At 70.5% G+C, this 55,728-nt stretch carries 51 protein-coding genes, 2 tRNA genes, 1 pseudogene and 1 riboswitch (1 of these 55 cut by a window edge); of the genes and pseudogenes, 29 read left to right on the plus strand and 25 right to left on the minus strand.

The genetic code is table 11. From position 1 onward, the window contains the following. Positions 1-911, plus strand: partial view of a glutamate--cysteine ligase gene (locus ACQP0N_RS00285; protein ID WP_433116631.1) — the 3' portion only. The gene continues 568 nt to the left of window position 1, outside the view; the window shows 911 of its 1,479 coding nt (coding positions 569-1,479); the start codon falls outside the window, past its left edge; its stop codon occupies positions 909-911. Positions 912-1,590: 679 nt separating this feature from the next. Here the strand turns inward: ACQP0N_RS00285 and ACQP0N_RS00290 are convergent. Beyond that, on the minus strand, positions 1,591-2,601 hold the full coding sequence (locus ACQP0N_RS00290; protein ID WP_433116633.1) for a hypothetical protein: 1,011 nt from the start codon (positions 2,599-2,601) through the stop codon (positions 1,591-1,593). Between the two features lie 122 nt (positions 2,602-2,723). Here ACQP0N_RS00290 and ACQP0N_RS00295 point away from each other — a divergent pair, with 122 nt between their 5' ends. Both ACQP0N_RS00295 and ACQP0N_RS00300 read left to right on the plus strand, forming a co-directional pair. Further along, entirely contained in the window at positions 2,724-3,425 is a 702-nt protein-coding gene (locus ACQP0N_RS00295) for a PASTA domain-containing protein (protein ID WP_433116635.1), read from the plus strand. Between the two features lie 138 nt (positions 3,426-3,563). Further along, complete coding sequence (locus ACQP0N_RS00300) at positions 3,564-4,421, plus strand: PASTA domain-containing protein (protein ID WP_433116637.1); 858 nt, start codon at positions 3,564-3,566, stop codon at positions 4,419-4,421. A 7-nt stretch (positions 4,422-4,428) separates the two neighbouring features. Here the strand turns inward: ACQP0N_RS00300 and ACQP0N_RS00305 are convergent, their stop codons facing one another. Together ACQP0N_RS00305 and ACQP0N_RS00310 are read right to left on the minus strand one after the other, a co-directional pair. After that, positions 4,429-4,869 (minus strand): hypothetical protein, encoded by a 441-nt coding sequence (locus ACQP0N_RS00305; protein WP_433116639.1) that lies wholly within the window; start codon positions 4,867-4,869, stop codon positions 4,429-4,431. Between the two features lie 98 nt (positions 4,870-4,967). Beyond that, a complete protein-coding gene (locus tag ACQP0N_RS00310) occupies positions 4,968-5,252 on the minus strand; it encodes a hypothetical protein (protein ID WP_355048524.1) in 285 nt (94 codons plus the stop codon). 625 nt (positions 5,253-5,877) lie between these two features. Between ACQP0N_RS00310 and ACQP0N_RS00315 the strand changes: the two genes are divergently transcribed. The 3 genes from ACQP0N_RS00315 to ACQP0N_RS00325 all read left to right on the plus strand — a co-directional run bounded on the left by ACQP0N_RS00315 (position 5,878) and on the right by ACQP0N_RS00325 (position 7,541). Then, the gene (locus ACQP0N_RS00315; RefSeq protein WP_234584497.1) at positions 5,878-6,753 is read left to right on the plus strand and encodes a helix-turn-helix domain-containing protein; all 876 of its coding nucleotides are present in this window, start codon (positions 5,878-5,880) and stop codon (positions 6,751-6,753) included. Beyond that, on the plus strand, positions 6,723-6,944 hold the full coding sequence (locus ACQP0N_RS00320; RefSeq protein ID WP_355048523.1) for a DUF397 domain-containing protein: 222 nt from the start codon (positions 6,723-6,725) through the stop codon (positions 6,942-6,944). The genes ACQP0N_RS00315 and ACQP0N_RS00320 overlap by 31 nt, the downstream gene beginning before the upstream one ends. A gap of 198 nt (positions 6,945-7,142) precedes the next feature. Further along, entirely contained in the window at positions 7,143-7,541 is a 399-nt protein-coding gene (locus ACQP0N_RS00325) for a hypothetical protein (RefSeq protein ID WP_433116642.1), read from the plus strand. Here the strand turns inward: ACQP0N_RS00325 and ACQP0N_RS00330 are convergent. Continuing rightward, positions 7,509-8,114, minus strand: a complete 606-nt coding sequence (locus tag ACQP0N_RS00330) for a hypothetical protein (RefSeq protein WP_433116643.1) — start codon at positions 8,112-8,114, stop codon at positions 7,509-7,511. The two genes, ACQP0N_RS00325 and ACQP0N_RS00330, sit on opposite strands and share 33 nt — an antisense overlap. A 214-nt stretch (positions 8,115-8,328) precedes the next feature. On the opposite strand from ACQP0N_RS00330, the gene ACQP0N_RS00335 reads away from it, so the two are divergent. Continuing rightward, on the plus strand, positions 8,329-9,885 hold the full coding sequence (locus ACQP0N_RS00335) for a S8 family peptidase (RefSeq protein WP_433116645.1): 1,557 nt from the start codon (positions 8,329-8,331) through the stop codon (positions 9,883-9,885). 57 nt (positions 9,886-9,942) lie between these two features. Here ACQP0N_RS00335 and ACQP0N_RS00340 read toward each other — a convergent pair whose 3' ends face one another. The 3 genes from ACQP0N_RS00340 to ACQP0N_RS00350 all read right to left on the minus strand — a co-directional run bounded on the left by ACQP0N_RS00340 (position 9,943) and on the right by ACQP0N_RS00350 (position 12,012). Further along, entirely contained in the window at positions 9,943-10,749 is an 807-nt protein-coding gene (locus tag ACQP0N_RS00340) for a WecB/TagA/CpsF family glycosyltransferase (RefSeq protein ID WP_355048519.1), read from the minus strand. Beyond that, on the minus strand, positions 10,746-11,861 hold the full coding sequence (locus tag ACQP0N_RS00345; RefSeq protein WP_433116648.1) for an NAD-dependent epimerase/dehydratase family protein: 1,116 nt from the start codon (positions 11,859-11,861) through the stop codon (positions 10,746-10,748). Before ACQP0N_RS00345 ends, ACQP0N_RS00340 begins: the two co-directional genes overlap by 4 nt. Positions 11,862-11,926: 65 nt before the next feature. Beyond that, a tRNA-Leu gene (locus ACQP0N_RS00350) sits at positions 11,927-12,012 on the minus strand. Between the two features lie 207 nt (positions 12,013-12,219). Here ACQP0N_RS00350 and ACQP0N_RS00355 point away from each other — a divergent pair. From ACQP0N_RS00355 to ACQP0N_RS00390, 8 genes are read left to right on the plus strand one after another with little or no spacing between them, the layout of a single operon-like run. Next, positions 12,220-13,008, plus strand: a complete 789-nt coding sequence (locus tag ACQP0N_RS00355; protein ID WP_007454122.1) for an FhaA domain-containing protein — start codon at positions 12,220-12,222, stop codon at positions 13,006-13,008. Between the two features lie 6 nt (positions 13,009-13,014). Further along, entirely contained in the window at positions 13,015-13,500 is a 486-nt protein-coding gene (locus ACQP0N_RS00360; RefSeq protein ID WP_355048517.1) for an FHA domain-containing protein FhaB/FipA, read from the plus strand. Then, on the plus strand, positions 13,497-14,957 hold the full coding sequence (locus ACQP0N_RS00365) for a PP2C family protein-serine/threonine phosphatase (protein ID WP_433116651.1): 1,461 nt from the start codon (positions 13,497-13,499) through the stop codon (positions 14,955-14,957). Before ACQP0N_RS00360 ends, ACQP0N_RS00365 begins: the two co-directional genes overlap by 4 nt. A gap of 30 nt (positions 14,958-14,987) precedes the next feature. Then, complete coding sequence (locus ACQP0N_RS00370) at positions 14,988-16,478, plus strand: FtsW/RodA/SpoVE family cell cycle protein (protein ID WP_355048515.1); 1,491 nt, start codon at positions 14,988-14,990, stop codon at positions 16,476-16,478. After that, the gene (locus ACQP0N_RS00375) at positions 16,475-17,980 is read left to right on the plus strand and encodes a peptidoglycan D,D-transpeptidase FtsI family protein (RefSeq protein WP_355048514.1); all 1,506 of its coding nucleotides are present in this window, start codon (positions 16,475-16,477) and stop codon (positions 17,978-17,980) included. Before ACQP0N_RS00370 ends, ACQP0N_RS00375 begins: the two co-directional genes overlap by 4 nt. Before the next feature lies 1 nt (position 17,981). Further along, on the plus strand, positions 17,982-19,388 hold the full coding sequence (locus tag ACQP0N_RS00380) for a protein kinase domain-containing protein (protein ID WP_355048513.1): 1,407 nt from the start codon (positions 17,982-17,984) through the stop codon (positions 19,386-19,388). Beyond that, positions 19,385-21,205: a Stk1 family PASTA domain-containing Ser/Thr kinase gene (gene pknB / locus ACQP0N_RS00385; protein ID WP_433116654.1), complete on the plus strand. Its 1,821-nt coding sequence runs from the start codon at positions 19,385-19,387 to the stop codon at positions 21,203-21,205. The genes ACQP0N_RS00380 and pknB overlap by 4 nt, the downstream gene beginning before the upstream one ends. A gap of 14 nt (positions 21,206-21,219) precedes the next feature. Then, positions 21,220-21,927 (plus strand): SanA/YdcF family protein, encoded by a 708-nt coding sequence (locus ACQP0N_RS00390; protein WP_433116656.1) that lies wholly within the window; start codon positions 21,220-21,222, stop codon positions 21,925-21,927. Between the two features lie 8 nt (positions 21,928-21,935). Here the strand turns inward: ACQP0N_RS00390 and ACQP0N_RS00395 are convergent, their stop codons facing one another. The 4 genes and pseudogenes from ACQP0N_RS00395 to ACQP0N_RS00410 all read right to left on the minus strand — a co-directional run bounded on the left by ACQP0N_RS00395 (position 21,936) and on the right by ACQP0N_RS00410 (position 25,227). Further along, positions 21,936-22,586: an aminodeoxychorismate/anthranilate synthase component II gene (locus tag ACQP0N_RS00395; protein ID WP_433116658.1), complete on the minus strand. Its 651-nt coding sequence runs from the start codon at positions 22,584-22,586 to the stop codon at positions 21,936-21,938. A gap of 2 nt (positions 22,587-22,588) precedes the next feature. Further along, complete coding sequence (locus tag ACQP0N_RS00400) at positions 22,589-22,876, minus strand: hypothetical protein (protein ID WP_433116660.1); 288 nt, start codon at positions 22,874-22,876, stop codon at positions 22,589-22,591. A 4-nt stretch (positions 22,877-22,880) separates the two neighbouring features. Beyond that, positions 22,881-24,427 (minus strand): annotated as a pseudogene (locus tag ACQP0N_RS00405) (class E sortase). Further along, positions 24,424-25,227 (minus strand): DUF881 domain-containing protein, encoded by an 804-nt coding sequence (locus ACQP0N_RS00410; protein WP_355048507.1) that lies wholly within the window; start codon positions 25,225-25,227, stop codon positions 24,424-24,426. Before ACQP0N_RS00410 ends, ACQP0N_RS00405 begins: the two are co-directional and overlap by 4 nt. 221 nt (positions 25,228-25,448) lie before the next feature. Between ACQP0N_RS00410 and ACQP0N_RS00415 the strand changes: the two genes are divergently transcribed. From ACQP0N_RS00415 to ACQP0N_RS00435, 5 genes are all read left to right on the plus strand, one after another. Then, positions 25,449-25,712 (plus strand): cell division protein CrgA, encoded by a 264-nt coding sequence (locus ACQP0N_RS00415; RefSeq protein ID WP_007454145.1) that lies wholly within the window; start codon positions 25,449-25,451, stop codon positions 25,710-25,712. A gap of 305 nt (positions 25,713-26,017) precedes the next feature. Further along, positions 26,018-28,216, plus strand: coding sequence for a (Fe-S)-binding protein (locus tag ACQP0N_RS00420; protein ID WP_433116662.1), 2,199 nt, complete (start codon positions 26,018-26,020; stop codon positions 28,214-28,216). A gap of 104 nt (positions 28,217-28,320) precedes the next feature. Next, positions 28,321-29,643 carry a hemolysin family protein gene (locus tag ACQP0N_RS00425; RefSeq protein WP_433116664.1) on the plus strand — a complete coding sequence of 441 codons (1,323 nt, stop codon included), beginning with the start codon at positions 28,321-28,323 and terminating at the stop codon, positions 29,641-29,643. Then, positions 29,636-30,637: a hemolysin family protein gene (locus ACQP0N_RS00430; protein WP_357129467.1), complete on the plus strand. Its 1,002-nt coding sequence runs from the start codon at positions 29,636-29,638 to the stop codon at positions 30,635-30,637. Before ACQP0N_RS00425 ends, ACQP0N_RS00430 begins: the two co-directional genes overlap by 8 nt. Before the next feature lie 167 nt (positions 30,638-30,804). After that, positions 30,805-31,818 carry a C40 family peptidase gene (locus ACQP0N_RS00435; RefSeq protein ID WP_355048503.1) on the plus strand — a complete coding sequence of 338 codons (1,014 nt, stop codon included), beginning with the start codon at positions 30,805-30,807 and terminating at the stop codon, positions 31,816-31,818. 58 nt (positions 31,819-31,876) lie between these two features. Here ACQP0N_RS00435 and ACQP0N_RS00440 read toward each other — a convergent pair whose 3' ends face one another. Further along, positions 31,877-33,832, minus strand: a complete 1,956-nt coding sequence (locus ACQP0N_RS00440) for an N-acetylmuramoyl-L-alanine amidase (RefSeq protein WP_433116667.1) — start codon at positions 33,830-33,832, stop codon at positions 31,877-31,879. A 236-nt stretch (positions 33,833-34,068) separates the two neighbouring features. After that, positions 34,069-34,204: riboswitch (cyclic di-AMP (ydaO/yuaA leader) on the plus strand. A gap of 12 nt (positions 34,205-34,216) precedes the next feature. Between ACQP0N_RS00440 and ACQP0N_RS00445 the strand changes: the two genes are divergently transcribed. Further along, positions 34,217-35,257 carry an NlpC/P60 family protein gene (locus tag ACQP0N_RS00445; protein ID WP_433116668.1) on the plus strand — a complete coding sequence of 347 codons (1,041 nt, stop codon included), beginning with the start codon at positions 34,217-34,219 and terminating at the stop codon, positions 35,255-35,257. A 59-nt stretch (positions 35,258-35,316) separates the two neighbouring features. Here the strand turns inward: ACQP0N_RS00445 and dcd are convergent, their stop codons facing one another. Then, positions 35,317-35,895 (minus strand): dCTP deaminase, encoded by a 579-nt coding sequence (dcd, locus tag ACQP0N_RS00450; protein ID WP_266247661.1) that lies wholly within the window; start codon positions 35,893-35,895, stop codon positions 35,317-35,319. 77 nt (positions 35,896-35,972) lie between these two features. Between dcd and ACQP0N_RS00455 the strand changes: the two genes are divergently transcribed. Next, positions 35,973-36,521, plus strand: a complete 549-nt coding sequence (locus tag ACQP0N_RS00455; protein ID WP_433116671.1) for a pyridoxamine 5'-phosphate oxidase family protein — start codon at positions 35,973-35,975, stop codon at positions 36,519-36,521. Between the two features lie 73 nt (positions 36,522-36,594). Here ACQP0N_RS00455 and ACQP0N_RS00460 read toward each other — a convergent pair whose 3' ends face one another. Next, complete coding sequence (locus ACQP0N_RS00460; RefSeq protein ID WP_433116673.1) at positions 36,595-37,581, minus strand: zinc metalloprotease; 987 nt, start codon at positions 37,579-37,581, stop codon at positions 36,595-36,597. Between the two features lie 203 nt (positions 37,582-37,784). Here ACQP0N_RS00460 and ACQP0N_RS00465 point away from each other — a divergent pair. Next, positions 37,785-37,858 (plus strand) — tRNA-Gly (locus ACQP0N_RS00465). Between the two features lie 480 nt (positions 37,859-38,338). On the opposite strand, the gene ACQP0N_RS00470 is transcribed toward ACQP0N_RS00465, so the two are convergent. The 6 genes from ACQP0N_RS00470 to ACQP0N_RS00495 form a co-directional block, all read right to left on the minus strand. Continuing rightward, positions 38,339-42,316, minus strand: a complete 3,978-nt coding sequence (locus tag ACQP0N_RS00470; RefSeq protein WP_433116675.1) for a tetratricopeptide repeat protein — start codon at positions 42,314-42,316, stop codon at positions 38,339-38,341. Then, on the minus strand, positions 42,313-42,639 hold the full coding sequence (locus tag ACQP0N_RS00475) for a hypothetical protein (RefSeq protein WP_433116677.1): 327 nt from the start codon (positions 42,637-42,639) through the stop codon (positions 42,313-42,315). The genes ACQP0N_RS00470 and ACQP0N_RS00475 overlap by 4 nt, the downstream gene beginning before the upstream one ends. Positions 42,640-42,929: 290 nt before the next feature. Then, a complete protein-coding gene (locus tag ACQP0N_RS00480; RefSeq protein ID WP_433116679.1) occupies positions 42,930-43,904 on the minus strand; it encodes a hypothetical protein in 975 nt (324 codons plus the stop codon). 61 nt (positions 43,905-43,965) lie between these two features. Beyond that, positions 43,966-44,538: a 2'-5' RNA ligase family protein gene (locus ACQP0N_RS00485; protein WP_433116681.1), complete on the minus strand. Its 573-nt coding sequence runs from the start codon at positions 44,536-44,538 to the stop codon at positions 43,966-43,968. Positions 44,539-44,673: 135 nt separating this feature from the next. Beyond that, positions 44,674-45,318, minus strand: a complete 645-nt coding sequence (locus tag ACQP0N_RS00490) for a dihydrofolate reductase family protein (RefSeq protein ID WP_433116683.1) — start codon at positions 45,316-45,318, stop codon at positions 44,674-44,676. 15 nt (positions 45,319-45,333) lie between these two features. Beyond that, entirely contained in the window at positions 45,334-46,038 is a 705-nt protein-coding gene (locus ACQP0N_RS00495; RefSeq protein ID WP_433116685.1) for a dihydrofolate reductase family protein, read from the minus strand. A gap of 131 nt (positions 46,039-46,169) precedes the next feature. Here ACQP0N_RS00495 and ACQP0N_RS00500 point away from each other — a divergent pair, with 131 nt between their 5' ends. Beyond that, complete coding sequence (locus tag ACQP0N_RS00500; protein WP_433116687.1) at positions 46,170-47,051, plus strand: LLM class flavin-dependent oxidoreductase; 882 nt, start codon at positions 46,170-46,172, stop codon at positions 47,049-47,051. Positions 47,052-47,058: 7 nt separating this feature from the next. Here ACQP0N_RS00500 and ACQP0N_RS00505 read toward each other — a convergent pair whose 3' ends face one another. Genes ACQP0N_RS00505 through ACQP0N_RS00515 form a run of 3 tightly spaced genes read right to left on the minus strand, consistent with a single transcriptional unit; the run spans position 47,059 to position 49,182 of the window. Next, positions 47,059-47,490, minus strand: a complete 432-nt coding sequence (locus ACQP0N_RS00505) for an ASCH domain-containing protein (protein ID WP_433116689.1) — start codon at positions 47,488-47,490, stop codon at positions 47,059-47,061. A gap of 57 nt (positions 47,491-47,547) precedes the next feature. Further along, entirely contained in the window at positions 47,548-48,597 is a 1,050-nt protein-coding gene (locus ACQP0N_RS00510) for a questin oxidase family protein (RefSeq protein ID WP_433116691.1), read from the minus strand. A 33-nt stretch (positions 48,598-48,630) separates the two neighbouring features. Then, the gene (locus tag ACQP0N_RS00515) at positions 48,631-49,182 is read right to left on the minus strand and encodes a phosphoribosyltransferase family protein (RefSeq protein ID WP_433116693.1); all 552 of its coding nucleotides are present in this window, start codon (positions 49,180-49,182) and stop codon (positions 48,631-48,633) included. Positions 49,183-49,369: 187 nt separating this feature from the next. On the opposite strand from ACQP0N_RS00515, the gene ACQP0N_RS00520 reads away from it, so the two are divergent. From ACQP0N_RS00520 to ACQP0N_RS00535, 4 genes are all read left to right on the plus strand, one after another. Then, entirely contained in the window at positions 49,370-50,008 is a 639-nt protein-coding gene (locus ACQP0N_RS00520; RefSeq protein WP_433116695.1) for a septal ring lytic transglycosylase RlpA family protein, read from the plus strand. 101 nt (positions 50,009-50,109) lie between these two features. Continuing rightward, positions 50,110-51,237, plus strand: coding sequence for a PP2C family protein-serine/threonine phosphatase (locus tag ACQP0N_RS00525; protein ID WP_433116697.1), 1,128 nt, complete (start codon positions 50,110-50,112; stop codon positions 51,235-51,237). 128 nt (positions 51,238-51,365) lie between these two features. Beyond that, positions 51,366-53,222 carry an acyl-CoA dehydrogenase gene (locus tag ACQP0N_RS00530; protein WP_433121335.1) on the plus strand — a complete coding sequence of 619 codons (1,857 nt, stop codon included), beginning with the start codon at positions 51,366-51,368 and terminating at the stop codon, positions 53,220-53,222. Between the two features lie 230 nt (positions 53,223-53,452). Then, positions 53,453-53,722 carry a DUF6458 family protein gene (locus ACQP0N_RS00535; protein WP_007454197.1) on the plus strand — a complete coding sequence of 90 codons (270 nt, stop codon included), beginning with the start codon at positions 53,453-53,455 and terminating at the stop codon, positions 53,720-53,722. A 46-nt stretch (positions 53,723-53,768) separates the two neighbouring features. Here the strand turns inward: ACQP0N_RS00535 and ACQP0N_RS00540 are convergent, their stop codons facing one another. Further along, a complete protein-coding gene (locus ACQP0N_RS00540; protein ID WP_433116699.1) occupies positions 53,769-54,308 on the minus strand; it encodes a SixA phosphatase family protein in 540 nt (179 codons plus the stop codon). Between the two features lie 113 nt (positions 54,309-54,421). On the opposite strand from ACQP0N_RS00540, the gene ACQP0N_RS00545 reads away from it, so the two are divergent. After that, a complete protein-coding gene (locus tag ACQP0N_RS00545; RefSeq protein ID WP_355048483.1) occupies positions 54,422-54,706 on the plus strand; it encodes a DUF6458 family protein in 285 nt (94 codons plus the stop codon). Between the two features lie 303 nt (positions 54,707-55,009). Here ACQP0N_RS00545 and trhA read toward each other — a convergent pair whose 3' ends face one another. Further along, entirely contained in the window at positions 55,010-55,687 is a 678-nt protein-coding gene (trhA, locus tag ACQP0N_RS00550; protein WP_357129520.1) for a PAQR family membrane homeostasis protein TrhA, read from the minus strand. Positions 55,688-55,728: the final 41 nt, after the last annotated feature.

Consider the following 55,728-nt stretch of genomic DNA (forward strand, 5'->3'; position numbering starts at 1 on the left):
TCCAGTTCCACCTCCAGGTCGCGCCGGACAGCTTCGCCGACTACTGGAACGCGTCCCAGGCCATCGCCGGAGTGCAGGTGGCGGTGGGGGCGAACTCGCCCTTCCTCTACGGCCGTCAACTCTGGGCCGAGACCCGGATCGCCCTGTTCAAGCAGGCCACCGACACTCGTCCGGAAGAACTCAAGGCCCAGGGCGTACGCCCCCGGGTCTGGTTCGGCGAGCGGTGGATCACCTCGATCTTCGACTTGTTCGAGGAGAACGTCCGGTACTTCCCACCACTGCTGCCGATCTGCGAGGACGAGGACCCAGTGGAGGTGCTGCACGCCGGCGGGGTGCCCCAACTGAGCGAGCTGCGGCTGCACAATGGCACGGTCTACCGCTGGAACCGCCCGGTCTACGACATCATGAACGGCCGTCCGCACCTGCGGGTGGAGAACCGGGTGCTGCCCGCTGGTCCCACCGTGGTGGACATGCTGGCCAACGCGGCCTTCTACTTCGGACTGGTGCGTGGTCTGGCCGAGGCCGACCGACCGATCTGGAGTCAGCTCACCTTCTCCTCGGCCGAGGAGAACTTCCACTCGGCGGCCCGCCGTGGTCTGGACGCCGTGCTGCACTGGCCCGGGGTCGGTGACGTGCCGGTCACCAAGCTCGTACTCGATCAGTTGTTGCCCGTCGCCGCAACAGGACTGGACGGCTTCGGCGTCGCGCCGGCGCAACGGGACCGGCTGCTCGGCATCATCGAGCAGCGCTGCCGTACCGGTCGCAACGGCTCCGTCTGGCAGACCGAGGCGGTCTGGGCGGCGGAGCACCACCACGGCATGGACCGGCCGGCAGCCCTGCACCACATGGTCAAGCGCTACGCGGAGCTCCAACGCACCAACGAACCAGTCCACACCTGGCCCGTCCACTAACCACCCCACCCCACCCCCCTAAGGGCCTCGCACCCTGCCTCGTTGATCAAGAAGTTCGCGTCAGGAATCGCGCCGCTGATGACGCAAACCTCTTGATCAACAGGTGGGTAGCGGTGGGGTCAGGTGGTGGGGCGGCGGGGTGGGCGGGCTCGGGACGCGGTTGGGGCGTCGGTTGAGGGTGCGGCGGCGTCGGTTGGGAGCGTGGCGTCGGGGTTGGGGCGGGGGACCGGGACGCGGGGTGAGGTCGTGGTCGCCTCGGTTGGCTGGTCCTCGCGCGGACTTGTCGGTGCCGACGGAGTCCTGCCGCGTCGGGTTGCTGTGCCGGCTGCGGCGTCGGTTACCGAGCGGGCGCGGCGTCCGGGTCGCCCGGCGTCCGCCACGCCCTCTCTCGTGGGCGTCGTCCGATCGGTCGGGAGCCCTCCGGCCCGGGTGAAGTCCGCCGGAGAGGTCGACGTCGAGCTGGGTGAGCCGGCTGGAGGGGCCGACGCCGGTTCGCGGGGGCCGGTCGAAGCGGTCGACGTCGGGTCGGACACGTCACCCGACTCGGGGTTCGCCGACGCACCCGCCGATGCCGCGCCCGGACCGGCGGCCGGGACGGTCGGTCGGCGGTCGGCGGCGCGTTGGTGACCGGCCCTCTCGGCGAGTCGGGCGACAAGTATCGAGCCGCCGACACCGGCGATCACCGCGTACGGGGCGATGAGCTGGGTCGAGAACTGTGCCGGGCCGGGGCCGCCCACCTCGGCACGGTGGTCAGGTAGGCGAGCGCGACGAGCAGCGGGCCGGCCGCACCGGAGGCCGCCGCGCCCACCCGGTGTCCGCCCGGACGCGCGGCGCCGCGGGCGGCGAGGGCGCCGATCAGAAGCGCGGGTACGAGCGCCAGCAGCGCCCCGGGCCAGTAGATCTGGCCTCCGATCCAGTACCGCCCGTGGTCCGGGTCGAGCTGCCAGGTGCCGAGTTGGGCGCCGGTCAGCCCGCGTCCGACGCGTACACCGTCGATGACCGAGACCACGGCGAGCAGCCACAGCCAGGCGGCCGTCGCGGTGATGTTCACCGCGACCGTGCGGGAGCGCAGCGCCCAGAGCGCGACGAGGACGCCGATCAGGATTCCCAGCGCCGCGTGCAGGGCCGCGACCCGCTGCGGTGTGCCGGTGTCGGCGCCCGCGGCGACCCGGGCCGGTACGGCGACCAGCAGTACGGTGACCAGTCCACCGAGCCCGGCACCGAGCGCCAGGGACAGCCGGCGGAGCAGACCGGGATGCTCGACGGGCACCGGTTCGGCCCGATCGACGACCGGCCGATCCTGCGGATCGACGACCGGCCGATCCTGCGGATCGACGACCGGCCGATCCTGCGCTACGTCGGCGCCCTCGGCCCGGTCCGGTTGGCCCGGTGTGAGCGCCGGCGACTGCGGCCGGTCAGCCTCGTCCGCCCGTGGGGCGCCGGTCGTCGGCGTGGGTGCCGCGCGCTGGTGCAGTCGCTGCGCGCAGACGGCTCCCAGCACGGTGGAGCTGGCGGCGAGCCAGGTGGCCCAGGCGAGGCCGTCGGCCCAGGCCGTGCCGTTGGCGCCGGCCTCGGTGGGCGTCCAGGTGATGACGCCGAGCCCATAGCCGAAGCCCAGTTGCGCGGCGCCCGCGCCGGCAGCGACCCCGACCGCCGTCGCGATCGATACTCCCCAGCCCCGTCTGGCCATGCCGGGCAGCGTAACGTCCCGTCGTCGGCGCGGCGAGTCGCAGCGACCCGCCGGTACGGACCGTCGGCGAAACGTGGTGGGCGGCGAACGGTACGGTCGCCGGTGATGAGGCGGTGGACGGTATGACGGACGCGAACACGGGTCGGCAGGAATCCTCCGGCGGCCGGGACGGCGGTGACGGCCGCCGAGCTGGCGTGCTGCTCGGTGGCGGACTGGTCGCGGTGCTCCTCGCCGTGGTCGGCGCGACCGGCGGTTGGCTGCTGGCCGGCGAGGACGACGAGTCACCGGCGACCCCGCAGGCGGTCGCCACCACGGCGGGTACACCGACCGGGGAGGCCACCTCGTCTCGGCCGACCACCGGTCGGACCACCCCGTCCGCTCCCCGCACGACCGCCTCCGCGACGAAGGGGACCGGGCTGACCGTACCCCCGGTGGTCGGGAGCGACTTCCTCCAGGCGCGCGAGATGCTGCGCAAACAGCGGTTGGGTTGGCGGCTGGTCTTCGGCAGCGGCACCGGACGCACGGTGGACAGCGCCTCGCCGGCGGTGGGCACCCCGGTGACCCGGGGCACCACGGTTCAACTGCAGATCGCCGGGCCAGCGCCCGCCGCCGAAGTGCCGGACGTGGTCGGCGACGACTGCGCCAAGGCAGCGGACGAGTTGGTCGAAGAGGGGCTCTACCCGAGTTACCGCAGCGGGCGCAGCGGAAAGGTCAGTCGGCAGGAACCGGCCGAGGACGGTCCGGCCCGCTGGAACGACGAGGTCAGCATCTGGTGCGGCGCAGCGGCCCCACCGAGCCAGCCGACCGCGAAGCCCACTCCCTGACCCGACCTGCCTGCCGAGCGGCTCCGACCCGCCGGCGGCACGCGGTTCGTGCCACCGATACCGGCCGATGTCGACCCGGGCGGTTAGGTTGACGTTGAGGGCCAGGGCGCGCCCGCCCGGTTCGGGAAGGGACGTGCGATGAGCGACGACCGCCAGGAGCCGCCCGCCGGGACACCGGACGACGACCGCACGCGCCCTCTGCCGCCCACCGGCGGCGACCGCCCACAACCGACCGCGTCGCCCGACGAGACGATGCCTATCGACCGGGTCGCCTCCGGCGGTGGCGCTTCGGCGGACGAGACGATGCCCATCGACCGGGTCGCCTCCGGCGGTGGCGCGTCGCCGGACGAGACGATGCCCATCGACCGGACCGCGTCTGCGTCTGCGTCTGACCGGACGGCGCGGATGCCGGCGGAGCGCTCGACGCCACCGTCGTGGTCGGGGCGGGCCGAGGTGCGGGCACCTCGACCGGCCGAGCCGTCCGCGGACTGGTACTCGGAGGAGCAGGGCGGCCGTCGGTGGTGGCTGCCGATCCTCTGGGGCGTACTCGCGTTGTTGTTCGCCGCCCTGCTCGGTGCGGCCCTGTGGGTGGTGTTGAGCGCGCGGGAGGACGACCCCGACGACCCGGCCACGCCGTCCGTCCCCCCGACCAGCGTCACCGCCGCGCCGAGCAGCAGCGCGCCGACCTCCGCGGCGCCCACCAGCGCGACGCCGAGCAGCCCGGCGGCCACCACTGAGGAGGCGCAGATACCGGTGCCGCCGCTGACCGGTCTCCCGCAGTCCACCGCCGAAGGACTGCTGGAGCGACTGGGCGTGAGCTACCGCGTGGTGTACCGCCCGTCCGAGCTGCCACCGGGCACGGTGGTGCGGACCGATCCGGAGGCCGGCACCCTGGTGCCGACCGACCGGGAGGTGCTGGTGGTGATCTCCCAGGACCGGCCGTCGCCGAGCGGCAGCTCGACCAGCCCGAGTCCGACGGCGACGGCCACGCCGTGACCGGTCCTCACCACCTGCGTCGACGGGTTCCGACGAGGCCGAGGCCGGCGAGCGAGATGGTGAGGCCGAATACGCCGGACCAGAAGAGCGACCGGCGTACGTCCGTGCTGTGGTGACCGCCCGACGTCGGCTCGGCGAGTCCCTGCTGGCCGTCGGCCTGACCGCCAGCGCCGGAACCGGTGGCCGGGCCGGTCGCGTCGTCCGCCCCGGCGTACCCGTCGGAGGTGTCGGCGCCGATCCAGCCGTACTCGTCGACGGGTGGATCGGAGCCGGCCACGGTGATCTCCGGCGCCGGTACCGGAACGGCCAGCCGGGTGGACGACGACGCCGGATCGTGGACCAGGACCACGACCATGGTCAGGGCCCCGAGGAGGGCGAGCAGTCCGAGAGCGTAGGTGATACTCCAGCGGTGGTGCCGCCGCACGGCGGGCTGATTGACCATGACCATCCCAGGCTCAGGGTCCTGGACGTGCGGGTGGAACGGTGCCGGGGTGGGCGTACCGATTCTATGGCGACGGCACGCCTACCCGCGGCGGATCGCGCTGGTCAGCCGACTCTGACCGGCGTACGGGTGACCGGTCGCCGGGTCCGTACGGTGTGCGGGCGGGGCACTGGCGCGGCCTGCACCTGTTGCAGCCCTTCCCGCTGTACGAAGATCGACCGGCGGTTGACGGCGTCGCCGGCGGCGTTGAGCTCGTAGCCGTCGAGCCAGAGCCAACCGTCGTAGGTCGGCCAGTCGAGCACCCGGATCACCCGGAACATGATCGGCCTGAGGAACTGGACACTCGCCGCGCGAGTCACGTGCAGAACGTCACCGGAGCGGGGAAGCACATGGGCTCCTGGGGAGGGTAAGCCGGCGGGCATGCCGGCGGTGACTGGTCTGGGATGTCTCGGCCCGGTTGCGGGATCGCGCCTCGTGGACCGTCTGGTGCTGGTGGTGGTCGGGCCGTACCCGCTGGTGGCGTGCCGCCACCCGACCATCACCTGACTGCTGCCGGGAACCGCGCCCACCGCCGCAGTCAGCTGGCTTGCAGCGGTGGGGTCATTACCCCGGTGCAGGTCCGGGTGTCGCTGGCCGGGCCCGCGCTCCGTTCGGCTGCCCGGAGTCGGTGGGTTCACCACTCCCGGAGAGCGGACCGAAACGCTGAGTGATCCGAGCCATACGGACAGAGTGCATCAGCGACGTGCTTCATGCAAGTTGCACGTCGACTTTTGCCGATACGTGAGTTCGCCACGCAAAGCGGCGCTTGAAGCGATCCGCGTGTGGGCGGCACACTGAGGGCCGGTTTCGCCCGTCGCGGCCGGCCGATGACCGGCACCACCCCTCGTCGCGAACGCTCGCCGGCCGACGGTCGCGCCCCCGGCGAGCGGCAACCAGTGGGCGCGTCGACCGGAGGTAGCCCGAGAGTGGGGTCGAGCAACCAGTGGCGAGGGCCAGAAGTGCCGAGGCCGCGCGATGAGTGAACGGCGCAGCCCGACGATCAGACGGCGACGGCTCGGTGCCGAGCTGCGCCGGCAGCGGGAGTCGGCGGGGATCACCATCGAGGTGGTGGCCGAGCAGTTGGAGTGCTCGGCGTCCAAGGTCTCCCGGATCGAGACGGGCCACACCACGGCCACCCCGCGCGACGTGCGGGACATGCTGCGGATCTACGGCGTCGTGGGGGCCGAGAGCGACGAACTCGTGCAGATTGCCCGGGAGGCCCGGCAGAAGGGCTGGTGGCACCCGTACAGCACGGTGCTGGTCGGGGCGTACGTCGGCCTGGAGGCGGCGGCCAGCTCCATCCGGGCGTACGAACAGCAGGTCGTCCCCGGCCTGTTGGAGACCGAGGAGTACGCCGGGGCGATGATCCGCGCCGCCCGTCCGGACTTCACCGCCGATCAGGTACATCAAAGGGTGCGTGTCCGTCTGGGCCGTCAGTCGTTGTTGACCCAGGACGATCCGGTCGATCTGTGGGTGGTGCTCGATGAGGCGGTGGTAAGTCGGCCGGTGGGCGGGGACGAGGTGATGCGCGGCCAACTCAGGCGGTTGGTCGAGGTGGCCGAGTTGCCGAACGTGACGCTCCAGATCCTCCCCTTCGAGGTGGGTGCGCACGCCGGCATGGACGGCACCTTCACGATCCTCAGCTTCCCTGAGCCCGGTGATCCGGATGTTGTGTACGCGGAGAACGCCACGGGTGGGCTTTTCCTCGAGAAGAGCGACGAACTGCAGAAGTACAGCTTCATCTTCGATCACATCCGCGCTGCGGCCATTCGTCCGGAGGAGTCCGTCGCACACATCGCAAAACTGGCAGAGGAGCCGAAATGGCGACCAAGAGGTTCCCCGTGGACCTGACGCAGGCGACGTGGTTCAAGAGCTCGAAGAGCGGGCCCAACTGCGACAACTGCGTGGAAGTGGCGTACGTGACCGGTGCGGTCGGCGTCCGGGATTCGAAGGACAAGGCCGGTCCGGCCCTGGTCTTCGCTCCCGGCGACTGGCGTGCCTTCGTTGCCGGAGCCAGGGGTGGTGTGTTGGGCTCGGCCTGACCGAGTGGTCGATGAACGTCCCCGTCCGGTCCTCGACCGGGCGGGGACGTTCCGTGTCCGCGCTCCTCGCGGCCGGCACGGCGAGGTTCCGCCGGGATTCCCGTCGCCACAGCGGGCCCGCCTCGTTGAACCCGTCGGTACGGCGTTGGTCGATGGCCCCGCCGTACCGACCGCAACCGAGCGAGGTAGGCGAGACGGATGACGATCGGTTCAGAGAACCTCACCAACGGTCCGGGTAAGCCGGAGCGGTTCGGTGGCAAGTACCGCGGGGCGCGTCGGGACACCGTACTGACCGAGGTGGTCTCGACCGACCAGGAGTTGAACGGGCGGGACGCGTCGGCCCCGGACGCCGGGGACGCGCCGCTCTCACTGCCGTCGCTGGACCCGAACCCGCTGGTCGAACCGTCGTTCCCGCCGACCGGCTGGCCGATGGAGCCCACCGGTTCGCTGGCCGACCATCCGCTGCTGCGGGGCCTGCTGCTGGAACTGCCGCCGAAGGGCAGCGTGCCGCCGCCCGGCTGGCTGGACCGCTGGTTCGAGGCGACCCGGGCGATCCTGGAGCTCCTATACGTGCAGGGGGCCGGCCGCTCGCGCTGACCGTGTGGCGGCGGCGGTGGGCTGCGCCCGCTCGATGAGCCGGCTGTGCCGAAGCGCGTGCCGGACCCCGATGGCCGCCACCGCCAGTGCGCCGACGGTGATCGCCGGGCCGGTGATCCCGGGCTCGGCGCCGAGGTCCGTGCCGGCTGCCGCGATCAGCGCCGGAAGTGTCGCCAGGGCGGTGACCTGCAACGGAATGCCGACGAGCGGGTGGGCTGCGGCGGCCCGCAGCCCGTGCGGGGCGGGTGTGCCGGGTGCGCTGTCGAACGCGCCGGCCCCGGCCCGCAGCCGGCGGATTCGGCGTATGGAGCAGACGGCCACCACGAGCGCCGGGCCGGTGGCGAGGGCGAGCCCGGCGGCGGCACGATCGATCGGCGCGGCGCCGGCGCTCAACAGGCCGCCGACGGCCACCGCCGCGATCAGCGCGAGGCCGACCAGCGCGAGCGCCAGCAACCATCCGGTACGCCGACGAAGCGCACGCGCATCGCGCAGCCGGGGCAGTCGGTCGGCCAGGACCCCGGCGGCCAGCCAGACGGCGGCGACCGGCAACAGGATGGTGAGCTGACTCTCCATGTCGGAGAGTCTTTCCCGTTCATCGGCGCGGCGAATCCGGGCCGGACCCCCGTTGGCCCCGGAGGTCGGGCCCGTAGGGGCATCCCATCCAGGTGATGGACATTTCGACATGTGTATCTGTCGGTCCGGCGGACCTACTCTCAGCGAAATCGGCAAGCGTCGATTGAAAGTGCCGGTGGTCGCGCTTCACCGCCGGTTGGAGGGAGGTAGGGAGATGGGTCTTCCACGCAGGTCCGCACTGGTCGGGGTGGCCACCGCGACCGTGCTGGCCGTCGGTGCCCCGGCTCTGGCCGCCGAGCCGGTGGGCGTCGTACGGGAGGCGGGCGGAGCCACCGCCGTGCCGGACAGCTACATCGTCGTCCTCAAGGACGGCACGGTGGCGCCCAACCAGGTCGGCGACACCGCGCAACGGCTGACCGGCCGGCACGGCGGAAAGGTCGCCCGCACCTACGGCACCGCGCTGCGGGGCTTCGAGGTCACCGTCAGCGCGACGGCAGCGGCACGGATCGCCGCCGACCCGGCTGTCGCGTACGTCGAGCAGAACCACACCGTGTCCATCTCCGGAACGCAGGCCAACCCGCCCTCCTGGGGCCTCGACCGCATCGACCAGCGCAACCTGCCGCTGGACAGCTCCTACACGTACCCGAACACGGCGAGCAACGTGCACGCCTACATCATCGACACCGGCATCCGCTTCTCCCACAACGACTTCGGCGGCCGGGCCACCTCCGGCTACGACGCCGTGGACGGAGGGTCGGCCGACGACTGCAACGGGCACGGCACGCACGTCGCCGGCACTGTGGGCGGCTCGACGTACGGGGTCGCGAAGGGCGTCCAGCTCGTCGGCGTACGCGTGCTGAACTGCTCCGGCAGCGGCACCAACGCCGGGGTGATCGCCGGCGTCGACTGGGTCACCCAGAACGCGATCAAGCCGGCCGTGGCGAACATGAGCCTCGGCGGCGGGGCGAACAGCTCGCTGGACACCGCCGTCCGCAACTCGATCGCCTCCGGTGTGACGTACGGCCTCGCGGCCGGCAACGACAACGGCGCGAACGCCTGCAACACCTCGCCGGCGCGTACCACGGAGGCGATCACGGTCGGGTCGACGACCAGCTCGGACGCCCGCTCGTCGTTCTCCAACATCGGCACCTGCCTGGACATCTTCGCGCCCGGCTCGTCGATCACCTCGGCCTGGTACACCAGTAACACCGCGACCAACACGATCAGCGGCACCTCGATGGCCACGCCGCACGTCGTCGGAGCGGCGGCCCTGGTGGCGAGCGCCAACCCGAGCTGGACCCCGGCTCAGGTACGCAACCAGCTGGTGTCCAACGCCACCCCGAACGTGATCAGCAATGTCGGCTCGGGCTCACCGAACCTGCTGCTCTACGTGGGCAGCGGCGGCACCACGCCGCCGCCCACCGGCTGCACCGGCACCAACGGCACCGACGTCTCGATCCCGGACGCCGGCGCGGCGGTGACCAGCTCGGTCACCATCTCCGGCTGTGGGCGCAACGCCTCCTCGGCCTCCACGGTGGCGGTGAACATCGTGCATACCTTCCGCGGTGACCTGGTCATCGACCTGCTCGCCCCGGACGGCAGCTCGTACCGGCTGAAGAACAGCAGCACCTCGGACAGCGCCGACAACGTGAACGCCACGTACTCGGTCAACCTGTCCGGCGAGGCGGCGGACGGCACCTGGCGGCTCCAGGTGCGCGACACCTACTCGGCGGACACCGGCTACATCAACAGCTGGACCCTGACCGTCTGACCTGTTCCCCAGGGACGAGGCCCCATCCGGAGGATCCCGGTGGGGCCTCGTGTCGTCCTAGACCGCGAAGGTCGCCGGCCGCTCGGTCGCCGGGGCCGGCGGGCGCGCCTTCCACAGGCCGGTCTTCTGGCCGGCGAGCCGAGCCAGATACGCGGGGTTGAGGATCACGTAGCGACGCCACAGCCGCTTCGGCTCCAGCCCGAGCCGCCAGAACCACTCCAGGCCGGCGCGCTGCATCCACGGCGGAGGCTGGCGCAGCAGGCCGGCGTGGTAGTCGAACGCGGCGCCGACCGCCATCATCGGCATGTCCAGCAGCGGGCGCATGGCGTACGTGAAGACCTCCTGGCGCGGGCAGCCGAGCCCGACCAGGACCAGCCGGGCACCGCTGGACCGGATCCGGTCGGCGATCTCGGCGTCCTCGCCCGGCTGGACCGCGCGGAACTTCGACGGCTCCACCCCGGCGATCTTCAGGGCCGGGAACATCCGCTCCAACGCCGGGATGAGCTTCGCCAGCGTCTCCTCGGTCGAGCCGTACAGGTAGACGGGCAGCCCCTCGTCGGCGAACCGGGAGAGCACGTGCAGCGTCAGCGTCGGCCCGTAGACCCGGTCGGTGAGCCCAGCGCCGTGCAGCAGGTTGAGCGCCCAGCGCACCGGCTGCCCGTCCGGGGTGACCACGTCGAAGGAGTTCAACCGGGCGTTGTGCGCCGGATCGAGAACCCCGGTCATCACGCCGTGCACGGCCAGCGCCGTCAGCGCGAGAGGCCGCCGCTCGTGCGCCGCGGTCACCACCGCGTCGGTCGCCGAGGCGTAGTCGGTGGCGTCGACGAGGACGCCGAGCACGTTGCGCTTGGTCTGGGGAGTCATGGCTGCGGCACCCACTTGTCCACGTTCGCCTCGTAGATCTCCCGCAGGATCATCGGCACGTCGTACGTGATCTTCCAGTCCGGGTACTGCGCCTCGAACCGGGCCATGCTGCTCACGTACCACTGGTGGTCGCCGGTGCGGTTCTGCTCGACGTAGTTGATCCGCGCCTCACGGCCGGTGATCTCCTGGGCGATCGCGAACGCCTCGATGTGGGAGGTGTTGGAGTGCCGGCCGCCACCGAGGTTGTAGACCTCGGCCGAGCGGGGCGCCCGGAAGAACGCCTCGAACGCGGTCAGCACGTCGTGCGAGTGGATCGCGTCGCGGACCATCTTGCCCTTGTAGCCGAACAGGTTGTACGTCCGACCCTCCATGACGCAGCGCATCAGGTACGCCAGGAATCCGTGCAGCTCGGCGGCCGAGTGGGCCGGGCCGGTCAGGGTGCCGCCCCGGAAACAGGCGGTCTTCATGTCGAAGTAGCGGCCGTACTCCTGCACCATCACGTCCGCGGCCACCTTCGAGGCGCCGAAGACCGAGTGCAGCGAGTGGTCGATCGACATCTCCTCGGTGATGCCCTCGTACCAGCGGTGGTCCTCGGGCAGCTCGTACCGGGTCTCCAGTTCGAGCAGCGGCAGGCTGTTGGGCCGGTCGCCGTACACCTTGTTGGTCGAGCAGTGGATGAACGCCGCGTCGATCGCGTGCTGGCGGGTGTTCTCCAGCATGTTGAGCGTGCCACCGGCGTTCACGTCGAAGTCCGTGTACGGCTCCTTGGCCGCCCAGTCGTGGCTGGGCTGGGCAGCGCTGTGGATCACCACGGCGATGTCCGAGCCGTACTTCTTGAACACCTGCTCCAGGCCGTCCCGGTCCCGGATGTCCACGGCGTAGTGGGTGTAGGCACTACCGAGGTCGCGGCCGAGCCGCTCCAGGCTCCACGAGGTGGAGCCGTCCTCTCCGAAGAAGTACCGGCGCATGTCGTTGTCGATGCCGACGACGTCCAGACCGAGGCCGGCGAAGTGCCGGACGGCCTCGGAGCCGATCAGACCGCCCGACCCGGTCACCAACGCGACACTCACACGCCACTCCTGGTCCATCGGAGGCAGAAACCATCGGAGCATAGCGTGACGTCCGGCACGCCCCGATATGACGGAAGGGCCCCGCATCAAGCGGAGCCCTCGCCTTTTGGTGGGGATGGGGGGAGTTGAACCCCCACGCCCTTTCGGGCACACGGACCTGAACCGTGCGCGTCTGCCATTCCGCCACATCCCCGTGGCACGACCCGGGACACACTAGCCGCCCCGAACCCGCTGTCTCCAACAGGCCCCGGGAATACTACGCTGTCCCAGACGCTCGCCACGAGCGGTTACCGTTCGTGGCGGACGAAAGATTAGCACGGCGGTCCCGGTCCTTCCGAACGGGCCGGGAGCAGGCGGCCGAGCGGCGTGTGAGCTGCGCGCGCGCCGGCCGGATACCATCATGTCCTCGGGACCCGAGGAGGAGCCGGTGAGCGTGCTGCAACGCTTCGAGAAGCGTCTGGAAGGCCTGGTCGAAGGGGCTTTCGCCAAGGTCTTCAAAGGGGTGGTCCACCCCGTGGAGATCCTCAACGCCATGCAGCGGGAGGCCGAGGCGCACAAGGCGATCCTGGCCGGTGGGCGCACGTTGGTGCCCAACCGCTACGTGATCGATCTCTCGCCGTTCGACCACAGTCGTCTGGCGCCGTACGCCGCCGCACTGGCCCAGGAGCTGGCCCAGTCGCAGGCGGAGTTCATCGGCGAGCAGGCCTGGACGGTCTACGGCGACGTGATCGTGGAGATCGAGCGGGGCGAGGGCCTGGACACGGGAATGTTCCGCGTCACCGCCGAGGTCTACACCGGTGGCGAGGTCGCCCCGGTGTCGGCGCCCGGCTACGACGCCGGTCCGCCCGCCTACCCCGCGTACGACCAGGGTGGCGGCTACGGCCCGCCGCCCGGGCACGGTGGCGGTCGCAACGTGCGGCTGGTCTCCGGTGACGGACGCACCTACCCCCTCCAGATGGGGTCGACGGTGATCGGTCGCGGCGACCAGGCGAACCTGCGCCTGCCCGACGTCGGTATCTCCCGGCGACACGCCCGACTGGATTTCGACGGCGGCCAGGTTGTGCTGACCGATCTGGGTTCCACCAACGGCACCATGGTCAACGGGCAGCGGGTCTCCGCCGTCGCGCTGAACCCCGGTGACATGGTCCAGCTCGGCACCACGACGCTGACCTTCCGCGTGGACGGCTGAGCCGCCTTGCCGGCACTGGTCATCACCGTTGCCCGGTTCGGGTTCCTGATCCTGCTGTGGATCTTCGTGTTCACGGTGGTCGGCGTGATCCGCCGAGATCTCTTCGCGGGAGCCCGATCCGGTCGCCTGGTGGCGGCACCGCGCGCGGTTGGCGCCTCGACGGGGCAGGCGGCCAAACCGGCGAAGGCGAAGCGGGGTAGGGCGGCCCACCAGCTGGTGGTCACCGCCGGTCAGTTGGCCGGCACCCGCATCACCCTCGGTGAAGCGCAGATCACCATCGGTCGGGCCGAGGACTCCACCCTGGTCATCACCGACGACTACGCCTCCGCGCGGCACGCGAGACTCCTACCGCGCGAGGGTCAGTGGTTCGTCGAGGATCTCGGCTCGACTAACGGCACGTACCTGGATCGCGCTAAGGTCACCGGACCAACCCCCGTACCCCTCGGCGTGCCGATCCGGATCGGCCGCACTTCCCTCGAATTACGGCCATGACTCTGACCCTGCGCTATGCGGCCCACAGCGACCGCGGTCTGATCCGTGACGGCAATCAAGACTCCGTCTACGCCGGGCCGCGGCTACTCGCCGTTGCCGACGGCATGGGCGGCATGGCCGCCGGTGACGTCGCCAGCAACATCGTCATCGGTGCCATGGCGCCGCTCGACGAGGATGTCCCTGGGGACGCCCTCGTCGACGCGCTGCGTTCGGCCGTGGGCACCGCCAACCAACAGCTCCGCGACACGGTGGACGCCAACCCGCAGTTGGAGGGGATGGGCACCACACTGACGGCGACCCTCTTCTCCGGCAGCAAGCTGGGGATGGTCCACATCGGTGACTCGCGGGCCTATCTGCTGCGCAACGGTGAGTTCGCACAGATCACCAAGGACGACACGTACGTCCAGATGCTCGTCGACGAGGGCCGGATCAGCGCCGAGGAGGCCAGCAGCCACCCACAGCGGTCGCTGCTGACCCGCGCGCTGGACGGCCGGGACATCGACCCGGAGTACTCGGTGCGCCAGGTGCTCCCCGGTGACCGCTACCTGATCTGCAGCGACGGCCTCTCGGGTGTGGTGAGCGCCGAGACCATCGGCGAGACCCTGCGCGAGTACACCGATCCGCAGCAGTGCGTCGAGCGGCTGGTGCAGCTCGCGCTGCGCGGCGGCGGCCCGGACAACATCACGGTGATCATCGCCGATGCCACCGACCACGACATCGTCGAGGCGACCCCGATCGTCGGCGGTGCCGCCGCCCGGGACCGGGGCATGGCCACCTCCGCCGACGACTCGACCCCGGCCGCCCGGGCCTCGGCGCTCTCCGCGCCGCGCCCCGCCGCGCCGGAGGAGCCCGCCGCCGCGGACGACGAGCCGGAACCGCGCAAGCGCCGGCCGGTACGCGCCACCGCCATGGCCGTGGCCCTTCTGGTGATCCTCGGCGGAGGACTCTTCGCCGGCTGGACGTACACCCAGCGCCAGTACTACGTGGGTGCCACCGACGAGGGCCAGGTCGCCGTCTTCCGCGGCATCCAGGGGCAGATCGCCGGGATGGACCTGTCCACCGTGCACCGCACCAGCGGCACCCGGTTGGACGACCTCACCGTCGCCGCCCAGGACACGGTCAAGGTGGGCATCCGCGCCAAGAGCGAGCCGGACGCCGAACGGCAGCTCGCGGAGCTGACCAGCGACACGCCGACCAACCCGAACCTGAAGCCGCTCTGCGCGCCCGACCCGGGCGCGTTGACCGGCTCGCCCACGCCCACTCCTTCCCCGACCCCGCCCGTGACGTCCCCGACGCCGGCCACCAGCCCCAGCGCGTCGGTGAACGGGGTCCTCAGCGCGAGCCCGACCACGGCGGTCACCGCCGGCGGGACCGATCCGACCACCGCACCCGACGCCACGCCCTCCGACTCGGCACCGCCGGCGCTCGACCCGGCCGGCTGCCGGTCTCCTGAGTGAGCGTCGACTGAGATCACAAGGACTCCACCCGTGACCGTAGCGGCCACACCGGCATCCTCGCCCGCCACCACGGGCGGGGAGTCCGGCGTACGCCTGGCCCGGTCCCGACGCAACGCCGAGCTGTCCCTGCTGCTGTTGGCCATGGTGCTGGTGGCCGCGTACATGGCGACCGTCGAGGCGAACCTCCTGGACACGGTCACGCCGGACTTCTGGATGCCCGCCGCCGCGCTCGGGGCGGTCTTCCTCGGCCTGCACCTGGTCATCCGGTTCCTCGCCCCGTTCGCCGATCCGGCTCTCCTGCCGGCGGTGGCGCTGCTCAACGGTCTCGGCGTGGGCTTCCTGCGCCGGATCGACCTGGGTGAGGCCGCGCCGGTGGACCGGGAGGACCTGGCCACGTTCGCCGGCATCGGTGGCCGGCAGCTCGCCTGGACGCTCGCCTCGGTGATCCTCGCCGCGGGCCTGCTCGCGATCATGCGCGACCACCGTTCGGTGTCCCGGTACGCGTACACCCTGGGACTCGCCGGCATCGTGCTGGTGATGCTCCCGGCGGTGCTGCCGCGCAGCATGTCCGAGATCAACGGCGCCAAGCTGTGGATCCGTCTCGGCGGGTTCTCGATCCAGCCGGGTGAGTTCGCCAAGCTGGCGCTGCTGGTCTTCTTCGCGTACTACCTGGTGCGTAAGCGCGAGGTGCTCTCACTGGCGAGCCGGCGGTTCCTCGGTATCGACTTCCCCCGCGGCCGGGACCTCGGACCGGTGGTCGTGGTCTGGTTGATCAGCCTCCTGGTGCTGGTCTTCGAGAAGGACCTCGGTACCTCTCTGCTGTACTTCGGCATGTTCGTGGTGACCCTCTACATCGCCACCGAACGGGTCAGTTGGCTGCTGATCGGTCTGCTTCTCTTCTTCGGTGGCGCCTACCTCGCGTACGTCCTCGGTTCGACGGTCGGCGGGCCGTTCGCCAACTTCTACGTGCGCGCCGAGATCTGGCTGGACCCGTTCGCCGACCCGACCGACAAGGGCTATCAGCTCGTCCAGGGTCTGCTCGCCCTCGGCACGGGCGGGCTCTTCGGCGCCGGACCGGGCGGCGGTCAGCCGGACATCCTGCCCGAGGTGCAGAACGACTTCATCTTCGCCGGCATCGGCGAGGAGATCGGCCTCTTCGGTCTCTCCGCGCTGCTGGTGGTCTACCTGCTGATCGTGGAGCGGGGTCTGCGCGCCGCGCTGGCGGTCCGTGACTCGTTCGGCAAGCTGCTCGCCGGCGGCCTCGCCTTCACCCTGGGCCTCCAGGTCTTCGTGATCGTCGGCGGCATCAGCAAGCTGATCCCGCTGACCGGCCAGACCACGCCGTTCCTGTCCGCCGGTGGCTCGTCGCTGATGGCGAACTGGCTGCTCATCGCGGTTCTGCTGCGGGTCTCCGACGGGGCTCGGCGGCCGGTGACCGGTGGCGCCGGCAAGGCGGCCCGACCGGCGGGCGGTCCGCCCGAGCAGTTGCACGGTGCTCCCACGGAGGTGATCAAGCCGTGAACGCACCCCTGCGTCGTGTCGGTGTCGTCGTCATGGTCCTGTTCGGTCTGCTCTTCGCGAACCTGAACTGGATCCAGGCGTACAAGGCCGATGAGTACCGCACCAGTGACTACAACGGTCGGGTCCAGGTCGCCGACTACAAGCGCAAGCGCGGCAACATCGAGGCCGGCGGCACCGCGTTGGCCACCAGCAAGGAGACCACCGGCAAGCTGAAGTTCCAGCGCACCTACCCGGGCGGCGCCAAGTACGCCCATGTGCTCGGCTACAAGCCGGTCAACCTGGCCGACACCGGCATCGAGCAGTTGGAGAACGACTTCCTGGCCGGCACCAGCGACCAGTTGATCGGCGACCGGTTCAAGGACATGTTCACCGGCGACGAGACCGCCGGCGGCAACGTGCTGCTCACGCTCTCGAAGCGGGCGCAGGACGTGGCGTACGACCAGATGCGCAACAACCAGGTGGATGCGAAGAGGGGCGCGGCGATCGCCATCGACCCGCGTACCGGTGCGGTGCAGGCCCTGGTGTCGATGCCCAGCTTCGACCCGAACCCGCTCGTCAGCCACGACACCACCGCGGCGGCTGCGGAGATCAACAAGCTGGAGCAGAACCCGGACGGTCCGCTGAAGAACCGCGCCCTCTCCGAGACGCTGCCCCCGGGCTCCACCTTCAAGATCGTGGTTGCCGCGGCGGCGTTGGAGAACGGCGTCACCAAGTCGACCCCGATCCCGGCCGGGTCCAGCTACACGCCGCCCACCTCGGGCAGCCCGATCCGTAACGCCGCAGCGTCGATCTGCCCCGAGCCGCAGGTCACCCTCCAGGAGGCGGTCACCGAATCCTGCAACACGGGCTTCGCGCAGCTCGGTGTGCGGCTCGGCGCGGACAAGGTCAAGGAGAAGGCCCGCCAGTTCGGCTTCGAGCAGGAGGACCTCACCGTCGGCCAGCTCGGCGAGGGCGGCCTGCGGACGGCGGCCAGCCGGACCGGCGACATGCAGAACCCGGACGGCAGCACCGACCCGGCCGCGCTCGCCCAGTCCTCGATCGGCCAGAACAACGTCCGGATGACCCCGTTGCAGGGCGCGATGATCGCCGGGGCGGTCGCCAACGGCGGCAGCCAGATGCGGCCGTACCTGGTCCGGCAGCTCCTCGCCCCGGACCGGACCACCAGCTACTACACCGCGAAGGCACGGGAGCTGCGCCAGCCCGTCGAGCCGCAGGTCGCCTCCGACCTGCGCGACATGATGGTCAGCGTCGTGCAGAAGGGCACCGGCCAGAAGGCGGCGATCAGCGGTTACACGGTGGGCGGCAAGACGGGTACGGCGCAGTCCGCGCCGGACCGCCCCGACCACGGCTGGTTCATCGGCTTCGCGCTGGACAAGAACGGCAACCCGGTCTCGGCCGTGTGTGTCGTACTGGAGCAGGCCGGCAGCGGCGGCAGCGCCGAGGCGGCCCGGATCGGTGGCCAGATCATGCGGGCCGCCATCGCCGACCCCGGGGGCCGCTGACATGCTCAGCCCTGGCGTGCAGCTCGGCAACCGCTACCGTCTCGACGAGCGGATCGCCAGCGGCGGCATGGGTGACGTCTGGCGCGGCACCGACCAGGTGCTCGGCCGGACGGTCGCGGTGAAGAGCCTGCTCCCGGCGTTGCTCGACGACCCGGACTTCGCGGAGCGGTTCCGGGGCGAGGCCCGGACGATGGCCACGATCAACCACCCCGGGGTCGTCGACGTCTACGACTTCGGCAACGATCAGCAGATCGCGTTCCTGGTCATGGAGTACGTCGAGGGCGACGCCCTGTCCTCCACGCTCAGCCGGGTCGGCCGGCTCACCCCGGCCCGCACCATGGCGCTCGTCGCGCAGGCCGCGGACGCGCTGCACGCCGCGCACGAGAAGGGCATCGTGCACCGCGACGTGAAGCCGGGCAACCTGCTGGTCCGGCCGAACGGCACGCTCGTGCTGACCGACTTCGGCATCGCCCGCTCGGACATCGTCGGCCAACTCACCGCCGCCGGCTCGGTGCTCGGCACCGCCTCGTACATCTCGCCCGAGCAGGCCACCGGGCAGGTGGCCACCCCGGCGTCCGACGTGTACGCGCTCGGCGTGGTCGCCTACCAGTGCCTCGCCGGCCGGCGACCGTTCGAAGGGGACAACCCGCTCGACATCGCCATGCGGCACGTCCGCGAGACGCCGCGCCCGCTGCCCAACGACATCCCGCCGCAGGTCCGGGCGGTCGTCGAGCGGGCGTTGGCCAAGGACCCGGCCGCCCGCTGGCCGAGCGCCGCCGCCCTCGCCTCGGTCGCCCGGCAGCTCAAGGCCGCACTGTCCCAGCAGGCCCGGGCCGGCGGTCACTCCGCGCCGATCTCCGGGGCACCGTCCTCGCCCGCCGCGCCGGGCCGGGCCCAGGTGCCGCAGGCGCAGCAGTTCCGCCCGCCGGGTGCGCCACACCGGCAGCCGCCCGTCGGGCAGCGCCCGACCGCGATCGCGCCCGCCCAACAACCCCGCCCCACCGCGGTCGCGCCGGCCGTACCGCACGCCCGGCCGCCGGTCGCCCAGGCCGGCTATCCGCGCGGCGCCGCGGCGGTGCCGCCGGCACAGACCCGGCAGGAACACCCACCGGCGTACGCCCGGCAGGCCGGTCCGGCGTCCGAGCCGAGCCGGTCCCGGCCCGGGATGGTGCTCGTCGCCATCCTGCTGGCCTTACTGGTCCTGCTCTGCTCCGGCGTGATTTCCTACAAACTGCGGAAGGCGTCGCAGACGGGTACGTCCGGGGCGACGACTTCACAGACCGTGACGTCCGGCGCGCTGCGGCTCGACGGACGCGACGATGCGACCCGGACGTCGTACCGTCGTGAGGTACGACTCCGGCCGGGTTACGGCGGGACGACGACGAGCGAAGGACGACAGACGCGATGACAGCGCAGGCCCGCCTGCTCGGTGGCAGGTACCAGGTCGGCGAGCTGCTCGGCTACGGCGGCATGGCCGAGGTGCACCGCGGTCGCGACCTCCGGCTCGGTCGGGACGTCGCGATCAAGATGCTCCGTACCGACCTCGCCCGGGACGCGACGTTCCAGATGCGCTTCCGCCGGGAGGCGCAGAACGCGGCGTCGCTCAACCACCCGGCGATCGTGGCGGTCTACGACACCGGCGAGGAGACCGCCCCGACCGGCGAGACGCTGCCCTTCATCGTCATGGAGTTCGTCAACGGACGGACGTTGAAGGAGGTCCTCGGCGTCGAGGGCCGGTTGCAGCCCCGCCGTGCGTTGGAGATCTGCGCCGACATGTGCGCGGCGTTGGAGTTCAGCCACCGGCACGGGATCATCCACCGGGACATCAAGCCGGGCAACGTCATGCTCACCCAGACCGGTCAGGTCAAGGTGATGGACTTCGGCATCGCCCGGGCGCTGGCCAGCGGCGCGACGACCATGACGCAGACCAGCGCGGTCATCGGCACGGCCCAGTACCTGTCGCCGGAGCAGGCGCGCGGTGAGGCCGTGGACGCCCGCTCCGACGTGTACGCGGCGGGCTGCGTCCTCTTCGAGCTGGTCTGTGGTCACCCGCCGTTCGTGGGTGACAGCCCCGTCAGCGTCGCGTACCAGCACGTACGGGAGACCCCGCCGACCCCGAGCGACATCAACCCGGACGTCACTCCGGCGGTCGACGCGATCGTGCTCAAGGCGCTGTCGAAGAACCCGCTGAACCGCTACCAGAGTGCCGGTGAGATGCGCGCCGACCTGCTGCGTGCCGCCGCTGGCCGCCCGGTGCTGGCCACTCCGGTGCTGCGCGAGGCGGAGACGGTGGCGATGGCCCCGGCCGGCGGCGGTGCCGCCGGCTACCCGCCGGCCGCCACCGGGCAGCAGACCCGGCAGATCCCGGCCCGGGTCGGCGACCCGCGCCAGCGCAAGGCGTCCTCCTGGCTGATCGCCCTGTTCAGCGCGGTCGGCGTGCTGGCGGTGATCGCCCTGGTCGCCGCGCTGCTGTGGAGTGAGCAGCAGGACAAGGACCTGAAGGCGGTGCCGACGCTCGCCGGCAAGACGCGCGACGCGGCGGTCACCGAGATCCGCAACGCGGGCTTCAACCCGGTGGTCGGCGATCCTGTCCTGGCCAACGACTGCACGAAGGGCACCGTCGCCAAGCAGGATCCCGCGGCGGGTGCGCGGCTGAAGTCGGAGAGCACGGTGACCGTCCAGATCTGCGACGGCAAGCCCGACGTCAAGATCCCTCCGGGTCTGGTCAACTCGCAGTTCGACAACGTCGCGCCCCAGCTCGAAGCGTTGGGGCTGACCGTGGAACAGAAGCCGGTCGACAACCCCGCGCAGAAGGGCATCGTCGTCAAGGTCAGCCCGCCCTCGGGGTCCACCGTTGCCCAGGACAGCAAGGTCACCCTCGAGGTCTCGCGCGGCAACGTCAGCAAGGTGCCCAACGTCGTCAACTCCACGAAGGACGACGCCGCCGCCGAGCTCCGCGCGGCGGGTTACGTGGTCAGCTTCCGCGAGGGCGACGAGGTGCCGGCCGCCGAGGCCGGCCGGGTCCAGAGGCAGAACCCGAAGGGCGGCACCGAGCTGGCCCAGGGCAAGACGGTGACCATCGAGGTCGGCATCCCGGAGCCGGTCGAGGAGACGCCCACTCCACCGGGGTCGCCGACGCCGACGCCGAGCGGCACGCCGACGCCCGGCGGCGGTGGCGGCACGGGCCAGCCGATCATCCCGCCGTTCCGGGTGGGCGGGGAGTAGCCGTCCGCATCCGGGTGCGGGGCCTGCGGGCACCCGTCGACGACCGCCCACCGGCGGTGCGTCGCTGGCGACGGCGGCTGCGACGCGTGGCGGTCCTGGGCGTGGTCGTGCTGGCACTGAGCAGCGTCCCGTGGATGTGGACGACACTCGGCGCGCGCGGGCACACCCACGACGAGGCGGGGGCGCCCGTCGCCGACGTCGTGATCGTCCTCGGTACGGCGGCGGCAGCGGACGGCCGGCAACCGGGTGACCGGCTCGCCGGCCGTCTGGAGACCGCCGCCGAGCTGGTGCGTACCGGGCGGGCGCGGGCGGTGTTGGTGTTTGGGGACGGCGGTGGCACCTCCGGCGACGAGCCGACGGTGATGACCGCGTACCTGACCGAGCGGCTCGGCGTCGACCCGGGACGGGTGGTGGCGGACCCGTTCGGCCTGGACACGTACGACAGCTGCGTCCGAGCCCGGGACGTGTACGGCGTCGAGCGCGCGCTGATCGTGACGCAGTCCTACCACCTGTCCCGGGCGGTGACGCTCTGCCGGCACCTCGGCCTCGACGTCGACGGGGTGGCCGCCCGCTGCGACGGGTGCGGTTCCGTCATGCTCGCCGGTAAGGCGGTCCGGGACTACCTGGCCAGCGGCAAGGCGGCCTGGGACGCGTTCCGGGAGCGGCCACCCGCGGTCCGGTCACCCGCGAACCCGGCCGTGCGGGACGCCCTCAGAAGCTGACCGGGTGTTCAGTAGGTGGCGAAGGCGGCGAGCCGCCGGGCGTCCACCTCGGCGGCCAGCGCCGGCGCGCGTTCCAGCGCCTCGGTGTGACCGCAGCTCGCGAGCCAGTTGGCGAGCATCAGGTGGCCGCCCTCGGTGAGCACCGACTCCGGGTGGAACTGCACACCCTCGATGGGCAGCGTCCGGTGCCGCATCGCCATCACCACTCCGGACCCGGTCCAGCCGGTGACCTCCAGCTCGTCTGGCAGTGTCTCGGGCAGGACGGCCAGCGAGTGGTAGCGGGTGGCGGTGAACGGGTCGGGCAGGCCGGCGAGCACGCCGACGGAGTGGTGGCGTACCTCGGAGGTCTTGCCGTGCAGCAGCTCGGGGGCCCGGGTGACGGTCGCCCCGAACGCCTCCCCGATGGCCTGGTGACCGAGGCAGACACCGAAGATCGGCAGCTGGTCCGCGTACTCCCGGATGACGTCCAGGCAGATGCCCGCACGGTCCGGGCTGCCCGGACCGGGTGAGAGCAGGACGCCCGCCGCGCCCAGCCGGCCGACCTCGGCGACGTCGATCTCGTCGTTGCGGCGCACGTCGCAGTCCACGCCGAGCTGGCCCAGGTACTGCACCAGGTTGAAGACGAACGAGTCGTAGTTGTCGATCACCAGGACGCGCATCGTCACCTGCTCGAAGGGGTCGGCTCGGGGTTGTTCCGTTCCGTGTCGTACGGCAGCTCGTGCTCGTCGCCGGTCGGCGTGTCGTCGGTCACCGCATCGCCGCCGCCCGGCTCGCCGGGAACGCCGGAGTCCTCCTGGGTGACCTGGACGTCGTCGAAGGGCAGCAGGGGCTCGGCCCACGGAAAGGCCACGTACCAGAGCAGGGCGACCGTGGCGGCCGCGAGCAGCACCGACCCGACGAGCTTGCCGGCCAGTCCGAACGGGAGCTTGCGCCAGATGAACGCGTACACCGGGTCAGCCTCCCAGCTCGGTCGGGCGACCCGCCGACTTGGGCTGGGTCCGGTCCAACTCCGCGTGGATGATCAGGCGCTGGTAGTTGTCCCACTTGGGGTTGCAGGTGGTCAGGGTGAGCATCCGCTTGGTCGGCTTCTTGTTGGGTTCGCCGGGCACGGGCGCCACGACCTCGACCTGCGTCGGCTTGACGATGCGGGTCTGTGCCACCCGGTAGACGTACCAGTCGGTCTTGCCCTCGACCACGATCGCGTCGCCGTCGTGCAACTCGTCCAGCCGCCAGAAGGTGGCCCGGTTCCGGTGGCCGGCGACGGAGAAGTTGCCGACCTGGCCGGGCAGCGCGCTGGTCGGGTAGTGGCCCGGCGCGTAGCGGATGTCGTCCTGGGTGACGCCCTCGACCACCACCCAGTTCTTGTCGAGCTTGGGGATGTAGAGGCCGGCGATCGGCTTGCCCCGCACCGGCGGGGACGGCTTGGCGCTCGGGGCCTTCGACGGGACGACCGTCGGGTCGTCGGTGGGGCCCCACTCTCGGGCGAGTTGGCTGCTGAGGTCGTTCTGGTGGGCGTCCACGACGGCGGACTTGCCCCACACCTCGTAGCCGGCGAAGAGGAGCACCACCAGGCCGAAGGTGATCAGGACTTCGCCGGTGGCCCGGATGCCGGTCCGGAGTCGGGAGGCGATGGACGGACGGGTCAGCTCCGAGTAGACGCTCTTGTAGCCCTCGCCGGTCTGGTGCGGCCGGAGTTGGACGACCCGCTCCCCCCGACGCGGCCGCGGCGGCTCGGCGGCGCCGTCACCCTCGCCGGTCGGCCCCTCCGGTGCCGGCGTACGGGGAACCGCACCCATCAGCGCCGTCGTGTCGATGGACGGAGGCCGGGGTGTCGGCCTGCTGGTCACGGTGGGGATGAGCGCGGTGGCGTTCGGGTCGGCGGTGCGGCCGGGTGCGGCCGGGAGACGGGTGCGCCCGAGCCGCCGGTCGGGCGCGTGGACCCGGGGTGATCTTCGGAATGAACGCGGTCGGCGCGTCGCCGCCCGGCGACGCGGGGACACCGGGGGCGGGGACGCGCTCGGTGGTGTGGGCGCGCTCGATGGTGTGGGCGGGCTCGGTGGCGTGACGGCGCTCGGCGGTGTGGGCGTGCTCGGGGGCGTGGCGGCGGCGGGGGAGCAGTCGACTCGGCGCGGGGCGCTGCGGTACCCGGCCAGCGAGGCGGCGCGGTCGGGGTCGCGTGGTCGGGGGAGCCCTGCGGGTCGGACCATCCGGGGCTCGGTGCCTCGAAGGCGGCGGGCGGGCCCGTCGGCCGTGACCGGCTGGGCAGCACGGGATCCGGCCAGTTGCCGGTCGGCGTCCGCCCCGGGGTCGGGGCGGGCCGGGACGGCGACGACCCGGGTCGGCCTACGGTGGACTCGACCTGGCCCGGCGAGGACTCCACCCGGCCCGCAGGCGGCTCGGCGCGACCCGGCTCGGGTCGGTCGACCTTGGGCAGGAAGGCCGTCGGATCGTCGGCCTGGTCCCGGTGTCGGCCGTCGCGGCGCTCGTCGGGGCCGCTCACTTGGGCACCGTCGCCGAGCGCAGGGCCGTCGAATCCTCGAAGGCCGGGACGGTCACCGTGGAGACGGACTCCTTGTAGCCGAGTTGGTAGTCGTCGACTGCGTCCTTGAACAACCGGACTCCCTCAGAGCTGGCGAGGGCCTGCTGGAGGGCAGCGGGATCGCCGATTGCTACGATCTTGAACGGTGGGGAGTACACCCGGCCATGAAGCAGCAGGGTGTTACCGACGCAGCGTACCGCGCTGGTTGCGAGCACGCGGACGTTCATGATTGACATGGCCTCCGCACCACCCGCCCAGAGCGCGTTGACCACCGCCTGCACGTCCCCCTGGTGCACGACCAGGTCGTCGTTGGTGGCGTCGGAGTGAGCCTCGTCGTTGTGCTGGGGCGCGTCGTTCAGCTCGACCGTGACGGCCGTGCCGGTGACGGGAGTGAATCCGGCCGCCGCGAGGCTGCGTTGGGCTCGGTTCTGCTGGGCCTTGATCGGGGCGTCCGAGTCGGCAAGCGTGTTGGTGCGTTGCTCGACCTCGCCGCGCAGGGTGGCGGCCCGGCGCTCGCTCGCCGTGACCTGCTGCTGCCGCTCCTCGATGAGCTGGTTGAGCTGGGGCCGCCGGTCCTCCCGGAGGGCGGTACCGCCGGCGGTGGTCGCGGTGGTGGTGAAGAGCAGTCCCGCCGCGGCGGCGATCAGGGGCACCCCGATCGACCAGCCCGGTCGCCGTTGGCGTGGCCGCCGGGGCAGCAGCCCGGCGACGGCCCGTCGGAGGACCTTCTGCCAGGAGGCGGCGCCGGATGTGTACTCCACCGAGCGTTCCTTCCGAGTGTCGGGGACCGGTTCGTGACGACTGGGCCGCGATGCGAACAGTCCCGCCCTTTTCGGTCACTCCATGTACCTGCCTGACCCCATTCGTGGTCCAGGCGGCCGTTCGGGACTACGCTAGCTGTCGAACATTATTGGCCATGAACCGTCGCCTCCGCGTCCGGTTGTCAGGCCGGACGAGGTTGTCACCCCCTCTGGAGAGCGCCGTGCCCAAGTCTCAGGTCCGCAAGAAGAAGGTGTACACCCCGCCGACGGACGTCCGTCCGACGACGACGGCGGCGTCGCGCAAGCCTAGCCCGGTGTGGCTGCCGATCACCGCGGTCGCTCTGATCGTCGCGGGCATCGGCTGGCTTGTCGTCTACTACCTCTCCGAGCAGGAGTACCCGGTCGCCTCGTGGCAGTACTGGAACCTGGCGGTCGGCTTCGGCGCGATGGTCGCGTCGCTGGTGCTGCTCTCCCGCTGGCGCTGAGCCCGCTCGGGCCGCCGCCGCACCGCGCCATCCACCACCGGACCGCAGGATCTCCGTCACCCGCCGAGCCCCTGCCCGGCAGGACCGGGCCGGGCACCCTATGGTGTCCGCAGGCGGCGTGGCCTACTGCGAGATGACTCACGTTACTGCTGGGTAACCTTCGCGTAGGCTGCACTGCATGACCGAGCGGAGCGAGGTCATCGACCGGTCCGGTCGCAGGTGCGGCGGCGCGCCGCTGTCCTACGCCTGTCCCGGCCCCGGTTGCTGAACCGCTCGACGAGCAGCAGACCGGGGAGGCCAACTCGATGGGCAGCGTCCAGATCGTCACCACGATCCTCGCGGCTGGCATCACCGCCGTGGCGGTGTGGCTGGCGGTGCGCGCGGTCATGAAGATGACGGCCGTGATCCGGCTGGGGCAACCCGCTCCGGAGCGGTTCGCCGACAAGGGCGCCCGCACCAGGAAGATGCTGGTGGAGACCGCCGGCCACACCCGGATGCTCAAGTGGGGTGTGGTGGGCGCCGCCCACTGGTTCGTGATGGTCGGCTTCATCGTGCTGTCGCTGCTGGTGCTCGAGGCGTACTTCGAGGTGGTCACGCCGACCGGCGGACTGCCGGTCATCGGGCACTGGACCGTCTTCGGGCTGGCCACCGAGATCATCACGGTGCTCGGGCTGGTCGGCATCCTGGTGTTGATGGCGATCCGACTGCGGAACCGGCCGAGCCGGCCCGGCGGTCGCTCCCGCTTCACCGGCTCGACCATGTGGCAGGGGTACTTCGTCGAGTGGATCGTGCTGCTGGTCCTGGTCTTCGGCCTGGTGATCCGGGGCTTCAAGGTCGCCACCGACCACTTCGAGTACCCGGTCTGGGCGACCCCGGTCAGCCACGCGGTCGGCGCGATCCTCCCGGACTGGTCGGACGGCGCGAGCGTCGCCGCGCTCATCAAGATCGTCATCTCGATGACCTGGCTGATCGTCATCTCGCTCAACGTCACCATGGGCGTCGCCTGGCACCGCTTCCTGGCGTTCCCCAACATCTTCTTCAAGCGCGACCCGGAGAAGCCGGCCGGCTCCGGGCTGGGCCCGTTGCGTCCGATGACCAGCCAGGGCAAGCCGCTCGACTTCGAGGAGGCCGACCCGGAGAAGGACCAGTTCGGCGTCGCCCAGGTCGAGCAGTTCACCTGGAAGGGCCTGCTCGACTTCAGCACCTGCACGGAGTGCGGTCGCTGCCAGTCGCAGTGCCCCGCCTGGAACACCGGCAAGCCGCTGTCGCCGAAGCTGCTCGTGCTCAGCCTGCGCGACCACGCGTACGCGAAGGCGCCTTACCTGCTGGCCGGCGGCGGCAAGGACCTCACCGGCGAGGAGAAGGCCACCCAGGCGCAGCTCGCGCACCTGGACGTGCTGTCGCTCGCCGAGGGTGACAAGCCGCTGATCGGCACGGCCGAGGAGGGCGGGGTCATCGACCCGGACGTCCTCTGGTCCTGCACCACCTGCGGCGCCTGCGTCGAGCAGTGCCCGGTGGACATCGAGCACGTGGACCACATCGTCGACATGCGGCGCTACCAGGTGCTCATCGAGTCGAGCTTCCCCTCCGAGGCCGGCGTGATGCTGCGCAACCTGGAGAACAAGGGCAACCCGTGGGGTGCGCCGCAGAACACCCGTGAGGACTGGACCAAGGGCCTCGACTTCGAGGTGCCCCGGGTCGGCGAGGTGGACGACTTCGAGTACCTGTTCTGGGTCGGCTGCGCCGGCGCGTTCGAGGACCGGGCCAAGAAGACCACCCGCGCGGTCGCCACCCTGCTCAACGAGGCCGGCGTGAGCTTCGCGATCCTCGGCGAGGGCGAGACGTGCTCCGGCGACCCGGCCCGCCGGATCGGCAACGAGTTCGTCTTCCAGATGCTCGCCCAGCAGAACGTCGAGACGCTCAACGAGGCGTTCGAGGGCCGGGAGAAGACCAAGCGCAAGATCGTCGCCACCTGCCCGCACTGCTTCAACACGCTCGGCAACGAGTACGGCCAGCTCGGCGGCGAGTTCGAGGTGGTACACCACACCCAACTGCTGGCCCACCTGGTCTCCACCGGCAAGCTGACCCCGGTGCAGCCGGTCGACGGCGGTGTCACCTACCACGACCCCTGCTACCTGGGCCGGCACAACCGGGTCTTCGCCGCCCCCCGCGAGGTGCTGGGCGACTCGATTCAGGGCGAGCTGACCGAGATGCCGCGCAACAGCGAGCGCTCCTTCTGCTGCGGCGCCGGCGGCGCCCGGATGTGGATGGAAGAGAAGATCGGCAAGCGGATCAACGTGGACCGGGTCGAGGAGGCCATGGCCACCGGGGCGAAGACGGTGGCCGTCGGTTGCCCGTTCTGCTCGACCATGCTCAACGACGGCGTCAACGGCAAGGGCGCCGGCGAGCAGGTCGAGGTCATCGACGTGGCGAGCGTCCTGCTGCGCTCGGTCAAGCCCGAGCAGCCGCGCGGCGACAAGGAGTCGACGTCGGTCGCCGGCTGAGGCGTACACCTCGGTTCCGAACATCGGTGGCGGCGGCCCGCAGGGGCCGTCGCCGCCGTGCAAGAATCTCGCCGAGGTGAGGGGACATCGACGGCCTGCTCTTGATGACGCTGCTGCCGCTGGTCGGGTTCGTTGCGCTGACCGCCGGCAACGCGTTCTTCGTCGCGGCCGAGTTCGCCCTGGTCACGGTCGACCGCGCGGAGATTGACCGGCGGGCCGCCGCCGGCGACGAGGCCGCCCGGACGGTACGCGCCGCGCTGCGTGAGCTGTCCTTCCAGCTCTCCGGGGCGCAGCTCGGGATCACCATCACCGCTCTGCTCACCGGCTACCTGGCCGAACCGGCGCTGGCCCGGATCTTCACCCCGCTGCTGCGTCCCGTGGCCGGGGAGAACACCGAGCGCTTCACCCCGTTCCTGGCGCTGGCCCTGGCGACGCTCCTGTCCATGCTCTTCGGTGAGTTGGTGCCCAAGAACGCGGCGCTGGCCCGGCCGATGCCCGCCGCGCTGGCCACCGCCGGGCCGATGCACACCTTCTCCCGGACGTTCGGCTGGTTGATCCGGGGCTTGAACGGTTCGGCGAACCGGCTGGTCCGTGCGCTCGGCGTGGAGCCGCAGGAGGAGTTGGCCAGCGCCCGCTCGCCGGAGGAACTGGGTCTGCTGGCCGCCATCTCGGCCCGTGCGGGCGCGCTGCCGCCGGACACGGCGATGCTGCTGCGTCGCACCATCCGGTTCGGCGACAAGCGGGCGGCCGAGGCGATGACCCCGCGGGTCGACGTGGTCGCGCTGCGCGCCACCGCCACCGTGGCCGAGCTGCTGGAGGAGTCCCGGCGGACGGGACGGACCCGCTTCCCCGTGTACGAGGAGACCCTCGACCTCGTCACCGGCGTGGCGGGCGTGCCGGACGCGCTGGGCGTGCCGCTGGCCGCGCGGGCGTCGACGGTGGTGGCAGCGGTGGCCCGGGAGCCGGTGTACGTGCCGGAGAGCCTGGACCTGGACGGCGTGCTGGCGGCGTTGAAGGCGGCCGGCGCGGACCTGGCCATCGTCGTCGACGAGTACGGCGGCACCGATGGCGTGGTGACGATCGAGGACCTGGTCGAGGAGTTGGTGGGCGAGATCGCCGACGAGTTCGACCCGGCCAGCGTGGACGACGTCGAGCCGTTCGAGCTGACCGTTCCGGGCGGCGAGCGCACGGTGTTGGTCGACGGGGTGCTGCGCTTCGACGAGTTGGTCGAGCAGACGGGCTTCCGGCTGCCCGAGGGGCCGTACGAGACGCTGGCCGGGTTCCTGCTGGCGCGGCTCGGGCACATTCCGCTGCCCGGCGAGACGGTCGACGCCGACGGCTGGGAGTTCACCGTGGTGGAGGTGGAGCGGCACCGGATCGAGCAGGTCCGGGTGCTGCGACCGGCGGAGCCGGACGCCGATGACTGAGCTGCTGGTGGCCGTGCTGCTCCTGCTCGGCAACGGCTTCTTCGTGGGTAGCGAGTTCGCGCTGATCGCGTCCCGTCGGACGGTGATCGAGCCGTTGGCGGCCGGCTCGAAGCGGGCCCGCTGGGCGTTGTCGGCGATGAATCAGATCCCGCTGATGATCGCCGGCGCGCAGCTCGGCATCACGGTCTGTTCGCTGGGCCTCGGAGCGATCGCCGAGCCGGCGTTGGCCCATCTGCTCGAGTCGCCGTTCCACGCCGTCGGTCTGCCCGAGCGCGCGGTGCACCCGGTGGCGTTCGTGCTCGCGCTCGGGGTCGTCGTCTTCCTGCACACGGTGGTCGGCGAGATGGTGCCCAAGAACATCACGCTGGCCGGTCCGGAGGTCTCCGCGCTCTGGCTGGGCCCGGCCATGCTGGCGTTCTGCGTGGCCACCAAGCCGCTGCTGCTGGCGATGAAGTGGGCGGCCCGCCGGGTGCTGGCCCTGTGGCGGATCGAGGCGACGGAGGCCGTGAAGACGGTGTTCACGGCCGAGGAGTTGGCCGGCCTGGTGTCGCAGGCGCGTACGGAGGGGCTGCTCGACGCCGAGGAGCACGCCCGCATCACCGGCGCTCTGGCCCTGCACACCCGTACGGCGGCGGACGCCCTGCAACCGTGGTCGACGGTGACGACGGTCGCCGAGGACGTCTCCCCGGCGTCGCTTGAGGTGTTGGCGACCCGTACCGGCCGGTCCCGGTTTCCGGTGGTGCAGCGGTCCACCCGGCGGGTGCTGGGCTTCGTGCACGTGAAGGACGTGCTCGGGTACGCCGGGCAGGGCCGCCGCGCTCCCGTGCCGGAGGCGGTTTACCGGCCGTTGGCGGTGGTCCCGCCGGACCGTACGCTCGCCGATCTGCTGCTGGCCATGCGCCGGGAACGGCGGCACATGGTGCTGGTCAGCGACGGACGCCGACCTCTCGGTGTGGTGACGCTCGATGATGTATTGACCGCAATCGTTGGTTAATTGACCAACACCCTTGGTGTGCAAGTGGTTGCGCGACAGTGACGGTGGCTCGGCTCGCCTTGAATTCGGTCCGGCGCTTCCCTAATGTGGTGCACCGACCGCTGTGGGTCGTCTGCCTCGGCCCTTCCCTCACGCGAGGCGCCCGGCGGTCGGTTGCAAAGGAGTCGGTGCCGGTGGCAACCATGCCCCCTCATCGTCACGCACCAGGGTCGCCCGTTCGACCGCGTGGTCTGCGCAGGGTCGCACGTCGCCTGATCGTGCTGGTCGCCGCCGCTGCGGTCGGTGCCGGCATGATCGCCGTGCCGGCGCAGGCCGAGCCGACGGTCGACGAGATCGAGGCGCAGATCGACAAGAAGTGGGAGGAGTTGGAGCCCACGATCGAGAAGTACAACAAGGTGCGGGCGCAACTCGCCGTCAACCGCAAGAAGTCGTCCGAACTTCAGAAGAAGATCGAGCCGCTGGCCCTGCAGAGCGAGCTGGCACTCAACCGGGTCGGCGACCTCGCTTCCCGTTACTACATGTCGGGCCCCTCGCAGGAGATCGGCGCGCTGCTGGTCAGCGCCAAGCCGGACACGCTCACCGAGCAGCTCACCCTCCTCGACCGGCTCGCCTCCCAGGAGCGCAAGCAGGTCGAGGGTGTGCTCGCCGTCCGGGCCAAGTACGACGGCGAGAAGCAGAAGCTGGACGCGCTGATCGCCACCCAGACCAAGCAGCAGAGCGAGCTGGCGGCCAAGAAGAAGCAGATCGACGCCGAGATCAAGAAGCTCGAAGCGTCGATGCCCAAGACCACGGTCAAGACGGCCGGTTGCCCGACCATCAACGGCGTGGTCTCTGTTGCGGCGCAGAAGGCGATCAAGACCGCCTGCCAGCAGGTCGGTGACCCGTACGTCTGGGGCGCCACCGGCCCGAACTCGTTCGACTGCTCGGGCCTGACCCAGTACGCCTACAAGTCGGCCGGGATCTACCTCACCCACCACACGGGTGACCAGTGGAACGAGGGCAAGGCCGTCTCGCGCGCCGACGCCCGTGCCGGTGACCTGGTCTTCTTCTACTCCGGCCTGAGTCATGTCGGGCTCTATCTGGGTAACAACCAGATGGTGCACGCGCCACGCGCCGGTAAACCGGTGCAGGTGTCCAGCATCAACACCATGCCGGTCGCCGGGTTCCGCCGACCTGGCTGATCCCCACGACGCACGACGACGGCCCCCGGTCACCTCGACCGGGGGCCGTCGTGGTTCCTCAGCGGGGTGCGCCCACCGGGGACGGCAGGAGCTGCACGTCGGCGAGGTCGACGTACATGACGCGGTGGCCGAACTGGATCTGCGCGTACCGGTTCTGGCCCCGGATCACCGTCCAGTCGCCGGGCGAGGAGCCGTCGAACGTGCTGGCCCGGTAGTACTCGCCGGGCAGCACCGCGCCGACGGCGTACCGCTGTCCGGCGGAGAGGGTGTACTGCAACGGTGAGATTGCCTGGTAGGGCACGCCGGCCGGGTAGGCCGCCTGCTCCGGGTACGCCCGCCCGTAGACGGGGATCGTGGCCCGGCCGGGCTTCGGGGTGACCACCATGCCGACCGTCCAGGTGGCCGTCGGCTTTGACGCCGGGTTGTGGAACCACGCCCGCTGCCCGAGGTACCAGATGGCCGTCCAGTCGCCCTGTCGACCGGCCAGCGCGTACGTCTGGCCGGCGGACGCGCGGGCCCCGTGGTCCGACACGTCCATCGTGTTCGGGGTGCCGTCGGGGCGCAGCGCGATGTCGTTGACCAGCGGCGCGTCCGGAGCCGGTGCGGTGCGTAGCACCACCGACGAGGACCCGCGGGGCGCGCACGGCGTCCCGGGGGTGACGCATCCGGTGAACGCCGGCTGGTTGGTCGCGTAGTCGGGGTCGATCCGGACCAGCCCGGTGGCCGGGGTGCCGGTGTCCAGCCGTGGGGCGTGCAGCAGGTCGAGGTAGTGCGTCCAGTCCCAGTAGGGTCCCGGGTCCCAGTGCATCCCGCGGACTGTCGACGCGGTCGTGCCGGGCACGTTGTCGTGCCCGATGATGTGCTGGCGGTCCAGCGGGATGCCCAGCCGCAGCGCGAGGTGCCGCACGAGCTTCGCCGAGGTCCGGTACATCGCCTCCGTGTACCAGGTGCCCTGCGCGGCGAAGCCCTCGTGTTCCAACCCGATCGACTTGGCGTTGACGTACCAGTTGCCGGCGTGCCAGGCGACGTCCTTGGTCTTGACGTGCTGGGCGATCTGTCCGTCCACCGAGCGCAGCGAGTAGTGCCAGCTCACGTAGGTCGGGTCCTGGACGAGTTGCAGGGTGGTCGCCCAACTCGCCTCGGTGTCGTGGATGACGATGTACTCGATCTTCTGCCGGGCGGGCCGGTCGGACAGGTCGTGGTTGCCGTAGTCGCCGTCGCCGAACGCCGCGTAGGGCGCCGGGATCCACTCACAGGACACGGTGCTCGGGCACTCCAACCCGTCCGGGCGGGCGAGCCGGCGCAGTCCCAGTCGGTCCAGCCAGGCCCGCTCGGGTCGTACCGCCCGGGCCGGCAGCGTGACCCGCTGGCCGTCGTCGGTCACCCGCGTCTCGCCGGCGCCGATCGTGGTGAAGACCTCGTCGGCGAAGGCTGCCGCGGCATCGGCGCTGTCCGCGCCGGCATAGCGGGCCACCGCGCCGTACCAGGTGGCCGGGTCGGTGCCGACTCCGACCGGGGCGCCGACCTCCCGTTGGTACGCGGCCAGCAGCGCCGCCCCACCCCGGAGGTTCGTCGTCGGGTCGGTACGCAGCGCCTCGGTGGTGGCGCCGGTGAGCGCGGCGGCGGCGTCCACGGTCTGCAGCGCGGCGCTGGGCGGCGCGTCCCCGGCGGCGGGCGCCGGTGCGAGAGCACGACGGGACTCGTCGCCGCGCGGATCCTCTCCCGGGGCGTCGTGGTGACCGCGCCCGGGTAGGGCGGCCACGTGCCGGGCATCGGTCAGGTGCATCGGGCCGTAGCCGCCGCTGGTGCTCGGCGTGCCGGCGTTGCTGTCCCAGCGGGACTCCAGGTAGGAGACGCCGAGCAGTACGTCGATGGGCACGCCGTACTCGGTCGCTGCGGCGGCGTACTGCTGCTGGCGGTCGGCGGCGGGGGCCGCGGTGGCCGGGCCGGCGGGCAACGGTACGGCCGCCGTGGCGGTGACGAGCGCGACGGCGAGCAGGGTCGGACGTTTCATCGAACCCCCTACATGTGAACTGGTGTCGGTTGCGGTCACCTTCGCCCTGCCCGGGAGTCCGCGTCAATACCTTTCCATGTTTCGAAACGTGCGGTAAGAAATCTTCACATCGGTTCGATGGCCCGCTGCAATCAGTACGGAGTGTCACGGCCGCACGGGTTGCGGATCGGTAACGGCCGTCTCTACTCTGGTCATTCGTCGGCCCGGTAGCAGGTCTGCCCACCCCGGGCGGTAACGGACCGACACCGCCGAGTCGCTCGCGAGCGAGCCGGGGACCCAGGTTCCTCGGGGTGAATCCGCAGTTCCTGCGGTAGGGCGCCCACTTCCCGCCCGAACCCGTCAGCTAACCCGGTAGGCGGTCAGGAAGAAGGAGTACGGAACCCGGTGGCCCTCCAAGCCCCGCGGCCGTCGTTCGGACGGTCGGCTCCGGCCGACCCGCCGTCGACCGTGCCGCGTCCACGCTGGTCCCGCTTCACCACCGTTCTCGCCGCCCTGGTCGGCGTCGCCGTCGTCCTGACCGGCAGCGCCACGGTGGCCCACGCCGATCCGTCCGTCGCCGAGATCGAACGCCAGATCGACGACGACTGGAACAAGCTCGAACCGATCATCGAGCGGCACAACGCCACCCGTGCCGACCTGGCCCTCAAGCGCAAGCAGGCCGACGCGCTCGCCGCCCGCATCGCGCCGCTGGAGCGCCAGGTCGACGCCGCGATGGACAAGGTCAGCGCGCTGGCCGTCCGCGCGTACATGGGTGAGAACCTGTCGACCGTCAACACGATGCTCGGCAGCCGGTCGCCCAGCGAGATGGTCGGTCAGCTCGAAATGCTCGACCGCTTCGCCCACAACCAGCAGGAGGACGTCCGCCAGGTCGCCGACCTGCGCAACGAACTGGCCCGGCAGAAGGCGCCGCTGGACGAGATGGTGGTCCAGCTGACCCGCACCGAGGCCCAGTTGGCGGCAAAGAAGAAGCAGATCAACGAGGAGATCGACCGGCTGCAGAAGCTGCGCCTCAAGGTGTACGGCAGCGGCGGCGGCGGTCCGCTGCGTCCCGCGCCCTGCCCGGCCAGCTACCCGGGTGGCGGTGCCGGTATCGCGGTCAAGTTCGCCTGCGCCCAGATCGGCAAGCCGTACGTGTGGGGCGCCGAGGGGCCGAACTCGTACGACTGCTCCGGGCTGATGCTGGCCGCCTGGGCGAAGGCCGGTGTGTCGCTGCCGCACAACGCCGCCGCGCAGAGCCGGGTGACCAAGAACGTCAGCAAGGGCGACCTGCGCCCCGGTGACCTGGTCTTCTACTACAGCGACATCCACCACGTCGGGATGTACGTCGGCAACGGCTGGGTGGTGCACGCCTCCCAGGCCGGTGTGCCCGTCAAGATGAAGAAGGTCGACGACGGGCCCATCCACAGCTACGGCCGCCCCGGCTGACCGAAGCGGGACGCAGTCAGGCCCGTCGCGATCCGCTCGCGGCGGGCCTGAGTCGTCTCCTAACGGGTCGGCCAGGCGCGCCAGTTCTGCCAGGAGCGGCTGGGCGTCGGGCCTCGCTGACCCTGGTAACGCGACCCGTAGACCACCGAGCCGTACGGGTGCTCGGCCGGCGACGAGAGCCGGAAGATGCAGAGCTGACCGATCTTCATGCCCGGCCAGAGGGTGATCGGCAGGTTCGCCACGTTGGACAGCTCCAGCGTCACGTGCCCGGAGAAGCCCGGGTCGATGAACCCGGCGGTGGAGTGGGTGAGCAGGCCGAGGCGGCCCAGTGAGCTCTTGCCCTCCAGTCGGCCGGCGAGCTGGTCGCCGAGCGAGATCACCTCCAGCGTCGAGGCGAGCACGAACTCTCCCGGGTGCAGCACGAACGGCTCGCCGTCGGGCACCTCGACCACCGAGGTCAGGTCGTCCTGCTGCATGGCCGGGTCGATGTGGGTGTAGAGATGGTTGTTGAAGACCCGGAACAGCCGGTCGAGTCGTACGTCGATGCTGGATGGTTGGACCAAGGTGGGCTCGAACGGCTCCAGGCCCAGCGTGCCGGCCTTGATCTCGGAGACCAGGTCACGGTCGGAGAGCAGCATCGGACCACCATAGCGAGGTGGGCGGTGACCAGCGTGTCGAGGTCGCTCCTCGTACATTTGTTCGATAGAATGCTCGCATGGCTTCCTGGTCCGATTTCGCCGCCGACGAGCCCCGCCTCGCCGACGGCATTCGCGTTCTCCTGCAGCAGTACGGGCCGGGCTTCGGCTATCTGGCCACGGTCCGTGCCGACGGTGGGCCCCGGGTCCATCCGGTCTCCCCGGTCATCACCGACGAGGGTCTGTTCTGCTTCATCATCGACTCGCCGAAGCGCCGGGACCTCGAACGGGATGGCCGATACGCGCTGCACTCGTTCCCTCCCGAGGAGAGCGACGACGAGGCGTACGTGGCGGGCCACGCCTGGCCGGTCAACGATCCGGTCCGGGTGGCCCGGCTGGCGCAGAGCGCCCGGGCCGAGCCGCGGGCCGACTGGCGGCTGTTCGAGTTCACCGTCGACGTGGCGATGCTGACCCGTCGCGACCAGCACGGCCTGGGCATCGCCGTGGGGCGCCCGGCCGTCCAGGTCTGGCTCGATCCGCAGACCCCGCCCGCGGCGGCCGCGCCTTCCCCCGTACCGCAGACGCGCCCGACCCGTCGCAGCCGCGACGTCCAGTGCACGGCCGCCTGACCACGGCCCTGGGGGCAGATACGCCGGTGCCGGCTCCGTCGTGACGGAGCCGGCACCTGGTGTACGCGAGGAGCTAGGCCGCGCGGTACGCGTTCCACGCGGTCAGCATGCGGCTCGCCTGACCCGCGGTGAACTGGTACATGCACGAGTCGTAGGTGTAGTCCATGAAGTTGGTGATCGGGTCCAGGCCGGCCGCCGAGCAGGTGTTCCGGCCGGTCGGGCACTCGTACGCAGGCGACGCCTCGGCCGGGGTGTCGCTGACGCCGTCACCCGAGCCGCCGCAGCCACCCTGGAAGGTGTGGTAGAGGTTCAGCCAGTGGCCGACCTCGTGGGTGCCGGTGTCGCCCTGGTTGTAGTTGGTGGCGGTGCCGCCCGGCAGCGACTCGCTCAGCGCGACCACGCCATCCATGCTGCTGAGCCTGCGCTGCGGGAAGGTCGCCCAGCCCAAGAGGTCGTCGCTCAACTCGCCGAGGTAGATGTTGAGCGTGTTCTTGCCGCCGACCCGCAGCGACGACTTCATCGACCGCTCCGCCGACGAGCCTTCGACGATCGGGTACCAGGACGGGTTCGTCACCCGGTTGATCGAGTCGAGTCGGAAGGCGAAGGCGGTGGCCGCGCCGCCGGTCCCGCCCGCGTAGGCCTGGTTCAGGACGCTGATCTGCGAGGTGATCATCGAGTCGGGGATGTTGCCGCCGGCCCGGGTGCTGTTCTCCTGGATCACGTGCACCACCACCGGGATGGTGACCGTGGCTGCCAGCGTCGTGGCGCCGGCGCCGGCCCGGTAGTTGGCCCGCTCGCGCAGCGCCGCCGCGAGGTCGGCGTCCCGCTCGCGGACCTGCTTGGCGGTCAGCTCGTTCGGTTCGTGCAGGGCCCCCGCGCCGGGCTTCGCCCGGGCGTTGGCGTGGCTGTCGGCCGGCTCCGCGCAGGCGCCGCCCGGTGCCGGGGAGAAGGCCGAAGCGGCCGGAACGACGCCCACCGCAGCGGTGCTGAGCAGGAGCGCGAGGGTCGTCGACGCGACGCCGGCGACACGCCGGGTCAGCAGTTTGGGACGGAGTCCCATGAGCCCACCTCTTTCTGGCGGCGCGGCAGGGGGTGTGTCACGCCGTGGCTGGGAACGTGTGGCAGACGTTACAACTCATCGACGCATTTGAGAACGGCCATATGTTGCCGTCTGGAAACTTCTTTGGGGGCGAGCGGGGGCGGTCGGCGCGTGGGGGTGGCTGGGTGCACGGCTGCGACGACTCGGGTACAGTGGTGCCGCCTGCGGGTGTAGTTCAATGGCAGAACATCAGCTTCCCAAGCTGACAGTGCGGGTTCGATTCCCGTCACCCGCTCCACGCACGGAAGCCCTGGTCAGGACAGACGTCCCGCCAGGGCTTCCGTGGTTCCAGGTCATGCTGAAACAGGGACGGGCCATTAGCTCACCTCGGCGCCGGTCCGTCGCCCTCGGCAACCCGCTCGACCTTGCGCTTGCTCGGCTTGCGCCGGGCGGCCTTGACCGCTCGATCGCGTCGACAGCACTGACGACGCGGCGTGCCATGGACGGCTTGTGTCGTGTAGCGCGGCGCGGGTGTAGGCGTGAACCATCCGGGCCAACAGGTCAGCGGGGCTGGCTCCGGCGCGGGAGGCGACGATGTTCCGCTGTGCTGCAGGTCGTGGAAACGGAACCGGGCAGGCCGGTCGAAGCCACTGAGTCGCGCTACCTCAGGGCGTTCTGGGAGTAAGAGCGGCGCAAGGTCCGCTTGAGGTGGCGGGCCGGACGGCGGCCCGCTTTCAGCGAGGGCGGCTCGAGGGCATGCGGGATGGCAGCGGCTATCTCATTCGGTGACATCGTCGACAGCCCCGTTAAGCGCATCGACGAGGTCGGGAGACAGGTTGTCTTGGAGTATCCGACGAAAGTCGTTTGGACTCATCTGTTGCCGCAGCTGCTTCAGCTCGGTCACCGTCTCTCTGGGCCACTGGCCGTACAGCGATCGCCAGTTGGCAGCCGCTCTGAACAACGCGCGGGCTGCATTGTCGAAGAGCCGCTGATCCTGAGCGACCAGGCCGAGCCGGTGGTAGGTGCTGGCGGTGTTGTGCCGGTCGTTGAGCCCTAGGTAGATGGTCAGGGCCTGGTTGAAGTGGGCTTCGGCTTCGTCGAGGCGCCGCTGATCCTGCGCGACCCTGCCGAGATTGTGATAGGTGCCGGCCGCGTTGTTCCGGTCGTCGAGCTCCAGGTAGATGGTCAGGGCCTGGTTGTAGTGGGCCTCGGCTTCGTCGAAGCGCCGCTGAATTTGCGCGACAACGCCGAGCTGGTGGTAGATGCCGGCCGCGTTGTGCCGGTCGTTGAACTCCAGGTAGATGGTCAGGGCCTGGTTGTAGTGGGCTTCGGCTTCGTCGAACCGCCGCTGGTCCTGCGCGACCCTGCCCAGATTGTGGTAGATGCCGGCCGCGCTGTGCCGGTCGTTGAACTCCAGGTAGATGGTCAGGGCCCGGTTGTAGTGGGCTTCGGCTTTGTCGAAGCGCCCCTGATCCCGGGCGACAACGCCGAGATTGTGGTAGATCCCGGCGGTGCTGTGCCGGTCGTTGAACTCCAGGTAGATGGTCAGGGCCTGCTTGTAGTGGGCTTCGGCTTCGTCGAAGCGCCGCTGATCCTGGGCGACGACGCCGAGCTGGTGGTAGGTGCTGGCTGCGCTGTGCCGGTCGTTGAACTCCAGCTTGATGGTCAGGGCCTGGTTGTAGTGGGCTGCCGCTTCGTCGAAGCGCCGCTGATTGTGCGCGACAACGCCGAGTTGGTGGTAGGTGAGGGCAGCGCTGGGCCGATCACCGGACGCCAGCTTGATGGTCAGGGCCTGCTTGTAGCGGGCTTCGGCTTCGTCGAAGCGCCGCTGGTCCTGCGCGACCCTGCCCAGATTGTGGTAGGTGCCGGCGGTGTGGTGCCGGTCGTTGAACTCCAGGAAAATGGTCAGGGCCTGGTTGTAGTGGGCTGCGGCTTCGTCGAAGCGCCGCTGATCCTGCGCGACTCTGCCGAGCTGGCCGTAGGTGAGGGCGGCGCTGGACCTGTCAGCGAACTCCAGGAAGATGGTCAGGGCCTGCTTGTAGTGGGCTTCGGCTTTGTCGAAGCGCCGCTGATCCTGGGCGACGATGCCAGCCAGGTGATGCAGGGCGGCGGATTCGCGGCGTAGGTCTTCGCGGTCGGGGTCGCGGGGGGCGGCGATAGCGCTGTCGAGCACGTGCCGGCGGGTGTCCTGTTGTTTGGTCTGGTCGAGGTACTCCTCTACCGCCTGAACGATGGGGAGGACAACTTGGCCAGTGTGAAGTCCGTGATCGAGGGCGGCGATGAGGTTGGCGTACTCGGTGCGCGCCGTCGCGTGTCCGGTCTCGCGCTGTCGCGGCTCCGGTGAGGTGAGCATCCGGTAAATCAGATTCCCGATGCCGCCGTAGAGCTGGTAATGCGCATCCTGGGCGGCATTGTGGAGTTCGGGGTGGTCGTTGATGCGGGTACGTAGGAAGTAGGGCAGCACCGGCAGGATCTGCACCCAGCCGGTCAGGTGGGGGTGGGAGGTGGCTAGTCCGACCCGGACGGTTTCGGCGACCGCCGCCGTGAGGTCGATCGGGCCGAGGGCTTCGACCGCCTCGTGGTCGGCAAGCAACTGCTGGTAGGCGTCGAGGAACGGTGCGGGGATGCTGGCGGTGAATGGTGCCAGCAGCAGCAGTGAATGCTGGATCGTGGGGTTGAGTTTGCCGTGGCTGTACTCGATGACCTGGTTGATGCGCTCGAGATCCGTGGCGCTGTTGCCTTGTTGCAGGTCGGCGAGGACCTGCGCCGGGGTTTGCGTGGCGAGGGTGGGCAGGACCACCGTCAGCGGCAGCGGATACCCACCGAGCAGGGTCGTCAGCCGCTCCAGTGCATCGCGCTGCTGCTTGTCGTGCAGGTGATGGGTTCCACCGTGGCGGGTGAGGATGGCGTCGATGAGCACCGATGCGGCCTGGTCGTCCAGGCCGCCCAGGGAGTAGGTGTTGTCGCCGAAAGTACGTGGGCCGATCCATTGCTCGTGTTCGCGTGACCCGAACAGCACGAGAGTTTTTCCGGCGCGCAGGCGAGCTAGAAACCCGCTGAGTCGTTCACGCTCTGTGTCGTTGAGGGCGTGGGGGATCGCCGCCGGGGTGGCGGTGATTGACTCGGTGTTGTCCAAGACCAGCAGATACCTGCGTGACCGCAGCAACCGGGCAATGTGCTCGGACTGTGCCTTCTCGGGCAGCAGTTCCAGCTTCGCCTGCTCCACCGAATCCAGCAGAGTGGCGGCGATCTCGCGGATGATCTGGTCAAGGGTCCAAGCTCGGTGTTCGTAGCTGAACCGGAACACCATCTCCACGAGGCCGGTGCGTTGCCACCACCAAGCCAGATGTTCCAGCAGTGTCGACTTCCCGGCGCCAGCCATGCCTTTGACCAGCAGCATGTTCCGTTCGTCTCGGATCAGCAGCCGCCGCTCGATTGCTTGGATGTCCAGGTCCCGGCCGACGAACCCGTATTCCGTGTCCGGTTCGTCGCCGACCAGCGCCTCACGTTGAAGAAACCGTGCCTGCTGCTCGGCCGACATCTCCGACAACGAGAGCCTCACGTCCTGCTGGCTGAACACCACCGGCAGGACCCAGTCCTCCAATTCCAGGTCCTGATCGAAGTACGCTTGCCGGGTCTTGTCGTCGAACAGTGACCGCCGCGCGGTCTGCATCGCCGAGACCGGGTCGTCGCCTGCGGCCAGGCCCGAGTAGACCAGTGGCATCGCTTGCTTGGCGGCTGACACCGTCACCGAGTACGCCATCCCCACTGTCACTGGGACACCGGCCTCCACCAGGCGTTGGGCAAGGCTGGCCTCGCTTGCCGGTTCCTTCGCCGACTGACACGCGTTGAGAACGGCCACCGGAACCCGATGCTCCGCCAACAGATTCGCGATGTCCTCAGCAGCCACCGGTTCCGCCTTGCCCTCGACCGCCGTCTCGAGGAAGAGGAACGCCCGCTCACCCGCGAAGAGCGTCGGCCGCCGCGTCCCGAACAGATACCGGTCGGCGGCCCGACCCCGCTCCAACTCCGCGAACCCCGCCACCGCACCATGCACATCAAAATGAATCACCTGGTAGTAGCCGCTGCCGTGAAGCGTCGTCGCCGCGCGCAGATGCTGCTCCAGTGCCTGCCACGTCCCCGGGCGCACCAGATCCACCACTACCGGCCGGTCCGCACGACGCAAGCCTTTCAACAAGGGTCGGGAAATCGTGCGGTAGCCGACATCGGAGCGGCCGCCGGGGCGGGCCGTCACCACAAGAATGTTCAACGTCGGCCGCCGCGGCGGCAGGTCGAATCCCGACGGGGTCAGGTACACGCAGCGGACGATCGGCAACCGAATCGCCATCGGCACCGGCAGCCCCGGGTCGTACAGAGCCTCCCAATGCAGGCGGTGAAACGCCGCCGAACCCCGCACCTGCACCCGGTAGCCGTCGAACCCGCGCCGCGCCACCACCCGGTAGTCCACCAACGCATCCCCGGCGAACACCTGGCGGAACAACCGCTCACCATAGGCCCGCAGTTGCTCCACAGCCTCCCGCGCCAAATCCTTATCCAGGAACGGAAATCTCAGGTGCTCCTCGAAATACCACCCCAGCCGGTTCTCGTCACCATCGCCGGCCGGGTCGGTGATCGTCACCTCGTACTCCGCGCCGTCGCCAAAGGACACCCAGGCGATGAACGAACCGTCAGCGGCGCGTGACCGCTCCGAAATTTTGATCACCATCACCGGCCGGGGCTCGCCGCTGACGCTCACGAAGCGCTCCGGCGAACCCGGACCACCACCACACGATCATCACCCGAACGGGTCTCGGTCAGCTCCAGCTCCGTCACGTCCACCGCCGGCCGCTGCTGAACCACAAGCCGCCGGACCAGGTCGTACAGCAGGCCGCTGGCCAGATTGACCGCCAACGGCACCAACACCAACTCCGCCAATCCTGGCAAGAGTGTTTCCGGAGCCGCCCGCTGTACCGACGCCGCTCCCAGGGCAGCAGACTCCTCATCGGAGTCCCACGCCTTCGCCAACGTCACCGGCTCCACACCCAATGCCGGATCTACCGCCACCACCAGCCGCGCCATCCCAAACCCTCCCCGGTCAAGGTCCACGCTACGTGTCACCACGATGACAACAGCGGTCAAATAGACGACAGCGCCGTACGAAGCCGTTCAACGAGGGGATTCGGAGGGACTCAGAACATACGGATCAGTAATGTGGACGGTTTCTCCGAATCGGCTTGCCACCCGCGCATGCGCTGCTGCTTGCGCTTGAACGACCTGAAGTGCCACACGACGATGGAGTCCCTCGACAGCAACCGCGGTGTGTCGACCTGCCGTAGGTCCCGCACTCCGGCCTTTCAGGGCCACGTCCGCTATGAGCTCAGCGCAACAGCCTGTAGCTCGTCCATGGCGGTGCCGTACCAGGTGCCTCGGGTGAAGGCGTGCAGGTCGCCGCCCCGGCAGGTGTAGCGCAGACCGTACGCTTCGATGCCATCGGGCAGCACGAGGCGGCACTGCCCGCCGATGCGGCGCACACCGTCTCGACCAATGCGCAGCAGCGTCACGACGTCGTACTCGGGGCCCGGACCCCCGAGAAGACCTCGGTCCGCGCCACTGACCAGCATGCTCTGCGCGGACCGATGGGGAGACGCCCCCCAGTCCGTAACCTTCTCACCCGACGCCGACTGGATATGGAAATCCGTGTACGGGCAGAAGTGGGCAGTTTCGCCGTGCAGATTGAGCGTGTAGCAGTCAGAGATGTACGGCAGCCCCGCATCGTGCGGGTAGAGCCAGTCGACGGTCAGGTCCTGGTTGAACCGGGCCAGGCCGTGTCCCTCCGGCCCGCTTCCGCCCAACGCTCCCTCATCGAAATATCCGGCCCATACCTTGCCGGACGGCGTCGTCTGGAGTTCCTCGATGGCATCACCGAGGTAGCCCCGGTGCTCCAGATCGCCGTCGTATGTCCATACCTCACCGTTGATCACGCCAGACCCGGCGCGGGCCGCCACCAGCAGGACCCGCCCCTCCGGCAGCGGTTGCACGAACGACACAGGGAGGTCCGTCTCCACATCGATGGCGCCGACAATCCGGACCCCGTTGCCACCGGCATGCCACGTCACCTGCTTGCGCCGGGAGGCCGTCCGGTGTGACCAGACGGCGAACGCCGTCCCATCGGGCCCAATTCCGACGGCCTCAGGCTCGCGTTCCATGTCCGCGCGGTCTGCGGGTGTCAGAAATCCGTGGCGTTCCAGTGGCACCACCGGCAGCTTCAATACCTCCAGCCGCCGCTGAAGACTGGCCTGATCCCGTTCGCCTCGTCTTGTCGTCATCACGTTGCCACTGGCCACGCCGCGGTGAAGTCAACACGCAGGACCAGCGACGTCAGGTCGTCGGCTGGGGGCAGAGGGGTCACAAGCCTGTCCTCTCAGCCCGTCCCCGCGGCTCCTCGGTAGCTTCTTGCGGACCCAAGGGGAACTCGCAGACGGTGCGCCAAGGTCTCAGCCCCGGTGTGCCGGCGATGAGGCGAACCCTGTCGACGGCCGCGCCGATCGGCAGCTGTGCCGAGACGGTCTCCGCAGCCTGGCTCAAGGTGGGCTTGGGGGCATCCTGGCCGAAGGTCAGATGCGGCACCACATCGGTGTGCTCTCCCGCGTAGGGCGCGGTCCCGGGAAACCGCTGCCACACCGCCGTGGTGAGGTTCACGAACGGACGGTCCGGCTGCGGTGCGAGCCATACGACCGTGTCGCCGAACCAGCCGATGTGCGTCAGCGCGACGTCGAACCGCGGTATGCCGGCAGTGGTCCCGCTCAGCACGGTCAGGGCCTGATCGTCGATCTGCTGTGGCGCTAGAAACGGGTAGAGAACGGTGACGTGTGCCGGCACGCCCCATGAGGCCGCTGGGTCGAGAGAGTCCCGAAACCGGCCTACCGCTTCCTCGGCCTCGGGTATCGGCACGATGAGCGCCGTCTGGGTCGGTTCCATCCCGGAAGTTTCCCGATCAAGGCCGGTGCTCGTCTACCCGCAGCCGCAGATTGCAGATCTTGGACAGTTTCCGTTCCACGCTAACGGAAACTGTCCAAGATCTGCGGACGCGCGGGCATGTGTGCGCCGGGGCGGCTACCGCCTCCAGAACAGCAGGTGGGTTACGCCGCTGGAACTGGGCACCGTATCCAGGTGGAAGCGGTCGAGCAGGTCGGTGTGGCTGTCCCACAGTCGCTCGCCCCGGTGCAGGTCGACGGGGGCGACGGCGATGTGCAGGGTGTCGACCAGGTCGGCGTCGAGGAACTCGCGGATGGTCGCGACCCCGCCGCCGAGGCGTACGTCCCGTCCGTCGGCTGCCTCTCTCGCCCGGGCCAGCGCCTCGGCCGGGCTGGCGTCGAGGAAGTGGAACGTGGTGTCGGCGAGGGTGAACGACGGCCGTACGTGATGGGTGAGCACGAAGACCGGCGTGTGGAACGGCGGGTTGTCTCCCCACCAACCCTGCCACTCGTGGTTCTCCCACGGTCCACGCTGGGGGCCGAATTTGTTGCGGCCCATGATCTCGGCGCCGATGTTGTGCTCGGCGTCGCGGGTCAGGTAGTCGTCCAGGCCGCGGGACCCGCCAGGCTCGGTGCGGTAGATGAAACTGGCGGTGGCGGAACGCCAGGAGAAAAATGCGGTGGGGTCGGCGTGACCGAAGGGCCGTTCCAGACTCTGCCCCTCCCCGGTGCCGAACCCGTCACGCGAGACATTGAAGCACTGCACCCGCAGTAGCTGTGGCATGAGAAATCCCCGATGTCAGTTGGTGGTCGTCGTCGGTCCGCCGCCCCGACCCCGATCGTCGAGCACGAGTGGGGCGCGGCCGTCCACGACGTACCGGATGTGGGTGACCTGCGGTGTGTGGATGACCCGGGTCGGCGTCAGCTCGATCGCCTCCTTGGCGTCGAGGTCGAGGTCGGCGTCGAGGAGTCGCAGGCCGGTGCCGAGCACGACCGGTACGACGTGCAGCTCCAATTCGTCGAGCAGGCCGGCCTTGAGCACCTGTCGGACGAGGCCGCCGCCGCCGGCCACGGCCACGTTCTTGCCGCCGGCCACGGCGCGCGCCTGCTCGACCGCGCTGGCCACTCCGTCGGTCACGTAGGTGAAGCTCGTGCCACCGCCGCGCAGCAGGGTTTCGCGGGGTCGGTGGGTGACGACGAAGACCGGTGCGCGGAACGGAGGCTCCTCGCCCCACGGCACCTCGCCGCCGTCGGCCATCCGCCGACCCATGACGTACGCGCCGGCCGCCTCGAACGTCTCGGCCAGCACGTCGGAGTTGGCGTCCCGCTCGCCACCGGCGAAGCCCAGCCGTTCGCGCCAGGCCGCCGCCTCGGTGGCCCAGCGGGTGACCCGGAAGAAGCCGGCAGCCTCGGCCGAGTCGATCCAGTTGCCGTCGCCGTCGAACTGCGGGCCGGCGTAGAACCCGTCCAGGGACACCGACAGCTGCGCGGTCACCTTCGTCATCTCGCTTGATCCCTCTGCTCGGGCGGCACCCGTCGGGTGCCTGCTCGCAACGAGGTCGGAGTCGATCGGGACACCCCTACCGGAAGATCGTGTGAGCTGGATCACAGAGGAGTCCCGGTAGGCTGGCGATCATGCGGATTGGCATCGTGATCCTGCCGGACCAGCGCTGGAGCCAGGCGCAGCACCGCTGGCGGCAGGCCGACGAGTGGGGCTTCGACCACGCGTGGACGTACGACCACCTGGGCTGGCGGGACCTGGTCGACGGCCCGTGGTTCGACTCGATGAGCACGCTGACCGCCGCCGCCACCGTGACGTCCCGGATTCGACTGGGCACGCTCGTGGCGTCGCCGAACTTCCGCCATCCAGCCGCGTTCGTCCGCCAGATCACCACGGTGGACGACGTGTCGGACGGTCGACTGCTGCTCGGTCTCGGTGCGGGCGGCATCGGGTTCGACTCGGCGGTGCTGGGGGGCGAGACGCTGCCGCCGCGCCAGCGGGTCGACCGGTTCGCCGAGTTCACCGAGTTGCTGGATCTGATCCTGCGCCAGGACGGCACGACCTGGCGGGGTGACTGGTTCGCCGCGGTGGACGCCCGCAACAACCCCGGCTGCGTGCAGCAGCCCCGGGTGCCGTTCGTGGTGGCCGCCAACGGGCCGCGCTCGATGCGGCTGGTGGCCCGCTTCGGGCAGGGGTGGGTGACCACCGGCACCGGCGACGACAACGACCTGGCGAGCTGGTGGACCAGCGTCTCGACGCTGGCCGCGCGGATGGACCGGACGCTCACCGAGGCCGGCCGCGACCCGGCGACGCTGGACCGTTACCTCCTGCTGGACTCCGCGCCGGTGTTCTCGCTGACCAGCGCGCAGTTCTTCGCCGACCAGGTCGGCCGGGCCACGGAGTTGGGCTTCACCGACGTGGTGACGCACTGGCCGCGCGCCAGCAGTTGGTACGCCGGCGACGAGGCCGTCCTGGTCGACGTGGCGACCCGACTGCTGCCCGAGCTGCGCGGATAGCGCCGGCTCAGGTGCCCAGGTCTCCGGTGGCCACGCCGCCCTCGCCGCCGGAGACCAGCCGCAGGCGCAGGCAGACGATCGGGGTGTCGTCGTCGACGGGTGTGCCGAGCCGCCCCCAGTAGGCGGCGTGCCCCGCCCGCCACTCCTCGATCGAGCGGTCGCCCTCGCCCTCGGCGCGGGCGAACTCCCAGGGCACGTCGCCGAAGCGGACCACCTCGACACCGGTGATCTCGACGACGCCGGCCAACGCGTCGTCGTCGTCGACGAGCGCCAGCCGTTCGCCGACCTGCTCCAGCTCCTCGTTCTCTTCGGCGTACTCGGCCAGCCGTCCGGCGGTCGCGGTCTTCACACCGGCCAGCACCAGCGTGTTCAGGGTCGTCCGCAGCTCGCCCGGCGTGCCGAGGGCGAGCGTGCGCAGGTCACCGATCCGAGGCCACATCCTGCCGAGGCTAGGCCAGCGCGGCCGGATGCGCCGCCGTAATCCGTCCCGCGCGGCTCAGATCAACTGCACGGCGTAGCCGGCGGCGTCGAGCAGCCGCTGGTCACCGGTGGCCGCGTGGGCGTCGAGGACCGCGTCGGCCAGCTTGACCACGTGTTCGTCGCCGTGCCGGACCGCCCGGGCGAAGATCTCCGCCGGGGTCCCGGCGGCGACCGACGGCGGCGTCACCGCGTCACTCGAGGCGTACACCGAGGTCACGGCCGCCGTCGCGGCCCAGGCCGCGGCGAAGCTTGGCGCCCAGAGCGCCCGGTCGAGTGCCGGCAGGGTACGCAGCACGGCGGTCGGCGCCGTCACGGCGTGCACCAGCATGACCGGCTCGGCGTGCCCGAAGCGCAGGTAGTCGAGACCGGCGCGGTACACGAGCGTGCCGAGCCCTCGCTCCGCCTCAGCCGGCGTCCGCGCGGGGCGCAGCGCCGTGAGCGCCGATTCCCACCGGGGTACGCTCACCAGCCGCCCCAACCGCTCGCGGATGCCCCCGGTCCGGTCGTCGATGCGGGGCAGCCCGGCCAGCACGGCGGCCACGTCCGGCTCGGCGGTGCCCGGGTTGCCCGACGAGACCGAGCTGAGCAGCCGGTCGGCGCCGGGCACCGGCTGCCAACGGGCCGCCCAGTAGCCGAGGGCCTGGCCCAGTTCGGTGAGCCGGGGCGGGTTCGCCCCGTGCAGGTGCAGGGCGCGTACCGCGTGCCCGACCCGGATCACCCCGTGGGTGGCGCCCGCGGCGATGCCGGGCAGCAGTCGGGGCCACCAGGTGCCGAGCACGTCCCGCCACGGCGCCTCGCGCAGCTGTCGGTCGAAGTACTCCAGCCAGTCGCCGGTCCGCTTCGCGTCGCCCAGCGCCGCCCGCCAGTCGTCGATCGGACGCAGTCCGCGCGGCAGTTCGTCCAGCCGGGTGACGTAGTCGTCCAGCCAGCGGTGCACCTCTCGCTCGTGTCCGTGCCGGGCCAGCGCCTCGACGGCCATCGGGCCGTGGTTGGAGAGCCAGCCCTCGAATTCGGGACCGGTGTGGTGCAGCCGTTCGTACGCCTCGTCGAGGATTCCGTCGCTCATGCGTCGATGGTCGAAGGTGAAGTGCGCTTCAGGTCAACCCGGCAACTCCTCGCCGGTGATCAGGCCGGTGATCCGAAGCGCGGCGACGGTCTCCGGCGGGCAGTCGACGGCCACCACGGCCGCCCCGAGGACCTGCGCGCCGCGTGTGGCGCAGATGTCGTAGAGGGCGCGGATCTGGGCGCCGGTGCGTACCCAGTCGTCCACCACCAGCACCCGGTCGTCGGGGCCGAGGAGTCGCTCCCGGACGGCCAGGTCGACCCGCCGTCCCCGGTAGTCGGGCGGGCTCTGTGCCCAGGTGAGCGGGCCAGCCGGCAACCTGCCGTCGCCGGTTTTGTGCGCGGCCACGAAGCCGACCCCGAGGGCGGTCGCGGCCAGCGGTCCGAGCAGCAGTCCGGTGACCGCCGGGGCGAGCACCACCGTCGGTCGGGCCTCCCGGTGCGGGGCGACCAGGGCGGGGCCCAGCTCGGCCAGCACCGTCGGGTCGCGCCACCAGCCGGAGATGTCGCTGACCAGGTGGCTGACGTCCGGGCCGGGGTCGATCCAGCGGAACAGGGCGGCCAGGCGTCCGGTCAGTTCGGTGGGCATCCGCTCATCGTGCGGCACGGGCGCTCGGCGCGTCCGCACCTGGGCCGCTCGACCCACCCCGCCTCGGATGATCGGCTAGAGCTACTGGGGCAAATACTGGCATACCACCATGATCACGTTGACTTCGGAAGTGCTTCTCTCGTTACGGTCCGACCCGGTTTGTTCAATCGACGAAAGGATCGGGCCGGTGGCAGGTAGGCACTCCCGTACCCGCATCTTCTCCTCCCCGGCGGGCATCGCGGCCACCGCGGCGGTCGGCGTCGCCCTGGCCGTCGGCGGCACGGTCGGCGCCGTCCAGCTCACGTCGGGCTCCGGCCAGTCGGGCCAGGCGGCGTTGGACTTCACCCCCACCACCGCCGCCAGCCTCACCCCCGGCTCCCCGAGCGTCTCGCCGAGCGCCAGTGCCACCGCGACACCCAGCGTGACGGCCAGCCCGTCCGCCAGCCGCTCGCCGCAGGCCGCCTCCCGGGGCGAGGCCCGCACCGCGTCGCCGAAGCCGAGCCCCACCAAGGCCAAGAAGACCACGGCGGCGGCGAAGGTCCTGGAGAGCGGATCGTGTGGCGCGTCCTTCTACTCCGACGGGCAGCTCACGGCCAACGGTGAGTCGTTCAACCCGAACGAGTTGACCGCGGCGCACAAGACCCTGCCGTTCAACACCAAGGTCCGGGTGACCAACCCGAGCAACGGCAAGTCGGTCGTCGTGCGGATCAACGACCGCGGGCCGTTCATCGACGGTCGCTGCCTCGACCTGTCCCGGGCCGCCTTCGCGACCATCGCCTCGGTCGACGTCGGCGCGCTCACCGTTCGCTACGAGGTTCTCGGCTGAGCGTATTCGAGAACGCCGATACGGCCACGAGCGTGGGCCGGGTGGACAGAACATCCTCGGACGACGGGCCAGGTTCATTCACCGGTTCACGTCGATCAGGCATGCTGTCCCTCGTACGCACGCGACTCCTCCAGTCGGGCCGTAGCCCGCTGAGCCCCGGATCCCGCGCCGGCATCGGCGCGGCCGTCGTCCTGCTCGCGATCGTCTCGGTGCTGGAACTGGCCGACGGCCGCCGGGTGCACTACGTCGCGCTCCTGGCCGCCGCCCCGATCCTGGCCGCCGCGCTGGCGGCCTGGCGGGTGGTGCTGGGCGTGGGCGCCGTGGCGACCCTGATCGGGATCGCCTTCGCGGCGACCGACCCGCGGATGATGTTGGTGACCTCGGTCAACATGGTGGCGGTCGGGCTCGCGAGCGGGCTGGCCGTGGCGGTGGCCTGGGTACGACAGCGGCAGGCGGAGCAGATCGCCGAGCTGACCAAGCTCGCGTCGGTGGCCCAGCAGGCCGTGCTGCGTCCGCTCGGACCGCAGATCGGCATGCTCTCGGTGGCCGGCCGCTACATCTCCTCCACCGCCACCGCCGAGATCGGCGGGGACCTGTACGAGGCGATCGACACCCCGTACGGCGTCCGCATGATCATCGGTGACGTACGTGGCAAGGGTCTCGACGCGGTCCGCCTGGCCAGCATCGTCCTGGGTTCGTACCGGCACGTGGCCTACGAGCGGGCCGACCTGCGTGCCGTGGTCGCCGACCTGGATCGCGCGGTGGCCCGCAACGTCGGCGACGAAGACTTCGTGACGGCCGCGCTGGTCGAGGAGCGGGGCGGGACGCTGACGATCGTCAACTGCGGCCACCCCTCTCCGCTGTTGCTGCGCCGGGGCGCGGTGATCCCGCTGGAGCCGCCGGCGCCCGCGCCGCCGCTCGGGTTCATGCCGGCGGTCCGGCCCCGGGTGGAACGCCTGGAGCCGGGCGACCGCCTGTTGTTGTTCACCGACGGTCTCGGGGAGGCCCGGCGGGACGGCGAGTTCTTCCCCACCGCCGACCGCGCGTGGCGGCTGCTCGGGCACGGCACGGTCGCCGACGGGCTCGCGTCGCTGGAGACCGCCCTCGTCGAGTGGGTGCACGGCCGCCTGGACGACGACATCGCGCTGGTCCTCATGGAGTACGTCGGTTCCCGTACCGGGGCCACGTCGGCCGTGCCGAGCTGGGAAGTCGGCGCCGCCGAGAGCTGAACGGGTCCACCGCTCGGAAACTGTGTAATCGCCGTCACTCCACTGATCGGCTTGTCGCTGCCTACCCGCGAGTAATACAGTCGGGGTTACTGATCGGTAACACCTGTCCGGAAGCGGGGCCAGTGAGCATGACCCACTACAAGAGCAACCTTCGGGACCTCGAGTTCAACCTGTTCGAGGTCTTCGGGGCGGACCGGGCGTTCGGCCAGGAGCCGTACTCGGAACTGGACACCGACACCGCCCGGAGCTTCCTCGCCGAGGTGGACCGCCTGGCCCGCGAGGACCTGGCCGCCAGCTACACGGACAGCGACCGCAACCCACCGGTCTTCGACCCGGCCACGCACACCGCGCCGCTGCCGGACTCGTTCAAGAAGTCGTACCAGGCGTTCATGGACTCGGAGTTCTGGCGGCTGGACCTGCCGCCGGCCCTGGGTGGCACCAACGCCCCGCGTGCCCTCTGGTGGGCCCTCGCCGAGTTGGTGCTCGGAGCTAACGCGCCGGTCTGGATGTACTCCTCCGGCCCCTCCTTCGCGCACGTGCTGCACGTCGAGGGGACCGAGCGGCAGAAGGGCTGGGCCAAGCTCTTCATCGACAAGCAGTGGGGCTCCACCATGGTGCTCACCGAGCCGGACGCCGGTTCGGACGTGGGAGCGGGTCGTACGCGGGCGATCCAGCAGCCCGACGGCAGCTGGCACATCGAGGGCGTGAAGCGCTTCATCACCTCGGGCGAGCACGACCTGAGCGACAACATCGTGCACTACGTGCTGGCCCGCCCGGTCGGCGTGGAGGGCGTCGGCGGCCCCGGCACCAAGGGCCTGTCGCTGTTCGTCGTGCCCAAGTTCCACTTCGACGAGACCACCGGCGAGCTGGGCGAGCGCAACGGCGTCTACGCCACGAACGTCGAGCACAAGATGGGCCTGAAGGTCTCCAACACCTGCGAGATGACCTTCGGCGAGCACGGCGTACCGGCCAAGGGCTGGCTGCTGGGCGACAAGCACGACGGCATCCGGCAGATGTTCATGATCATCGAGTACGCCCGGATGATGGTCGGCACCAAGGCGATCGCCACGCTTTCCACCGGCTACCTGAACGCCCTGGAGTACGCGAAGAACCGCGTGCAGGGCGCCGACCTGGTCCAGCAGGCCGACAAGACCGCCCCTCGGGTCACCATCACCCACCACCCGGACGTGCGGCGCTCGCTGCTGCTGCAGAAGTCGTACGCCGAGGGTCTGCGGGCCCTGGTCCTCTACACCGCCACCTGGCAGGACAAGGTCGCGCTCGCCGAGGCGGCCGGCGACGAGAAGGCCACCAAGCTGGCCAAGCGGGTCAACGACCTGCTGCTGCCGCTGGTGAAGGGCGTCGGTTCGGAGCGGGCGTACGAGCTGCTCGGCCACGAGTCACTGCAGACCTTCGGTGGCTCCGGCTTCCTTGCGGACTACCCACTGGAGCAGTACGTCCGGGACGCCAAGATCGACACCCTGTACGAGGGCACCACCGCCATCCAGAGCCTCGACCTGATCTTCCGCAAGATCGTCCGGGACAACGGCAAGGCGCTGCTGGCGGTGTCCGGCGAGATCCAGGAGTTCATCTCCAGCGAGGCGGGCAACGGTCAGCTCAAGGAGGAGCGGCAGGCGCTCGGCAAGGCGCTGGCCGAGATTCAGAACATCCTCGGTGTGCTGACCGGCTGGCTGGGTGAGGCGCAGGCCGGCGACCCCCGCGCGCTCTACAAGGTCGGCCTGAGCAGCCGGCGGTTCCTGCTGGCGATCGGTGACCTGGTCGTCGGTTGGCTGCTGCAGAAGCAGGCCGACGTCGCGCTCAAGGCCCTCGCCGGCGAGGTGTCCGCCACCGACAAGGCGTTCTACACCGGCAAGGTGGCCGCCGCCCGGTTCTTCGCCCGTGAGGTGCTGCCGCGAATCGGCGCCGACCGGCGCATCATCGAGGGTGCCGACCTCGACGTCATGGACCTCCCGGAGGAGGCCTTCTGACCGTGCCACGGCACGCTTGAGCGGTTCCGGGTCGCACCACCCGGCACCCTCCCGACGGCCGGTGGGGCCTCGCGCCCCGCCGGCCGTCGCCGTCCCCGGGGCCACCAGCCGAGCGGTACGACGTGCGGCGCGTGTTGGCCGGGCGCGGTCGGGTATGCCGCTGCCGTGGCGGGTAACCCGCCTCGACCACGGGAACGCCCAGAGCCACCGCACGGGGGAGTGCAGCGCACATGGGTGTAGGAAGCGGCATCTTTCTCATCGCGCTCGGCGCGATCATGACCTTCGCGATCCGGGCCAACGTCTGGTGGATCGACCTGCGCGCGGTCGGCTGGGTGTTCATCCTGGCCGGGCTCGCCGTGCTCCTGACCACCCTCTGGTTCTGGCAGGACCGGCGCAAGCGGGCCCGGACCCTCATCGTGGAGGAGAACCGGCTGTCCCATCCCACGGCGATGATGCCTCCGCCGCCGGACCCGCCGCCGCCGACCGCGCCACCGTCCTGACCCCCTGAGCGCGTACGCCTGAGCCACCCGCCGAACGGCGGGTGGCTCAGCCGCGTGCCGTGTGCCGCTGGGCGATCGGCGCTCCGCCCCGGTCCCACTGGGTCCAGGTGGCCGCGCTGCGGTGCACCGCCAGTTCGGCGGTCCGCAGTCCCTCCTCGTCCGCCGTCTCCGGGTCGAGAAACGCGGAGAGCAGCGAGACACCCGGATTGTGGGCGATCAACAGCACCACCCGAGCCGCCGGATCGGCCGTGCGGGTCAGCGACAACAACTCCTCGGGGTGGGCGTCGTACGCGCCGGGCTCGTAACGCACGCTCGGGCGGGGACCGGCCGGCCCGCCCTCCGGGGGCGAACCCGTCATTCCCATCGCCACGCCGTGCCAGGTCTGCCGGGTCCGCAGGGCGGTCGAGCAGATCACCACGTCGGGCAGCAGGTCGTGGTGGGCCAACCATGCCCCGGCCGCCGCCGCGTCGGCCTCCCCACGGGCGCTCAGCGGGCGCTGGGCGTCGTCCGTACCCTCGCTGCCCGGCTCGGCCTTCGCGTGCCGGAGCAACACCAGTGTCCGCGCCTCGGCGGGGCTGTCCGTCATGCCCACAGCTTGCCCGATTGGCGATCATCCTGCCGGGGTAAGTCCAGGGATGCCGCACCCCCTACCAACGGCCGCGGCGGGTCGTACGCCAGGTTAGAGCCGAGGAGCGAGACATGGGCATTGGTGGCAGCATCTTCCTGATCGCGCTGGGCGCGATCTTCGCATTCGCCGTGGAGGCCGACCTGGGCTGGCTGAACCTGTCCGTGGTCGGCTGGGTGCTGATGCTCGCCGGCGTCGCCGGCCTGCTCGTCACCCTCTACTTCTGGAACAGCCGCCGTCGTACCGTGGTCGCCGCGCCGGTCCGCGAGGACGTGGTGGTCGACCGGGTGGTGCCGGTCCAGGACGACCAGGTCATGCGGGAGTACCGCGAGGTGCGTCGGCCGGGCCGTCCGGTCTGACCCCTGACCCCTGACCCCTGACCGCGTGAGCCGGGGTCCCGCAGCGTGGCGGGGCCCCGGCTCACGTATGTGCGGAGCCCGGAGGTGCCGGGGCATCGGTAGCGGCCCGGTCGCCGGGCGGCGGAGGCCACTGCCGCAACCCCCTTTGCTCTGCTTCAGCGGAGGAAACACACGGTGTCCGCTTATCGGACGTCAGGTGTTTCCTGCACTGAAGCAGAGCAAAGGACGCCCGACCACCCCTGGCTCCCGCCCGCAAGCGGTCGCCACCAGCCGTTCCGTCAGCGGCTCGCCAGCCGGAGCCACTCAGGCGAACAACGCGAAGTAGATCGCGACGTGGTGGCACAGCGCGGCCACCAGCGTGCACGCGTGGAAGAACTCGTGGTGGCCGAAGACCGTCGGCCACGGGTTGGGCCGGCGCAGGGCGTAGAACACCGCGCCGACGCTGTAGATGGCACCGCCGACGATCAGCAGCACCAAGGCCGTGACACCGCCGCCGTGCAGGATGTCCGGCAGCATGGCGACCGCGACCCAGCCGAGCGCCAGGTAGAGCGGCGCCGAGACCCAGCGCGGCGCGTGCGGCCAGACGAGCTTCAGCGCCACGCCGCCGAGAGCCCCACCCCAGACCAGGGCCAGCATGATGGTGGCCTGCCGGGTGGAGAGCAGCATGGTGCAGAGCGGGGTGTACGTGCCGGCGATGAACACGAAGATCATGCAGTGGTCCATCCGGCGCATCACCTGGTAGCCGCGCTCCGACCACACTCGACGGTGGTAGAGGGCGCTGGTGCCGAACAGCCCGCAGACCGTCAGGCTATAGATGGCGCAGCTCACGAGGGGCGCCCACCCCGGGCGGCTGGCGGCGATCGAGCAGAGCACGATGCCGGCGACCAGCGCGACGAAGAAGGCGTACGTGTGTAGCCAGCCGCGCATCCGGGGCTTGCCGATGTCGACCGGCTTCAGGCGAAGCGGGGCGGAGGTGCTCACGCCCTCAGGTTACGGCACCGTAGGTTACTTTCAAGTAGTCC

This window comes from Micromonospora sp. CA-246542 (genome assembly GCF_050942905.1).
Classification (GTDB): Bacteria; Actinomycetota; Actinomycetes; order Mycobacteriales; family Micromonosporaceae; genus Micromonospora.

Coding starts and splice junctions, on each gene's coding strand:
- ACQP0N_RS00505 (WP_433116689.1), bottom strand. CDS start 47,490: ATGTGGCCTCGGATCGGTGACCTGCGCACGCTCGCCCTCGGCACGCCG.
- ACQP0N_RS00460 (WP_433116673.1), bottom strand. CDS start 37,581: ATGGGACTCCGTCCCAAACTGCTGACCCGGCGTGTCGCCGGCGTCGCG.
- ACQP0N_RS00495 (WP_433116685.1), bottom strand. CDS start 46,038: ATGACGAAGGTGACCGCGCAGCTGTCGGTGTCCCTGGACGGGTTCTAC.
- ACQP0N_RS00535 (WP_007454197.1), top strand. CDS start 53,453: ATGGGTGTAGGAAGCGGCATCTTTCTCATCGCGCTCGGCGCGATCATG.
- ACQP0N_RS00290 (WP_433116633.1), bottom strand. CDS start 2,601: ATGGCCAGACGGGGCTGGGGAGTATCGATCGCGACGGCGGTCGGGGTC.
- ACQP0N_RS00455 (WP_433116671.1), top strand. CDS start 35,973: ATGGCTTCCTGGTCCGATTTCGCCGCCGACGAGCCCCGCCTCGCCGAC.
- ACQP0N_RS00500 (WP_433116687.1), top strand. CDS start 46,170: ATGCGGATTGGCATCGTGATCCTGCCGGACCAGCGCTGGAGCCAGGCG.
- ACQP0N_RS00300 (WP_433116637.1), top strand. CDS start 3,564: ATGAGCGACGACCGCCAGGAGCCGCCCGCCGGGACACCGGACGACGAC.
- dcd (WP_266247661.1), bottom strand. CDS start 35,895: ATGCTGCTCTCCGACCGTGACCTGGTCTCCGAGATCAAGGCCGGCACG.
- ACQP0N_RS00525 (WP_433116697.1), top strand. CDS start 50,110: ATGCTGTCCCTCGTACGCACGCGACTCCTCCAGTCGGGCCGTAGCCCG.
- ACQP0N_RS00340 (WP_355048519.1), bottom strand. CDS start 10,749: ATGACTCCCCAGACCAAGCGCAACGTGCTCGGCGTCCTCGTCGACGCC.
- ACQP0N_RS00440 (WP_433116667.1), bottom strand. CDS start 33,832: ATGAAACGTCCGACCCTGCTCGCCGTCGCGCTCGTCACCGCCACGGCG.
- ACQP0N_RS00420 (WP_433116662.1), top strand. CDS start 26,018: ATGGGCAGCGTCCAGATCGTCACCACGATCCTCGCGGCTGGCATCACC.
- ACQP0N_RS00510 (WP_433116691.1), bottom strand. CDS start 48,597: ATGAGCGACGGAATCCTCGACGAGGCGTACGAACGGCTGCACCACACC.
- ACQP0N_RS00545 (WP_355048483.1), top strand. CDS start 54,422: ATGGGCATTGGTGGCAGCATCTTCCTGATCGCGCTGGGCGCGATCTTC.
- ACQP0N_RS00330 (WP_433116643.1), bottom strand. CDS start 8,114: ATGGAGAGTCAGCTCACCATCCTGTTGCCGGTCGCCGCCGTCTGGCTG.
- ACQP0N_RS00320 (WP_355048523.1), top strand. CDS start 6,723: ATGGCGACCAAGAGGTTCCCCGTGGACCTGACGCAGGCGACGTGGTTC.
- pknB (WP_433116654.1), top strand. CDS start 19,385: ATGACAGCGCAGGCCCGCCTGCTCGGTGGCAGGTACCAGGTCGGCGAG.
- ACQP0N_RS00485 (WP_433116681.1), bottom strand. CDS start 44,538: ATGGAACCGACCCAGACGGCGCTCATCGTGCCGATACCCGAGGCCGAG.
- ACQP0N_RS00295 (WP_433116635.1), top strand. CDS start 2,724: ATGACGGACGCGAACACGGGTCGGCAGGAATCCTCCGGCGGCCGGGAC.
- ACQP0N_RS00425 (WP_433116664.1), top strand. CDS start 28,321: ATGACGCTGCTGCCGCTGGTCGGGTTCGTTGCGCTGACCGCCGGCAAC.
- ACQP0N_RS00430 (WP_357129467.1), top strand. CDS start 29,636: ATGACTGAGCTGCTGGTGGCCGTGCTGCTCCTGCTCGGCAACGGCTTC.
- ACQP0N_RS00315 (WP_234584497.1), top strand. CDS start 5,878: ATGAGTGAACGGCGCAGCCCGACGATCAGACGGCGACGGCTCGGTGCC.
- ACQP0N_RS00540 (WP_433116699.1), bottom strand. CDS start 54,308: ATGACGGACAGCCCCGCCGAGGCGCGGACACTGGTGTTGCTCCGGCAC.
- ACQP0N_RS00335 (WP_433116645.1), top strand. CDS start 8,329: ATGGGTCTTCCACGCAGGTCCGCACTGGTCGGGGTGGCCACCGCGACC.
- ACQP0N_RS00530 (WP_433121335.1), top strand. CDS start 51,366: ATGACCCACTACAAGAGCAACCTTCGGGACCTCGAGTTCAACCTGTTC.
- ACQP0N_RS00345 (WP_433116648.1), bottom strand. CDS start 11,861: ATGCTCCGATGGTTTCTGCCTCCGATGGACCAGGAGTGGCGTGTGAGT.
- ACQP0N_RS00355 (WP_007454122.1), top strand. CDS start 12,220: ATGTCCTCGGGACCCGAGGAGGAGCCGGTGAGCGTGCTGCAACGCTTC.
- ACQP0N_RS00395 (WP_433116658.1), bottom strand. CDS start 22,586: ATGCGCGTCCTGGTGATCGACAACTACGACTCGTTCGTCTTCAACCTG.
- ACQP0N_RS00490 (WP_433116683.1), bottom strand. CDS start 45,318: ATGCCACAGCTACTGCGGGTGCAGTGCTTCAATGTCTCGCGTGACGGG.
- ACQP0N_RS00325 (WP_433116642.1), top strand. CDS start 7,143: ATGACGATCGGTTCAGAGAACCTCACCAACGGTCCGGGTAAGCCGGAG.
- ACQP0N_RS00305 (WP_433116639.1), bottom strand. CDS start 4,869: ATGGTCATGGTCAATCAGCCCGCCGTGCGGCGGCACCACCGCTGGAGT.
- ACQP0N_RS00380 (WP_355048513.1), top strand. CDS start 17,982: ATGCTCAGCCCTGGCGTGCAGCTCGGCAACCGCTACCGTCTCGACGAG.
- ACQP0N_RS00515 (WP_433116693.1), bottom strand. CDS start 49,182: ATGCCCACCGAACTGACCGGACGCCTGGCCGCCCTGTTCCGCTGGATC.
- ACQP0N_RS00475 (WP_433116677.1), bottom strand. CDS start 42,639: ATGGCGCGGCTGGTGGTGGCGGTAGATCCGGCATTGGGTGTGGAGCCG.
- ACQP0N_RS00365 (WP_433116651.1), top strand. CDS start 13,497: ATGACTCTGACCCTGCGCTATGCGGCCCACAGCGACCGCGGTCTGATC.